Consider the following 53,692-nt stretch of genomic DNA (forward strand, 5'->3'; position numbering starts at 1 on the left):
CGGGCAGTGGATTGCTACAGTTGCACATGACAGTGACGGCCCAGGCCACGAGGAGTGCAGCATGAGCGACACGACGCCCAACGACGGCAACACGACACCGCACGGGGACGCCACACCCGAGTTCCGCGAGCCCGGCGCCATCGACTACGAGGCAGCACCGGTCGAGAGTGCGCAGGATGGCACCAGCGACGACGACGGCGGATTCGCCAACGACGACACCGGATTCGCCAACGGTGACGGCGCGAACAGCGCGGTCACCGCCGACGAGGTGCACGAACACCGGCCCGTGACGGCTGAACCGCCTGCGGTCGACGGTGTGACGGTCGACAAGTTCGGCGCTGAGGAAACCGCCGCCACCGCCTACGAGTCGCCGAGCACGGCACCCGAGGCGCCGACCGCCAACGCTGAGCCGCTTCCGGCGCCCGTGGCTGCCGGTACGGTCAAGCGCGAAACGTACGTACCGGCCGCCACGGTCGGCGGAACCGGCGCGGCGACCCTCGCCGCCGATAACGCCGTCACGACGCAGTACCCGGAATACACCCCGGCCGCCGCACCCGTGCAGCAGACCCCGATCTACGTGCAGGCCCCGACCCCGCCGAAGAACCGCGGCAACCGCGGCGGCGGCATCCTGATCGCCGTGCTCGCCACTCTCGTCTACGCGGTTCTTTACGCGGCAGTCGCCTTCGTCATCGCCGCAGTGAACAGCAGCACGGTGAACGACGCCACCACCACATTCACCGAATTCCTCGTGCGCCCGGTGTTCTACATCCCGGTGATCTTCTTCTTCCTCGCCTTCGCACTGCTGATCGCCCTGGTGAACCGGGGCGGCTGGTGGGCGTACGTGCTGTTCGCCTTCCTGGTCGCAGTGGTGGTGTACTTCTCCTACATCGGTGGAGCGCTGCTCACCCAGGCCGCCTGGAACTTCACCCCCGAGGAGGCCGGCCGCTTCGTTGCGTCGCTGTGGCTGAACCCCGCCGCCATCGCCGCCGCCGTTCTCGCCCGCGAGGTTCCGATCTGGTTCGGCGCCTGGATCGCCCGCCGCGGCCGCAAGGTCACCGTGCGCAACACGGAAGCCCGCGCCGAGTATGAGCGCCAGATCGCCGAGGGCCCGCAACTGGCCCGGCCCGCGTAAGTCTCGACAGGCTCGACCACCGGGGCGGGAACCCCATGCGTGACTACCAGAAATACGCGACCATCGTCGCGATCTTCGCGACGGTGCTCTACCTCGCCGCGATCGTCGCAGCTTTCGGCTTGATCAGCCTCGCCACCGACCAAGAGGTGATCAGCGAGCCGAACGCGGGCCCGCTGGTCGGGCCGACGATGACCGGGGCATCCGTCGCGATCACCTGCCTGCTGATGCTCATCGTCGGCCTCCGCACCCCACCGGAGCGGCAGCGCATCGCCCCCGGCTACGCGCTGGCCACCGGCATCGCCGCCCTCGGCGTCTTCATCGTGGTCGGCGGCCTGCTGGCGGTTGTCGGCGACGGGCAGCCGTTCCACCTCATCACCTTCAGCGCGGGCATGCTGATCAGCCCCTTCGCTTGGGCGGTGGGCGGGCTCGGCTTCGTGGTCACCCTGCTCTACAGCTGGATCCTGGCCCTCCGCTTCGGCGAACGCGGCCGCCCGCTCTGGCCGTGGGAGCGTCGCGGCGATTAGCGGGCAGCCGGCCGCGTCACGTGGACTGGTTAGAGTGTGTGAATGCGCCTGAAGCTGACCCTGGTACGACCGTCCGGCTCTTCCAGCGACATCGTCGTGACAGCGGATGCCGCAGCCACCATCTCCGAAGTAGCCGCGACGATCAGCCGGGTCGACGCCGGAGCCACCCACAAACCCGAGCGCAGCCTCACCCTGCGCGCCACCCTGCCCGGGCAGAGTGACCCGCTCACCCTGCCGCCGGACGCCCCGGTCGGCGAGGCCTGGATCGGCTCGGGCGCATCCGTCAGCCTGCACGATGCCGGGGTGATGTACCGGGCACCGTCCGAGCTGAAGGCCCCCATCGTCGGCACCCTGCGGGTGCTGGCCGGGCCGGATGCCGGCCGGGAGTTCCCGCTGAAGGCCGGAAGCCTGATCGTCGGCAGGGACTCGGCGTGTGACATCGTGCTCAGCGACAACCTGGTCTCCAAGAAGCATGTGCGCCTCGAGGTCTCAGACCTGGTCGAGGTGATCGACCTCGGCTCCGCCAACGGCGTCGTCGTCGACGGCGGCATCGTCGGGCGCCTGCATATCGAAAGGTCCGGCCGGCTGCTGCTCGGCGACGACGACATTGAAATCACGATGACCGCGGGGGCGGCGCCGGAGGCTGCGCCGAAGCCCGGACCCATCTTCTTCAACCGTTCGCCGAAGGTGGAGACGCGCTACAACGGGACGGAGTTCACCGCCCCCGACGTGCCAGAGGAGCCGGACGAAGCGCCGTTCCCGCTGCTTGCGATGATGACCCCGATCTTCCTCGGGCTGGCGATGGCGTTCATCATGCAGCGCCCCTCCGCCCTGCTGTTCTGCATCATGTCGCCGGTGATGATGATCGGCAACTTCATCACCCAGAAGACCGGGGGCAAACGCAAGCTCAAGAAAGCCGTCGCCAAGTTCGAGCATAAGCTCGACGCGCTGAGTGCTCTCCTCGCAGCCGAGCGGGTCCGTGAGCGCAGCCAGCGGCTGCTGGAGTCGCCCTCCACGGAAGAGGCCTACGGGCAGGCCATCCGCCGGGGGCCGCTGCTATGGACCCGCCGCCCCGAACACTGGTCATTCCTCAATGTCCGGCTCGGCATCGGCACCATGTCCTCCCGCAACGAGATCATCGAGGGCAGTCGTGGCGACATGCTTCCTGAATTCCAGGATCGCCTCGACGCGGTGGTGGAAGCCAACCGGCAGGTCGACGGCGTGCCCCTCATCGACAACCTCTTCGACTCCGGCGCACTCGGGATCGCCGGGAGCCCCGACTCCGCCGCAGGGTCGATCAACTCGGTGCTGGTGCAGCTGACGGCGCTGCACTCGCCCGCCGAGCTCGTCGTCGGGGCGCTCCTCACCCCGCGCTGGTCGAACGAGTTCGAGTGGCTGAAGTGGATGCCGCACACCTCGAGTGCGCACAGTCCGCTCGCGGGCAGCCACCTGGCCGACAGCCCCTCGAGCGGCGTCGTGCTGCTGTCGGCGATCGAAGGCCTGATCGCTGCGCGGCTCGGCAGCCAGGCGCAGGTGCGCCGGCGCGGGGCGATGGAGCAGGAGAAGGCCGCCCTCGAGCGCGGCGCAGATGTGCTCGCCTCCCAGGAGGCTGACGGCACCCAGTCCGAGATCCCCGCCGTCATCCTGCTGATCTCCGACGATGTGGCGCTCGACCGGGCCCGACTGGTGCAGATCGCAGAGCTCGGCGCCGACGCCGGCGTCTACCCGATCTGGATCGCCGGCGACGTCGCCGAGTTGCCGGCCGTGTGCCGCACCTACCTGTCGGTTCCCTCCAATGAGGGCCAGGCCGTCGCCGGATTCGTGCGACTGGGTGAGACGATCACCGATGTCGAGACCGAGCTGGTCTCGAAAGACCGTGCGCTCGCGTACGCGAAGCGGATGGCGCCGGTGACCGACGCCGGCGCGCTCGTCGCCGACGCCAGCGACCTGCCGCGCACCGTCTCGCTGGTCACGCTGCTCGGCCACGACATGGTCGAGACCAGCGACGCCGTGATCGACCGCTGGCAGCAGAACGCCTCCATCCACGACCGCGGCGGCGGCAAGCCCAAGCCGCGACGGGCCGGGAAACTCCGCGCGATCATCGGCTCCGCCGGCGTTGACGCGATGCACCTGGACCTTCGAACCCAGGGCCCGCACGCCCTGGTCGGTGGCACCACCGGGGCCGGCAAGAGCGAGTTCCTGCAGGCCTGGGTGCTGGGCATGGCCGCCGAGTACAGCCCGGACCGGGTGACCTTCCTGTTCGTCGACTACAAGGGCGGTTCAGCGTTCGCGGACTGCGTCAGCCTGCCGCACTGCGTCGGCCTGGTCACCGACCTCAGCCCGCACCTGGTGCGCCGTGCCCTCACCAGCCTCCGCGCCGAACTGCACCACCGTGAGCACCTGCTCAACCGCAAGAAGGCGAAGGACCTGCTCGAGCTCGAGAAGCGCGGCGACCCCGACAGCCCGCCCGCCCTGGTGCTGGTCATCGACGAGTTCGCCGCACTCGCCACCGAGGTGCCCGAATTCGTCGACGGTGTCGTCGACATCGCCCAGCGCGGCCGCTCCCTTGGCATCCACCTGATCATGGCGACCCAGCGCCCGGCCGGCGTGATCAAGGACAACCTGCGCGCCAACACCCCGTTGCGCATCGCGCTGCGGATGGCCGACGAGTTCGACAGCAGCGACGTGATCGGCACCAAGGACGCCGCCCACTTCGACCCCGCCATCCCCGGCCGCGGTGTGGCCAAGACCGGCCCAGGCCGGCTCGCGCAGTTCCAATCCGCCTACGCGGGCGGCTGGACCAGCCGCGAGCCCGAGCGGGCCGGCATCGACGTCGCCGAATTGCGCTTCGGCGCCGAAAGTAAATGGGAGGAACCCGGAAGCGGCGCTCCCGTTGACGAGGAGAGAGACCTCGGCCCCACCGACCAACAACAGCTGGTCACCACCATCGTCGCAGCGGCCGGCCGCGCCGCCATCCCCGCGCCGCGGCGGCCGTGGCAAGACGAGCTGGCCCCGCTCTACGACCTCGGCAAGCTCCGGCAGCGCACTGACTCTGCCCTGCTGCTCGGTGTCTCAGACCTGCCGCACCGGCAGGAGCAGAACGCGGTGTACTTCCAACCGGATGTCGACGGTCACGTTTCCATCTTCGGCACCGGTGGGTCCGGAAAGAGCGCGCTCCTGCGCACCCTCGCTGCCGCGGCGGGGATCACCCCGCGCGGCGGCCCGGTGCAGGTCTACGGGCTGGACTTCGGCACCGGCAGCCTCCGGATGCTCGAGGCGTTGCCGCACGTCGGTTCGATCATCTCCGGAGACGACTCAGAGCGCGTGGTGCGGCTGTTCCGTTCGCTCAAGGCGACGCTGGAGGAACGCGGCCCTCGCTACGCGGAGGCGAACGCCTCGAACATCGCGGACTACCGTGAACTCACCGGCAAGCGGGACGAACCCCGCATCCTGCTGCTGATCGACGGGTACCCGGCCTTCCGCGACGACTGGGAATCCACCAGCGGCCGGATGCCGTGGTACAACGTGTTCAAGGACATTCTCACCGATGGCCGGCAGCTGGGCATGCACGTTGCGCTCACCGCTGACCGGTCGGGGGCGGTCCCCACCGGTGTGAGTTCCAGCATCCAGCGCCGGATCGTGCTGCGCCTGGCCGATGAGGGCGGCTATGGCATGCTCGACGTTCCGGGTGACATCCTGAGCGCCAAATCCCCGGCCGGCCGCGCGATCGTCGACGGCATGGAAACACAGATCGCCATCCTCGGCGGCTCCAGCGCGGTGGCCGAACAGTCTGCGGCCACCCGGCTGCTGGCGGAGTCGATGCGCCGCGCCGGGATCACCGACGCTCCGCCGATCGGGTCGATGCCCACCGAGTATCCTGCCTCCGAGCTGCCGGACACGCTCGCCGGCTTCCCGGTGCTCGGTGTCAGCGACCTGGACCTCGGACCGTACGCGTTCGACCCGACCGGCGTGATGATCGTCGCCGGGCCCCCCGCCAGCGGCCGCACCACAGCCCTGCACGCGCTGGCGCAGTCGGTCCGGCGCGCCCAGCCCGACGCCCGCTTGTACTACCTCGGCAACCCGCGGTCGCCGCTGGCGCGGGGTGACTGGTGGGCCGGCTCCGCCGTCGCGATCGAGGAGGTGGCGGCGCTGGCCAAGGACCTCGCCGCAGCGGTGGCCGACCCGGACACCGAGGGCCGCATCGTGGTAATGGTGGAAACGATCTCGGACTTCCTGCAGACGCCCGCGGAGGCGGCGCTGACCGAACTGGTCAAGGCCGTCAAGCGCAGCGACCACACCTTCATCGCGGAGAGCGAGACCTCGACCTGGGCTTCCTCGTGGGGACTGTTCAGCGAGATCAAGAACGTGCGCCGCGGCCTGCTGCTGCAGCCCGACTATACCGAGGGCGAGTTCCTGCTGAAGACGCCGCTGCCCCGGTCCAACCGGGCGGAGTTCCCGCCCGGCCGCGGCGTGTTCATCTCGCGGGGTAAGTTCGTCCGGGTGCAACTTCCCCTTCCGGTCGCCGAACCGGTCGTCGAAGCCGAGCGGACCCCGGAATGGGAGCTGTCGGCATCCGTCGTGTGACGGGCCTGGGCCGGTGCATGGGTAGTCGTACCCATCGACCGGTTCCTGGGCTGCCGTTAGGTTGGATGTAGTCGGTCGGCTCATGGGGGTTGGCCTCGGACTTCAAGGGAGTTTTTTTCATGGCAAACATGAACGTTACATACGACGAGATGACCACCGCGGCGAACAACCTCCGCGACGGCCAGGGCCAGATCGAAGAGACCCTGGGCCGCCTCCGCGGGCTCGTCGACAGCCTGATCAGCCAAGGCTTCCAGACCGACAAGGCGTCCGGCCAGTTCGGCACCTCCTACCAGGCCATGGACAAGGGCCTCACCGACGCCCTCACCGGCATCTCCGGCATGGCCGACTTCCTGGTGCAGGCGCGCGACGCCATCCAGGGCGTCGACGAGCAGCTCGGCGCCGGCCTCCAGGGCTAACACTTCGCTCAACCACACGGCTCGGCCGGCCATTGCGGCCGGCCGAGCCGTCACCCGCCGTCGCCGCGAATCGCGTGGCCCGGTAACACCAGTTGCCAGTAGTTGTCAGTAAGAGGGGAATCCAATGTCCGACCTAGTCATCCAGATGCATCTGCTGGACCAGTTGGAGAAGGACCTTGCCGACATCGCCGCCGAATACGCCAAGGCTGACGAGTTCAGCGGCGAGATGGCGGATGCCGTCGGGAACGACGAGCTCGGCGACCGGGTGCGGGACTTCTCCCACAAGTGGAACGACCGGCGGAAGAACATGACCGAACAGGTCACGGCGTTGCATGACCAGGTCAAAGCGATCCGGGACGCGTTCACGGAGGTGGACGCCGAACTCGGCAAGGCCCTGGTCGAAGCCGCAGCAGACAGCACCGGGGGTGCGGGAAAACCATGAGCAATAAAGACACCGAATACAACAAGCTGACCGGTGATGCCGCGGTGGTGCTGAGCAAGGCTCGGCGCTACGAAGAACTCGGCCATGCGATCGCCCGCTCCGTGCTGACGCTCAAGAACATCGCCGAGGCGGACGAGAACAAGAGCAAGGCGGTCTCAGCGCTCAAGGACTCCGCCAAGAACGTCGCCCGTGACATCGAGAAGGCCCAGGAGCGGTACAGCCTCACCGCCGAGGCGCTCCTCACCTACGCCGGCAAGCTCCAGACCGCGCAGGACGACGCGGTCACCGCGATCTCCGCGATCACCACCGCCGAGGGCGAACTGTCCACCGCCCGCTCGAAGAAGAGCGCTGCGGAGACGAAGGCCGAGACTCCGGGCGAGGACCAGGCGGCCGACAAGAAGGCTGCGGATGCCGCCGGCGACGATTTCGACGGCGCGGTCTCCGCGCTCAGCGCCGCCCACGGTCTCTGGCACGCCGCCAGGAAGATCAAGGACGATGCGGCCAGCCACGCCGCGGGCCAGATCGAGGACGTGGTCAACGGCAAGGTCGGCGACAAGCTGAACGATTCCTGGTGGGACAACCTCGGGAGCATCAAAGACGTCATCAAGGTCGTGTGCGAGGTCGCCGGCGTCCTGGCGATCTTCCTCTCCTGGGTGCCGATCCTCGGCGCGGTCCTCGTGGGGCTTGCCCTGCTCGGCGCCCTGATCACCCTCGTCGACGCGAGCGTCAAGCTGTCTCGCGGCGAGGGCAGCCTCAGTGACGTCATCTTCGCCGCAGTGGGCGTAGTGCTGGCCGCCTTCGGCGGCAAGATCGTCTCCTACCTCGCCAAGCTCGCCAAGTTCAAGTCGGCGGGCGCGCTCGCCGGCCGGGCATCCGGCGGCAAGGGGATGGGATACAAGGAGTTCAAGAAGGTCTTCGGTGTGTCAAAGACCGGGGCGAAGGCCGAGCTGAAGACGCTCACCAGCTTCAAGGGCGGCATGAAGGAAGCATTCAAGAACCCGTTCCAGCTGAAAATGGGCGAGGGCGCGACGAGGCGTGCGCGCTTCGCCGACGGCTTTCAGACCTCGGGGAAGGACTTCCTCAGCAACCCGCTCAAGCTGAAATCGCTGGATGACATGCCGTGGAGCAACCTCACCACCGGGTCCAAGGTCACCCTCGTCGTGCTGGACGCCCGGCAGGTCGGCGGTACGGTCCAGACCCTGGTCAACAACACCACCGACGCCCAGATCTCGCTGAAGCCCGAGAACCTGCTGAAAGACGCGGCGAACGGCATCGAGGGACTGGTCAGGCGATGACCGCCGGCATCCGCTCGGTGGAGATCATCGACTACGACTTCGATGTGCCGGCCGACTTCTACCCGGTGCAGCTTGACGCCGCCGAAGACATCGACTCGACGCGCTGGGCGCTGGGCGTCGTGGACGACGTCGCACTGAACGCTCCCGCCAGCGGCGACGTCGGCGACATCGCCCTGCAGCTGGCCGAACTGCGCACGCGTCTCCTCGGCCAGCAGAACCCGTGGCTGAGCGCAGTCGTGTCGGTGCGCCCGGAGAAATACCTCACCATCGGCGCACTGCTGATGGTGCAACAGCTCGCAATGGACGAGGACGACGGGCCTGACGGCTTCGAGCAGCTCGCTCGCCAGGAATCCGAGCGGATGCGCCCCGGCGCGCGCTCCCGTGACCTCGTGATCTGGCGCGACGAGATCCCCGCCGGAGAGGTGGTCGGGCTCTATCAGCGCGTCGAGTTCACCGCGCCAGGGCAGCCGGAGGGGCGCTTGTCCGAACGCACCATGTTCGGCGTCTTCCCGCCCGGTTCGACGGACATGCTCCAGTTCACCTTCACCTGCGACGACTTCGGAGCCTTCGGCGACATGCGCGCCGAAAGCCAGGCCATCGTCGCGACGCTCAGCGTGAAGACGGCAGCGCTCGACGGCGGCACTGTGACGGGCGCACTGTGACCCGGCAGGTCTCCATGCGGCCGGGCCGCGCCACCGACATCTCCATGGTGCTTCCCGGTTCGTGGGCGAACGTCCCGGTCGGCGATGAGGCGAACGCAGACCGGATCATCGCCGCGCTGGTGAGCCGGCAGGTCGGGCGGAGCGACCGGCTGGCCCGGGTGCGGCGTGAATCGAAGGAACAGCTCAAAGATGTCGTGGCGCGGGCCCGCGCCGCCGGGGTGTTCCAGGTGGCCCTGTCGCTCGAGATCCTGCCCGGGATCCCGTTCCCGGCGGCGATGTTCCTCGACTTCCGGCCCTGGGCCGGCGACATGCCGGAGCCTGCCGACCGTGCCGGCCGCCTGCTGGAGATGCTGCCGACCGCCGAGATCCTCGACCTGGACGCCGGCGTCACCGCCCGCGTGTGGCGCCAGGTCACGATCACGCCGGGGGAGGAGTCCATCCCGGACACCAAGCTGGAATACCTCCTGCCCACCGCGGACGGCGACCAGCTCCTGCACATCGTCGCCGACGCCCCGGTTGAATGCGACCCGGAGATGATCGTCGCGCTATTCGACGCCATGGTGGACTCCATCCGCTGGCGAGAACCGATCGGACCCGCAGATGGCATCCGCTAAGCCCGCCGCCGGAGCGAAGAAGAAGGGCGCCGCGGCGCCGGACCCCCGGCCGTTCTTCCTCGGCGGCGGTGTGCTCGCCGTGCTCGGGGTCGCCTCGCTGATCTGGCTGTACGGGCTCGGGCTCGCCGGGTCGCCGATGACGGAGTTGCTGCCGGTCCTGAAGAAGGGCTTCAGCTACGTCGCCCTGCCGGGCGTGCTCTTCCTCCTGGCCGGGGTGCCGCTCTTCCTCGCCGTGATGTTCCGAGGCGCCCGCTGGTCGGCCAGGGACCGCAGCTTCTGGCAGGGCGGGTCGGTCGCCATCGACATCGGTTTGACCCCGCTCCCGGCTGTCCTGCTCTGGCTGCTGGTTCCGCTCGTCGCCTACGTGCCGCTGATACCGGTTCCCGTGCTGGCAGAGACCAGCGCCGGTGATTTCGGCGACACCGTGCGCGGTGCGTCACCCGAGTTCTGGACCCTCGTCTCCATCTACGGGTTTCTCGCCGCCGGCACCGTTGGCGTGTTCCTGGCCTCCCTGCTGAAACGCGCCACCTACCGCCGGCTGGCCGCGGCCCACGCCGGCGCCAGCCGCACCGACACCGCGAACGGCGGCAGTACCTTTTGGCGACTCGTCGCCACCCAATGGCGGGCCGAGACGTTCCTCGCCTTCATCGGGTTCGGCCTGTTCGGGGTGCTGCCGCTGCTCTGGCACGACTCGCTCGCCGGGCAGAAGCCGTTCGACGACACCGCCCTGATCGTCCTCAGCAGCGTGGCCGCCGGCTGCAGCGTGCTGGCTGCGGTGACGGTGCTGAATGCCTGGCGGTCCGGTGACCCGTACGGCCTCGCCGAATCCGTCGCCTGACCGCCGTCCCGCCTGACCAATTCCCGCCCCCGCCCCCGCCGCAGCCGCCGAGTTGCCCACTTCTGCTGGTCTGGGCGCCGGGCCACCGCAGATTTGGGCGACTCGGCGCAGTGACGGGTCAGGGCTCGCCGAAGCCGTCGCCTGCTGCAACGAAGTCGCAGCGTGGTGGTGGCGTGAAGCGACTACTCTTGGCCTCATGGACGGGTCCATCGAGTCGCGCGTCAGCCATGAGGTCGACAACTGGTTGCGCTGGCTTCCCCGCTGGCGGCCGGGGACGCACCGCGGCCGTACTCGCCTCTGTCGGCAGTGCTTCGGCTCACCGGTGGTCGGCGCCGCCGGCCTCGACACCGACGTGCCGCACGCGGTGCAGCACGCGATGGCAATGCGGATGAAACTCGTGATCGACGCATCCGTTGACGAGTACACCGAGCTGAACCTGCCGCTGCTGAGCCGCGAACTGCGGCTCACCGAGGAGCGCAAGGCGGCACACGCCTACCGGCCGGCCGAGGGCCTCGAACCTGAATTCAAGGGGCTCGACCTCGACCCGCCGCCGGCCCCCGACGAACCGTACCTCTTCACCTTCGGCGAACTGGCCCAGGCCGACGACGCTGACGGGCACCCGGCCCCACCGCAGCCGCCCCTCACCGTCGAGGAGAAGGCGATGATCCGGGCAGAGCTGAAACTCGCCGACGATTTCGCCACGCTCGTCGGCCGCCGGGTCTGCGCCGAACTGGAACTGCACCGGGAACGCATCCGCCGGGCCGTCGCCGACTTCGTCGAACCGCAGGTGCAGGCGCTCCTGGCCGATCTGGACAGTTCGCTGGACTTCAGATAGTATTTACCGGTGTGCGTTTTGTCGTGCGCTTCAACCGTGCCGCGACACACCACACATGCAGGGTTTGCTCTCCGAGCAGCCCCCACGGCATACCCACCCAATCCACGGAATTCGTTCCGTTCTGCGGGCGGGTCCAGATGAACTCGACACAGCGTCAGCAAAGGTCGAATGCTAACCATCAATGAGCTGTCACCGTGCAGCAATAACAAGGAGTAATTAGTGCCAACCATTCAGCAGTTGGTCAGGAAGGGCCGCAGCCCCAAGGTCGTCAAGACCAAGGCTCCCGCCCTGAAGGCCAACCCGCAGCAGCGCGGCGTGTGCACCCGCGTGTACACCACCACCCCGAAGAAGCCGAACTCGGCTCTTCGCAAGGTCGCCCGCGTCAAGCTGTCGAACGGTACCGAAATCACCGCCTACATCCCCGGTGAGGGACACAACCTGCAGGAGCACTCGATGGTGCTCGTCCGCGGTGGCCGTGTGAAGGACCTTCCCGGTGTTCGTTACAAGATCGTTCGCGGCGCGCTGGACACCCAGGCTGTCAAGAACCGCAAGCAGGCTCGCAGCCGCTACGGCGCGAAGATGGAGAAGAAGTAATGCCTCGCAAAGGTCCCGCTCCTAAGCGCCCCGTTATCGCTGACCCGGTATACGGCGCCCCCATCGTCAGCCAGCTCGTCAACAAGATCCTCCTCGATGGCAAGAAGGGCCTTGCCGAGCGCATCGTCTACGGTGCCCTCGAAGGCGTCTCCGCCAAGAACGGTGCGGATGCTGTCGTCACGCTGAAGAAGGCGCTCGACAACGTGCGCCCGACCCTCGAGGTGCGTTCGCGCCGCGTCGGTGGTTCCACCTACCAGGTGCCCGTCGAAGTCAAGCCGCACCGCGCCAACACGCTGGCCCTCCGCTGGTTGACCAGCTACGCCAAGGCGCGTCGCGAGAAGACCATGACCGAGCGCCTCACCAACGAGATTCTCGACGCGTCCAACGGCCTCGGTGCCGCGGTGAAGCGTCGTGAAGACACCCACAAGATGGCCGAGTCGAACAAGGCCTTCGCGCACTACCGCTGGTAGCGCGCTGGAGCTGGGGCAATCGCGTCAGCGATTGCGCGACGCCAGCGCCGAGGGAGCCTGCGACCGAGGAAACACATCAGTCGCAGGCACCCCGTTCGACCTCACCACACACAAACTTTCCGGAGGACACCCGTGGCACTTGACGTGCTCACCGACCTGAACAAGGTCCGCAATATCGGCATCATGGCGCACATCGATGCCGGCAAGACCACCACCACTGAGCGCATCCTGTTCTACACCGGTGTCAACCACAAGATCGGTGAGACCCACGACGGTGCCTCAACGATGGACTGGATGGCACAGGAGCAGGAACGTGGCATCACGATCACGTCCGCTGCCACCACCTGTTTCTGGAACGGCAACCAGATCAACATCATCGACACCCCCGGCCACGTTGACTTCACCGTCGAGGTGGAGCGTTCGCTCCGCGTCCTCGACGGTGCTGTCGCCGTGTTCGACGGCAAGGAGGGCGTTGAGCCCCAGTCCGAGACCGTCTGGCGCCAGGCCGACAAGTACGACGTTCCCCGCATCTGCTTCGTCAACAAGATGGACAAGCTCGGCGCTGACTTCTACTACACCGTCGACACCATCATCAACCGCCTCGGCGCCAAGCCGCTGGTCATCCAGCTGCCGATCGGCTTCGAGTCGGGCTTCGAGGGTGTCGTCGACCTCGTCGAGATGCGCGCGCTGACCTGGCGTGGAGACTCAAAGGGTGACGTCGAAATGGGCGCCAAGTACGCCGTCGAGGAGATCCCGGCCGACCTCGTGGAGAAGGCTGCTGAGTACCGCAAGCTGCTCCTCGAGACCGTCGCCGAGACCGATGACGCCCTGATGGAGAAGTACTTCTCCGGCGAAGAGCTGACGGTCTCCGAGATCAAGCACGCCATCCGCAAGCTCACCGTCAACAGCGAGATCTACCCGGTGCTGTGTGGTTCTGCGTTCAAGAACCGCGGCGTCCAGCCGATGCTCGATGCCGTTGTCGACTACCTCCCCACCCCGCTTGACGTTCCCGCCATCGAGGCGCTCGACGCTCGCGACGAGGAGAAGACGATCATGCTGCACCCGAACGCCGACGAGCCGTTCGCGGCCCTCGCGTTCAAGGTTGCCGTGCACCCGTTCTTCGGTCGCCTCACCTACGTTCGTGTTTACTCCGGTCGCCTCGACAGCGGTGCCCAGGTCATCAACTCGACCAAGGGCAAGAAGGAGCGCATCGGGAAGATCTTCCAGATGCACGCCAACAAGGAGAACCCGATCGACTTCGTGACCGCCGGTCACATCTACGCGGTCATCGGCCTCAAGGACACCACGACGGGAGACACCCTGTGCGACCCGAACCAGCAGGTTGTGCTCGAGTCCATGACGTTCCCTGAGCCCGTCATCGAGGTCGCCATCGAGCCGAAGACGAAGCAGGACCAGGAAAAGCTGGGCCTCGCCATTCAGAAGCTGGCCGAAGAGGACCCGACCTTCCGCACCGAGCAGAACACGGAAACCGGCCAGACGGTCATCAAGGGCATGGGTGAACTTCACCTTGACATCCTCGTCGACCGGATGAAGCGCGAGTTCAACGTGGAAGCGAACGTGGGCAAGCCCCAGGTCGCCTACCGTGAGACCATTAAGCGCGCCGTGGAGAAGCACGACTTCACCCACAAGAAGCAGACCGGTGGCTCCGGCCAGTTCGCGAAGATCCAGATCGCGATCGAGCCGATGGAGATCACCGCTGAGAAGAGCTACGAGTTCTTGAACAAGGTCACTGGTGGCCGCATCCCGCGGGAGTACATCCCCTCGGTCGACGCGGGTATCCAGGATGCCCTGCAGGTCGGCGTACTTGCGGGTTACCCCATGGTCGGCGTTCGGGCGAGCCTGCTCGACGGCGCTGCCCACGACGTCGACTCCTCGGAGATGGCGTTCAAGATTGCCGGCTCGATGGGCTTCAAGGAAGCCGCTCGGAAGGCACAGCCTGTTCTGCTCGAGCCGCTGATGGCTGTCGAGGTGCGTACCCCCATGGAATACATGGGAGACGTCATCGGCGACCTCAACTCGCGTCGTGGCCAGATCCAGGACATGGAGGACGCAAGCGGTGTGAAGGTAATTCGCGCCCACGTTCCGCTGTCGGAGATGTTCGGATACATCGGTGACCTGAGGTCGAAGACCTCCGGCCGCGCGGTGTACTCGATGACATTCGAGAGCTATGCCGAGGTCCCGAAGGCTGTTGCCGACGAGATCATCCAGAAGAACAAGGGCGAGTAGCCCTCCGGGCCTTGCGGCCCGAATCGCTTAGGCCTTCCGGCCCGAGTAACATAAGTACACAAATCCAGCGCAGTTCAGGGCCGCCTACCAGCGGCGGGTGAATCTGCACAAGAGTCCTGAGGAGGACCCACAGTGGCCAAGGCCAAGTTCGAGCGGACTAAGCCGCACGTAAACATCGGAACGATCGGTCACGTTGACCACGGAAAGACGACGCTGACTGCAGCGATCTCCAAGGTCCTGGCCGATAAGTACCCGTCCGCAACCAACGTTCAGCGCGACTTCGCGTCGATCGACTCCGCTCCAGAAGAGCGCCAGCGCGGTATCACGATCAACATCTCGCACGTCGAGTACGAGACGCCCAAGCGTCACTACGCTCACGTCGACGCCCCGGGTCACGCTGACTACATCAAGAACATGATCACCGGTGCTGCCCAGATGGATGGCGCGATCCTCGTGGTTGCCGCTACCGACGGCCCGATGGCTCAGACCCGTGAGCACGTTCTGCTCGCCCGCCAGATCGGCGTTCCGTCGATCCTGGTCGCGCTGAACAAGTCCGACATGGTCGACGACGAAGAGATCCTTGAGCTCGTCGAGCTCGAGGTTCGCGAGTTGCTCTCCAGCCAGAACTTCGATGGCGACAACGCCCCCGTCGTTCAGGTCTCGGGCCTCAAGGCGCTTGAAGGCGACGAGAAGTGGGTCCAGAGCATCCTCGACCTCATGCAGGCCGTCGATGACTTCATCCCCGACCCGGTTCGCGACAAGGACAAAGCGTTCCTGATGCCGATCGAGGACGTCTTCACGATCACCGGTCGTGGAACCGTCGTCACCGGCCGCGCCGAGCGCGGAACCCTCAAGATCAACTCCGAGGTCGAGATCGTCGGCATCCGCCCGACGCAGAAGACCACGGTCACTGGCATCGAGATGTTCCACAAGCAGCTCGACGAGGCATGGGCCGGCGAGAACTGTGGTCTGCTCCTTCGTGGCACCAAGCGCGAAGACGTCGAGCGCGGCCAGGTTGTCGTCAAGCCGGGCTCGGTTACGCCGCACACCGACTTCGAGGGCACCGCCTACATCCTGTCCAAGGATGAGGGTGGCCGTCACAACCCGTTCTACGCGAACTACCGCCCGCAGTTCTACTTCCGCACCACGGACGTCACCGGCGTCATCACGCTGCCCGAGGGCACCGAGATGGTCATGCCCGGCGACACCACCGACATGACCGTCGCGCTGATCCAGCCGATCGCCATGGAAGAGGGCCTCGGCTTCGCAATCCGTGAGGGTGGCCGCACCGTCGGCGCCGGAACGGTGACCAAGGTCATCAAGTAGTACCGCTTCACTGATCAGGGGTCGGCCTTCGGGCCGGCCCCTTTTTGGTGCGCTCCGGAGGTCGCGCCTACTGCGCCCGCTAGGGATGCAGCGGTTCGCCGTTCACCGTCTTGCTCAGCTCGATGCTCCCCTTCACGCTGCGGGCGATCGTGCAGCTCCGGTCGATCGACGAGCGGATGAGGGTGAGCAGTTTCGCCCGTTCGGCCGGCTCCAGCGCGTCCAGGTTGAGCAGGATTTCCTCGTCGATCGCGAAGTAGCGGTCCTCATCGAGGTCTGAGGTGCCGTGCGCCCAGATCGTCTCCTGGAATTCGTCGCCGAGCCGCCGGGCGATCACCCGGTCAGAGCTCATGCCCGCGCAACCGGCCAGGGCGAGCTTGAGCAGTTCACCGGGAGTGAAGTGACCGGGGGCATCCGCTGGGCCGATCTTCAGCGTGCTGCCGCGTTCATTGCTGCCATCGAACGTGCGGTTCCCGGTGCGGGTCACCGAGACGCTGCCGTGGCCGACGCGCACGGCAGGGGGGAGTGTGTCTGTCATGACTTCATACTGCACCCGAGCGCGGCGGGTGTCGCCGGTGACTTACGCCCGGCTATTGTTCGCCGGCGGGGCGGGTCGTATCGTGGGCACTGCTGCGGCTGTGCCGTGGCCTCAGACAGGGAGAGATCATGGGACTCGACGACATCACGAAGAAGGCGCAGGAGTTCCTGGCCGACGACAAGGTGAAGAAGGCGTTGAACAGCGAGCAGGCCGAGGAGGCCAGCGACAAGATCCTCGGTGCGGTGGCGGATGCGGCCAGCAAGGTCACCGGAGGCAAGTTCGACGAGCAGATCGACGGCGCCCGCAAGGCCGCGGACGACAAGATCGGCAACCAGTAGACCCGTTGCCCTAAGCACCAGTTCCTCGTTGTGCGGCACCTGCGCCGCAATGCGGGTGGCACGCCTGCCGCATAGCGGCGCAACTGCCGCATAACGCCAGAATCGCGGCCAGAGCGCATCGTCACGGATCCTCCTCCACAACGGACGGAGGAGGGCCGCTGTCCACAGATTGCACGCGCCTGGCTCATTCGCCGCGTCCCGCGGAGCACAGTCGAGGGCATGCCTGCTCTCCAGACCCCACCCGCCACCCCCGGCGGCCTCATCCTCTCCAGCGACATCAGGTCCGCGCTGGGCGCAGACTTCCGGCTGCGACGGCAGGCAGAAAGCGGGCGATTTCACCGGGTTTCACGGGGCGTGTATTTCGACGCCCGCAACTGGGCAGAGCTGAACGTCGACCAGCGATACGCGCTTCGGGTGCGGGGAGCCGCGCTTGAACGCCGCGGCACTGTAGCGCTGTCGCATCATTCCGCGGCTGTGCTCTGGGGGCTGCCGATTCTCGTGCCGTGGCCCGCTGAAGTCCACTTCATCACCGACCGGGCGGCGGGTGGCCGATCGAACCCGGGCATCAGGCGGCACACCCTCGGACTGACCGGGGAGGATGTCACCGAAATCGACGGCCTCCTGCTCACCACCGTCAACCGAACCGTCGTCGACCTTGCCGCGACCATCGACCTCAAGTCCGGCGTTGCGGTCGTCGACCGCGCACTGCTCGTCGATCGACGCGGACGGTATGCGCCGTTGACGACCAAAGCGGAACTGCGCGCGACCTGGGAGCGCATGCTCCCGTTCCGCGGTTCCACCCGCGCCCGCGCGATCATCGAGTTCGGTACCCACCTGTCGGGCTCGCCGCTGGAGTCCGGCAGCCGCGTCAACATCGCCCTCAGCGGTTTCCCGGAACCGGAACTGCAGCATCCGTTCTCCATCGAGGGCAGTTCTTACGAGACCGACTTCTACTGGCGTGACTTCGACGCGGTGGGTGAGGCCGATGGGCGCGGCAAGTACTTCGACCCCCGGATGCTCGCCGGAAAGTCGACCGGTGAAGCGATCTTCCTGGAGAAGGAGCGCGAAGACGCGATTCGCCGCGAAGTGAAGCTGTTCACGCGCTGGAACGCGTCGATCGGCCTCAACCAGGCGCACCTGAGGTCCAGGCTGGTGAACATGGGATTGCCGACGGGCCGTCGCCGGCTGCGGGCCAGCTGAAAGACGCGCCAACGGATGCCCCGGTCGACGTTTTCGGCGTTGTGCGGCAGCTGCGCCGCTACGCGGGTGGCACGCCTGCCGCATAGCGGCGTAACTGCCGCAGAGCATCGGCGGCGGGGGAGCCGCTGCCCGGGCCAGAGCCATGAGCGCGGGCCCGGGGCCGGAGGGGTGACTCCCGCGGAACGACGGGGGAGCGCGACACGCCGAGCGCGACACGCCCGGGTTGCACAAAGGGGTAAACCTGTGGCAGACTCGTCTAGTTCAACATTCCCGCTTGTGCGCTGCGCGCCGCTGTGGGATCACTGCCAGGCAGTGCATAGCTCGTTCCAGCAGGAACCGGGGGCTAGGCCGCGGGTAGCAGAACAAAGCTTAAATCACTCGCAGGATGGCCGGGGGAAACCCATGCCATCCCGCAGGTGACATTGACAGAAGAACAGTGGTGCGACAGCAGTAGTGCTACTACGGCGTCCAATGCCGCCCCGTCACAACCTAAGACGGGGGAGGTAAGACGCCTTGACAGAGAGAGAGTTCGACATGGCGGGACAGAAAATCCGCATTCGGCTTAAGTCGTATGACCACGAGGTCATCGACACCTCGGCGCGCAAGATCGTCGACACCGTCACCCGTGCGGGTGCCACCGTCGTCGGCCCCGTGCCGCTTCCGACCGAGAAGAACGTGGTGTGTGTCATCCGTTCGCCTCACAAGTACAAGGACAGCCGGGAGCACTTTGAAATGCGCACCCACAAGCGTCTGATCGACATCATTGACCCGACGCCGAAGGCCGTCGACTCGCTTATGCGCCTCGACCTGCCGGCCGACGTCAACATCGAGATCAAGCTCTAAGGGAACCCATGTCTTACTCCGATACCAAGACCACCAAGGGTCTGCTCGGCAAGAAGCTCGGCATGACCCAGGTATGGGACGAGTTCAACAAGCTCGTTCCCGTGACCGTCATCGAGATCAGCCCGAACGTTGTCACCCAGATCCGCACGAGCGAGGTGGACGGCTACAACGGCGTCCAGATCGCCGCCGGCGCCATCGACCCACGCAAGGTGAACAAGCCTGCTGCGGGCCACTTCGAGAAGGCCGGCGTCACGCCGCGCCGTCACCTCACCGAGCTCCGCACGGCGGATGCCGCCGACTACGCCCTGGGCCAGGAACTCACCGTTGACGGTGTGTTCGAAGCCGGCACCAAGGTCGACGTCATGGGCACCTCAAAGGGCAAGGGCTTCGCCGGTGTCATGAAGCGCCACAACTTCAAGGGCGTCTCCGCGTCGCACGGTTCGCACCGCAACCACCGCAAGCCTGGTTCCATCGGCGCCTCGTCGACCCCCAGCCGTGTCTTCAAGGGCATGCGCATGGCCGGTCGTATGGGTGGCGAGCGTGTCACCGTGCTGAACCTCAAGGTTCACTCGGTTGACGCTGAGAAGGGCCTCCTGCTGGTCAAGGGTGCCGTTCCCGGTGCCAAGGGCCGCCTCGTATTCGTCCGCAACGCAGTGAAGGGGGCGTAGCACTATGGCTACCAACCTCGACATCGTCGACGCCACAGGCAAGAAGGCCGGCTCCGTAGAGCTGCCCGCCGAGCTCTTCGACGTTCAGACCAACATCCCGCTGATCCACCAGGTCGTTGTCGCGCAGCTCGCTGCCGCACGCCAGGGCACCTCCAAGGTCAAGCGCCGTGGAGAAGTCTCCGGTGCCGGCCGCAAGCCGTTCAAGCAGAAGGGAACCGGTCGCGCTCGTCAGGGCTCGATCCGCGCCCCCCAGATGACCGGTGGTGGCATCGTGCACGGCCCGACGCCGCGCAGCTACGACCAGCGCACCCCCAAGAAGATGATCGCCGCAGCCCTCCGTGGCTCGCTGTCCGACCGCGCCCGCGGTGGACGCGTGCACGTGGTCGAGGCTCTCTTCTCGGGTGAGACCCCCAGCACCAAGGCCGCCCTCGAGCTGCTCACGCAGGTCGCTACCAGCAAGCACGTGCTGGTCGTACTCGAGCGCACCGACGAGCTCACGCTCCGCAGCATCCGTAACGTTCCGACGGTCCACGTTCTTGCGTGGGACCAGCTGAACGCCTACGACGTGCTCGTCAGCGACGACATCGTCTTCACCAAGGGCGCGTTCGACGCGTTTGTGGCCGCGAAGACCCAGAAGGAAGAGGTGTCCGCATAATGGCTACCGCGATCAACAAGGACCCCCGCGACGTCATCATCGCTCCGGTCGTCTCTGAGAAGAGCTACGGCCTGATCGACGAGGGCAAGTACACCTTCATCGTGGACCCGCGTTCGAACAAGACCGAGATCAAGCTCGCTATCGAGTCGATCTTCAAGGTACAGGTCGCGTCGATCAACACCCTGAACCGCGTCGGCAAGACCCGCCGCACCAAGTTCGGGATGGGCAAGCGCAAGGACACCAAGCGTGCCATCGTCACGCTCAAGTCCGGTTCCATCGACATCTTCACGGCCGTCGGCTAAGCGGCACGGGTTAGAGGAATAAGAAATGGCTATTCGTAAGTTCAAGCCCACGACCCCCGGGCGTCGCGGTTCATCTGTTGCGGACTTCGCAGAGATCACCCGCTCGACCCCGGAGAAGTCGCTGCTTCGTCCGCTGTCCAAGACCGGTGGCCGCAACAACCAGGGCCGCATCACCACCCGCCACATCGGCGGTGGCCACAAGCGCCAGTACCGCGTAATCGACTTCCGTCGTAACGACAAGGACGGCGTCAACGCGAAGGTCGCTCACATCGAGTACGACCCGAACCGTACGGCACGCATCGCGCTGCTGCACTACGTTGACGGCACCAAGCGTTACATCATCGCCCCGAACAAGCTGAACCAGGGCGACATCGTGGAGTCGGGCGCCGGCGCCGACATCAAGCCGGGTAACAACCTCCCGCTGAAGAACATCCCGACGGGTACCGTCATCCACGCCATCGAACTGAAGCCGGGCGGCGGGGCCAAAATGGCCCGCTCAGCCGGAGCATCCGTTCGCCTGGTCGCCAAGGATGGCCCGTACGCCCAGCTGCGCCTGCCGTCCGGTGAAATCCGGAACGTCGACGCTCGCTGCCGCGCCACCATCGGCGAGGTCGGCAACGCCGAGCAGTCCAACATCAACTGGGGCAAGGCCGGCCGCATGCGCTGGAAGGGCGTTCGCCCGACAGTGCGTGGTGTCGCCATGAACCCGGTCGACCACCCGCACGGTGGTGGTGAGGGCAAGACCTCCGGTGGACGTCATCCTGTGAGCCCCTGGGGCCAGAAGGAAGGCCGCACCCGCCACATCAACAAGGAAAGCGACAAGCTCATTGTTCGTCGCCGTACCGTCGGCAAGAAGCGTAAGTAGGAGTAGACGATGCCACGCAGTCTCAAGAAGGGCCCGTTCGTTGACGACCACCTGCTTCGCAAGGTTGTCACGGCGAATGAAGCCAAGAGCAAGAACGTAATCAAGACCTGGTCGCGCCGCTCGATGATCATCCCCGACATGCTCGGGCACACCATCGCGGTTCACGACGGTCGCAAGCACATCCCGGTGTTCGTCACCGAGTCCATGGTTGGGCACAAGCTCGGAGAGTTTGCCCCCACCCGCACCTTCCGTGGTCACGTGAAGGACGACAAGAAGGGCCGTCGCCGCTAACGCGGTGACGTGAAGGAGGAGAAGAAATGGTGGAGTCGACCGCACGTGTGCGTCACATCCGCGTTACCCCCCAGAAGGCTCGTCGCGTTGTCAACCTGATCCGCGGCAAGCAGGCTCAGGAGGCCCTGGCCATCCTGAAGTTCGCGCCGCAGGGTGCGAGCGAGCCGGTGTACAAGCTGGTCGCTTCGGCCATCGCCAACGCGCGGGTCAAAGCGGATGCCTCGAACACCTACCTGGACGAGCAGGACCTGTACATCTCACAGGCTTTCGTTGACGAGGGAACAACCCTCAAGCGATTCCAGCCACGCGCCCAGGGCCGGGCATTCCAGATTCTGAAGCGCACCAGCCACATCACTGTTGTGCTCGCCACTCCTGAGGAGGGTACGAAGTAATGGGTCAGAAAGTAAACCCGTACGGCTTCCGTCTGGGAATCACGACCGACCACGTGTCGCGTTGGTTCTCTGACAGCACGAAGCCGGGCCAGCGTTACAGCGACTTTGTCGCAGAGGACATCCGGATCCGCCGCCTGCTCTCGACGAGCCTCGATCGTGCGGGCGTGTCCCGCATCGAGATCGAGCGCACCCGTGACCGCGTCCGTGTCGACATCCACACCGCCCGTCCGGGCATTGTGATCGGTCGCCGTGGCGCCGAGGCCGAGCGCATCCGCGCCGACCTCGAGAAGCTCACGAAGAAGCAGATCCAGCTGAACATCCTCGAGGTCAAGAACCCCGAGGCCGACGCCCAGCTCGTCGCACAGGGCATCGCCGAGCAGCTCTCCGCACGTGTGGCTTTCCGCCGCGCAATGCGCAAGGGCCTGCAGGGCGCGCAGCGTGCCGGCGCCAAGGGTGTCCGCATCCAGGTCTCCGGTCGCCTCGGCGGCGCCGAGATGAGCCGTTCCGAGTTCTACCGCGAAGGCCGCGTGCCGCTGCACACGCTTCGCGCGAACATCGACTACGGCTTCTACGAGGCCAAGACCACCTTCGGCCGCATCGGCGTGAAGGTCTGGATCTACAAGGGCGACATCACCAACAAGGAACTCGCTCGCGAGCAGGCGAACGCAAAGTCGTCGCGCCCCGAGCGTCGTGACGACCGTCCGCGCCGTGCACCCCGTGCAGAGGCACCGGCGGCCGCACCGGTTGCAGCAGGAGTTGAGGCATAACCATGTTGATCCCACGCAGAGTCAAGCACCGCAAGCAGCACCACCCGGGCCGTAGCGGCCACGCAACCGGTGGTACCACTGTTTCGTTCGGTGAGTACGGCATCCAGGCCATGACCCCCGCCTACGTGACGAACCGTCAGATCGAGTCCGCTCGTATCGCGATGACACGTCACATCAAGCGTGGTGGAAAGGTGTGGATCAACATCTACCCCGACCGCCCGCTCACCAAGAAGCCCGCCGAAACCCGCATGGGTTCCGGTAAGGGCTCACCCGAGTGGTGGGTCGCCAACGTCAAGCCGGGTCGCGTGCTCTTCGAGCTCAGCGGCGTCAGCGAAGAAGTTGCGCGCGAAGCACTCACCCGGGCAATCCACAAGCTGCCCCTCAAGGCACGCATCATCAAGCGCGAGGAGGGCGACGCATAATGGCGATCGGATCCAAGGAGCTTGCCTCGAGCGAGCTCGACACGTTCGACGGCGACCAGCTCGTCGAGAAGTTGAAAACTGCCAAGGAAGAGCTGTTCAACCTGCGCTTCCAGTCGGCAACCGGGCAGCTTGAGAGCCACGGCCGCCTCCGGGCAGTCAAGCGCGACATCGCCCGCATCTACACGGTCATCCGTGAACGCGAGCTGGGCATCCGTGCCACGCCCGTCACGGTAGAGGCTCCGGCCAAGGCCGAAAAGAAGACCAAGAAGGCCAAGACCGAAGAGTCCGCAACGGATGCTCCGGCTGAAGCCGACGAGACGAAGGAGGCCTAGTCATGGCGAAGACTGACGAAAAGGTCGTCGCAGCCGAGACTGAGCTCGTGCGCGGCTACCGCAAGACGCTGCGCGGCTACGTGACCAGCGACAAGATGAACAAAACCATCGTTGTCGAGGTTGAAGACCGCGTGAAGCACCCGTTGTACGGCAAGGTCATCCGCCGCACCTCGAAGCTGAAGGCTCACGATGAGGCGAACACCGCCGGCATCGGCGACCTGGTCCTGATCAGTGAGACCCGCCCGCTGAGCGCCTCAAAGCGCTGGCGCCTGGTCGAGATTCTCGAGAAGGCCAAGTAAGCCTCGCGGCTTGCTTGATAGAAGGAGTTAGAAAGTGCTTCAGCAAGAATCACGACTCAAGGTTGCCGACAACACGGGTGCCAAGGAACTGTTGACCATTCGCGTGCTCGGCGGCTCCGGCCGTCGTTACGCCGGTCTCGGTGACGTCATCGTCGCCACGGTCAAGGACGCCATCCCCGGCGGCAACGTCAAGAAGGGCGACGTCGTCAAGGCGGTCATCGTCCGCACCAAGAAGCAGACCCGTCGCCCAGACGGTTCGTACATCAAGTTCGATGAGAACGCCGCAGTGATCTTGAAGAACGACGGGGACCCCCGCGGTACCCGCATCTTCGGACCGGTCGGTCGCGAACTCCGCGACAAGAAGTTCATGAAGATCATTTCGCTGGCGCCGGAGGTTATCTAGTCATGGCCAGAGTAAAGAAGGGTGACCTGGTTCAGGTCATCAGCGGCCGCAGCCAGGCCCGCGGCGGCGACCGTGGCAAGCAGGGGAAGGTCATCGAGGTGCAGGTTGAAAAGAACCGTGTCATCGTCGAGGGCATCAACTTCGTCACCAAGCACGTTCGCGTCGGCCAGACCCAGCGCGGCACCAAGACCGGCGGCATCGAGACCTTCGAAGCACCGATCCACGTGTCGAACGTCGCGCTCGTCGACCCCGAGACCAAGAAGCCGACGCGCGTCGGCTTCCGCAATGAAGAGGTAACGAAGGACGGCGTCACCAAGACGATCCGCGTTCGTTACGCAAAGAAGAGCGGTAAGGACCTGTAATGACGGATGTAGTAGCTGGCAAAATCCAGCCACGTCTCAAGGAGAAGTACAAGAGCGAGATCTCTGCCGCACTCGGCAAGGACCTCGGCTTGTCCAACGTCCACGAGATCCCGACGCTGACGAAGATTGTCGTCAACATGGGTGTGGGCGAGGCAGCACGCGACGGAAAGATCATCGATGGCGCCGTCGCCGACCTCGTCAAGATCACCGGCCAGAAGCCGCAGGTCACCAAGGCACGCAAGTCCATCGCGCAGTTCAAGCTGCGCGAGGGCCAGCCCATCGGCGCGCACGTCACCCTCCGTGGCGACCGCATGTGGGAGTTCCTCGACCGCCTGCTGAGCCTCGCGCTTCCGCGTATCCGTGACTTCCGGGGCCTCTCCGACAAGCAGTTTGACGGCAGTGGCAACTACACCTTCGGTCTGACCGAGCAGGTCATGTTCCACGAGATCGACCAGGACCGGATCGACCGCATCCGCGGTATGGACATCACCGTCGTCACGACCGCGAAGAACGACGACCAGGGCCGTGCGCTCCTGAAGTCGCTCGGCTTCCCGTTCAAGACGGCAGAGAACCAGTAGGGTCTCGACAGGCTCGACCAGCGCAACAAGCTCCACCGGGGCTGAACAACCGTTCAGCCCCATCACCACCACAGGTCGTCATCCGTGTACCGGGTGAACGAAACCAGGCGAGAAAGGCACCACAACATGACAATGACAGATCCGGTCGCAGATATGCTGACCAGACTGCGCAACGCTAACTCGGCGTACCACGAAACCGTGTCTATGCCGCACAGCAAGCTCAAGGCCCACATTGCAGACATCCTGAAGGCTCAGGGTTACATCTCCGGCTGGAGCGTCTCCGACGCCAAGGTCGGCCAGACGCTGACGCTGAACCTCAAGTTCGGCCCGAATCGCGAGCGTTCAATCGTCGGGATCAAGCGCGTGTCGAAGCCCGGCCTCCGCGTGTACGCAAAGTCGACGGAGATCCCCACGGTTCTCGGTGGCCTCGGCGTTGCCATCCTGTCCACCTCCAGCGGTCTGCTCACCGACCGCCAGGCTGAGAAGAAGGGCGTAGGCGGAGAAGTTCTCGCCTACGTGTGGTAGCCGACAATGTCGCGTATTGGAAGACTTCCCATTGAGATCCCCGCGGGGGTCACTGTCACGGCAGACGGCCAGCTCGTCACCGTGAAGGGCCCGAAGGGCGAGCTCACCCTCACCGTCGCCAGCCCGATCGAAGCCAAGATCGAAGACGGCCAGGTTCTGGTCACCCGTCCGGACGACGAGCGCGCTTCGCGTTCGCTGCACGGCCTGACCCGCACCCTGATCGCCAACCAGATCATCGGGGTGACCCAGGGTTACACCAAGGGCCTCGAGATCGTCGGTACCGGTTACCGCGTCGCCCAGAAGGGCAACTCGGTCGAGTTCGCCCTCGGCTTCTCGCACCCGGTCCTCATCGACCCGCCCGCTGGTATCAGCCTGACCGTCGAGGGCAACACCAAGCTCACGGTCAGCGGTATCGACAAGCAGGCCGTCGGCGAGGTCGCCGCCAACATCCGTAAGATTCGCAAGCCGGAGCCCTACAAGGGCAAGGGTGTGCGTTACGCCGGCGAGATTGTTCGCCGCAAGGCCGGAAAGAGTGGTAAGTAACCATGGGTCTCGGAACTAGAGGTAAGAGCAAGGCCGCTGCCCGCGGACGCAGGCACACCCGGCTGCGCAAGAAGATCGAGGGCACCGCCGTGCGCCCCCGCCTGGTGGTCAACCGTTCGGCCCGTCACGTCTTCGTGCAGGTCGTCGATGACAGCAAGGGCTTCACCGTCGCATCCGCGTCGACCATGGAGGCTGACCTCCGCACGTTCGACGGCGACAAGACCGCCAAGGCACGTAAGGTCGGCGAGCTCGTCGCCGAGCGCGCCAAGGCTGCCGGCGTCGAAGCAGTCGTATTTGACCGTGGTGGAAGCAAGTACGCAGGTCGCGTCGCTGCCATCGCCGAGGGAGCTCGAGAGGGTGGATTGAACCTGTGAGCACTGAAACTACTAACAGCGCTACGAACAAGGAGCCTGAAGTGGCAGCAGTCACTGAAACGCCCGTGGAAACTGCCGCTTCAACGGCCCCCCCGCAGAACGAGCCTCGTGAGGCTCGCCGCGGTGGCCGTGAGCGCAGCCCCAACCGCGATCGCGGCAGCCGTGACGCAGACAAGAGCCAGTTCCTGGAGCGCGTCGTCACCATCAACCGCGTCTCGAAGGTCGTCAAGGGTGGTCGTCGCTTCAGCTTCACCGCACTCGTCGTCGTCGGCGACGGCAACGGACTGGTCGGCGTCGGCTACGGCAAGGCCCGCGAGGTCCCGACCGCCATCTCCAAGGGTGTCGAGGAAGCGAAGAAGAACTTCTTCCGCGTTCCCCGCGTCGGCCTGACCATCCCGCACCCCGTGCAGGGTGAGGCAGCCGCCGGCGTCGTGCTCCTCCGTCCGGCCGCAGCAGGTACCGGTGTTATCGCCGGTGGCCCGGTGCGCGCCGTACTCGAGTGCGCCGGCATCCACGACGTGCTGAGCAAGTCGCTCGGTTCGTCGAACACCATCAACATCGTGCACGCCACGGTTGAGGCCCTGCACCAGCTCGAAGAGCCGCGTGCGGTTGCGGCTCGTCGCGGCCTCTCCTACGAAGACGTGGCCCCGGCCCGTTTCCTGCGTGCCGATGCCGATGCAGCAGCAGCTGCAGCGACAGCAAAGGCAGGTGCCTGATGGCCGCGCGCCTCAAGGTCACACAGATCAAGTCCAAAATTAGTGAGAAGCAGAACCAGCGCGACACGCTTCGAAGCCTCGGCCTCAAGCGCATTGGCGACGTCACGATCCGTGAGGACAACTCGCAGAACCGTGGCTACGTCAACACCGTCGCCCACCTGGTGAAGGTCGAGGAGATTGACTAATGGCTGACGAGAAGGAAGCTGTGAAGAACACAGCTGACAAGCCCGCCACTTCCAAGGCGACCGCGTCGAAGTCTGACGCGGTCAAGGCCGCCCCGAAGAAGGCTGCCGCGAAGTCGGACGCCACGAAGCCGGCCACCAAGGCTGCGGCTGCGAAGGCTCCGGCCGCCAAGGCCCCGGCCAAGGCTTCCGCCAAGAAGGACGACACCGTCGCCGCGGCTGACAAGCCCGCGAAGACCGCCGCCCCGAAGAAGGCAAAGGCCGAGCCGGCCGAGACCCGCGAGCACGTTCTGAAGGTGCACCACCTTCGTCCCGCTCCCGGTTCGAAGACGGCGAAGACCCGCGTCGGCCGCGGTGAAGGATCCAAGGGTAAGACCGCGGGTCGTGGCACCAAGGGTACGAAGGCGCGCTACACCGTGCGCATCGGTTTCGAAGGTGGCCAGATGCCGCTGCACATGCGCACCCCGAAGCTTCGCGGCTTCAAGAACCCGTTCCGCGTCGAGTACCAGGTTGTCAACCTGGAGAAGCTCGCCGAGCTGTACCCGGCCGGGGGCGACGTCACCGTCGCCGACCTGGTCGCCAAGGGTGCCGTGCGGAACAATGAAAAGGTCAAGGTTCTCGGCAACGGGGACATTGCGGTTAAGCTGAACGTTGCAGTCGACAAGGTCTCCGGCTCAGCTGAGCAGAAGATCGTTGCCGCAGGTGGCTCTGTCAAGTAAGTCCGTAGACGCTGGTCGAGCTTGTTGAGTCCACCAATCGAGTAATCGGTGGTGTGATCTCGACAAGCTCGATCAACGTTAATAACTGGAGGCCTTTTGTTTAGCGCCATTGCGCGGATTTTCCGCACGCCGGACCTTCGCAGGAAGATCGGGTTCACACTTGGGATCATTGCCCTGTACCGCCTGGGATCGTTCATTCCGACCCCGTTCGTGGACTTCGGCAATGTTCAAGCCTGCCTCGCAGCCAACCAGGACGCCAGCGGCCTGTACCAGCTGGTCAACCTGTTCAGCGGTGGCGCGCTCCTCCAGCTCTCCATCTTCGCGTTGGGGATCATGCCGTACATCACGGCGTCGATCATCGTGCAGTTGCTGCGCGTGGTCATCCCCCACTTTGAAACCCTCTACAAGGAGGGCCAGACCGGCCAGGGCAAGCTGACGCAGTACACGCGTTACCTCACCATCGCGCTCGGCATCCTCCAGTCGACCACCCTCATCACCGTCGCCCGCAGCGGCGCGCTGTTCGGGACATCCGGTGCTGCTGAGTGTTCGCAGCTGCTCACCAACGACGCCTGGTACGCCATCATGCTCATGGTCATCACCATGACCGCCGGCACCGGCGTCATCATGTGGATGGGTGAAATGGTCACGGAGAAGGGCATCGGCAACGGAATGTCGATCCTCATCTTCACGTCGATCGCTGCCCGATTCCCGGCCTCACTGTTCGCGATCGCCCAGGAGCGCAGCATCGAGACGCTGATCGTGGTGCTCATCATCGGGCTCCTGATCGTGGCCGCCGTGGTCTTCGTCGAACAATCGCAGCGGCGAGTCCCGGTGCAATACGCCAAGCGGATGGTCGGCAAGCGCACATACGGCGGCAACAACACGTACATCCCGATCAAGGTGAACATGGCGGGCGTGATCCCGATCATCTTCGCGTCGTCACTGCTGTACCTGCCGGCGCTGATCGCACAGTTCAACCAGCCGGCCGCCGGACAGGAACCCGCAGCATGGGTGGTGTGGATCACCAACTACCTGACCAAGGGCGACCACCCGCTGTACATGCTGCTGTACTTCCTGCTCATCGTCGGATTCACCTACTTCTACGTCGCGATCACCTTCAACCCTGAAGAGGTCGCCGACAACATGAAGAAGTACGGCGGGTTCATCCCCGGCATCCGCGCCGGACGACCCACCGCCGAGTACCTCGACTTCGTGCTCACCCGGGTGACCCTGCCCGGCTCGATCTACCTCGGCTTGATCGCGCTCATCCCGCTGATCGCGTTCGTGGCGATCGGCGCGAACCAGAACTTCCCCTTCGGTGGGGCAAGCATCCTGATCATCGTCGGCGTCGGGCTGGAGACTGTGAAGCAAATCGACTCCCAGCTGCAGCAGCGGCACTACGAAGGGTTGCTGCGTTGAGCGGGGCTGACACCGGCATCGTCGACCGCAACCGCGCCCGGGGTGCGCGTCTGCTCATCGTCGGGCCCCCCGGGGCCGGCAAGGGCACCCAGGCGCAATTCATCGGCGAGCGGTTCGGCATTCCCGACATCTCCACCGGTGACATCTTCCGCCACCACATCAAGAACCTCACGCCGCTCGGCCTGCAGGTCAAGGCCATCGTCGACGCCGGTGACTATGTGCCGGATTCGCTCACCAATTCGCTGGTCACCGAGCGACTCACAGAAGCGGATGCCCAGAACGGCTTCCTTCTGGACGGTTACCCCCGCACGCTCGAGCAGGTGCACTACCTGAACGGGCTGCTGGAGGACAGCGGCAAGCCGCTCGAAGCGGTCATCCGCCTGGTCGCCGACCAGGAGGAGATCGTGGCACGGTTGAGCAAGCGTGCTCAGGAGCAGGGACGTATGGACGACTCCGAGGAGGCGATCCGCCACCGCCAGGAGGTGTATCTGCGCGAGACGGAACCCCTGATCGAGGTCTACCGCGAGCAGGGACTGCTGATCGAGGTCGATGGCCTCGGCGCCGTCGACGAGGTCGCCGTCCGCGTCCGTGACGCGCTGGCCGCACGTGGCATCGGCGAGGTCGACGAGCTGGCCTTCTCCTGATGCAGTCCGCTTGGTTGCGGCGATGAACATCCGTCGCTCGATCTACAAGTCACCGGCGCAGATGCGCCTGATGCTGGCCCCCGGGCTCGCCACGGCAGCCTCGCTGGACGCCGCGCGGGCCGCCCTCCGGGTCGGTGCGACGACCCTCGACCTGGACGCCGCGGCGGAGGCGGCCATCGTCTCCCGCGGTGGAGCCTCCAACTTCAAGCTGGAACCCGGATATCGGCACACGGTGTGCGCATCCGTCAACGATGACGTGGTTCACGGCATCCCCTCTGGGCGGGCGCTCGAACCCGGTGACATCGTGTCCATCGACAGCGGCGCCATCATCGACGGCTGGAACGGGGACGCCGCGTTCAGCATGGTGCTGCCCGACCCGTCGCGCCCCGAGCTCACCGCCGAGCGCCAGAAGCTCTCCGACGTCACCGAGCAGTCGCTCTGGCGGGGGATCGCCCGCCTGGCGAGTGCCCGCCACCTGAACGAGGTCGGTGAGGCGATCGAGGACTACATCGAGACGCAGGGCAGCTACGGGATCCTCACCGACTACGTCGGCCACGGCATCGGCCGCTCGATGCACGAGGCGCCGCCGGTGTTCAACTACCGCGTGCGGCAGAAGGGCCCGGAGGTCAAGCCCGGGCTCGTCGTCTGCATCGAGCCGATGGTCGTGCTCGGGGACATCGAGACGTACACCCGTGATGACGACTGGACCGTCGCGACCTCCGACGGCAAGGCCGCCGCGCACTGGGAGCACAGCATCGCCGTGCACAAGGACGGCATCTGGGTGCTGACCGCCGCAGACGGCGGGGCCGCAGCCCTCGCGCCGCTGGGGATCACCCCTGTCCCGCTCGCCTGACCCTTCCCGCTAGCTCGGCGCTTTCCGCTCGCCTGCCCCCTTCCCCGCGTGCGGTCAAAGTGCCGCCCCTGCGCGCCCCGAGGCGGCACTTTGCGCGCACGGGTGTGGGTACGCCTTCTCGTTTGACCGCCCGATTCGTCGCGTGCGGTCAAAGTGCCGTCCCGCCCGCCGCGGCGGCGGCACTTTGCGCGCACGCGTGTGATCAGGCGATCACCCGTCCCGTCCCGTTCGGCTGGCCGGTTCGTCGCGTGCGGGCAAAGTGCCGTCCGGTCCGGCTCGGAGGCGGCGCTTTGCGCGCACGCGCGTAGGCCGTGTCGGGTGCGCCCATGGGCGGTACGCCCGGAATGCGAGCGGGCGCCGGCACGCGGGATGAACGCCCCTGCGCATGATGAATTCGATGCGCGCAGTGGCGTTCACCGCGCGCGTCGTCAATTTGACAGCGGATGCTGTGGCCGGGCGATGTGCGCAGCGGCGTTCAGCCGGCTTATCTCGCCCGACCCCGGACGCCCCGAGCCCCGGACGCCCCGGACGCCCCGGACGCCCGGAGCCCAGCCTCGCGGACCCCGGACCCACGGACGCCCAGCCCCGCGGACCCCTGACGCCCCGGACGGGGCTGGCCCCCGGACCCCCGGACGCCCCGGACGGGGCTGGCCCCCGGACCCCCGGACGCCCCGGACGGGGCTGGCCACGGCTCGCCGACTCGCCGGGCGCGGCTTACTGGTCCATCAGGTGCACGAGCTCGTCGATGAACGACGCAAAATCGGTGGACCGCTTGACCAGGCGCTGCACATCGGCGCGTTCGGCGAAGACCTCGACGAACTGGTCAAACACCGACTGGAAGCTGGCCCGACCGGCCGCGCTGAACGCGATCATCGCGACCACGTTCACCCGGTCGTCGCCCCAGTCCATCGGGGCGTCGTTGACGACAATCGCGATCGACGTGCGCCGGGCGCTCATCGCCATGGCGTGCGGAACCGCCAGGTAGTCGGTGAAAGCGGTCGACGACATCAGCTCCCGCTCGATCGCCCCGTCGACGTAGGCCTGGTCGATGATGCCCTGGGCCTGCATCCGCTCACCGAGCGCGCGGATCATCTCCACCTCGTCGCGGGGGTAGAAGTTCCGCAGGTACAGCGACTCGTCGAAGAACTTCAGCAGCTCGTCCTTAATCTGCGCCCGTCGCCGTAGCCGCCGCACCCGGCTCGCGGCCTGCCGGATGCGATCGATGTCGCCCTCGGTGAGGAACGGCTGGATGACGATGACCCCGTCCGCGTGCAGTCGGGGTTCGATCGTGGTCAGCACCAGGTCGGCGCCCTGCGCGCCCCAGTCCAGGTCGCTGCGCGTGACGACGGCCACCACTTCCAGTTCGTCGCCGAGCACCCGCTCGATCCGTTCACGCAGCAGCACATGCATGTCGTAGTAGTTGGGGCAGACGATGGCGCAGCTGACCAGCTCCCGCCGTCGGGTCTGCTGCTCCAGGTGCGCGCCCACATGCATGGCGATGTAGGCGATCTCGTCGTCGTTGACGACGATGTGCTCCTGGCGCTGCAACTCACTGGCGATGTACACGGCGAGTTCGTAGGTCATCGGGTACGACGTCTTGATCGACCGCGTCAGCGGGTTGCGCGAGTATGAGCGGTCGGCGGCCCGGTTGATCAGGTTGCGCACGTGAAGGCTCAACCGCACCACGAAGTTCTCGTCCGAGAGGTCGACCAGGTACTCCTCGCCTGCCCGGCGGGTGATCCGCCGCACGATCTCGAGGTCGTCCTCCCGCACGAAGCTTTCGACCAGAGCGGATGCCGGCTGGTCGTGCCCCGGCGTGATCACCCGGGTGCTCAGCAGCAGCGCGAGGTATTCGAGGTCGTCGCCGCCGAGCTCGACCCCGAAGTGGCGGGTCACCAGGTGGGCGAGGGAGCCGGCCAGTTGGCTCGCAGGCGTGGCGGGCGGCAGGGTGGCAGCGGATGCCGGCGGCCGCTTGCCGACCCGGTCGACCGCGATCGCCAGGTGCAGCAGCACGTTGTCGGTGCCGTACTCGTTCACGAAGTAGCCCTGGCCGTCGAGCATCGCCAGGAGGTCGGTCTTGAACGCACCGAGGCTCTCGGACGCGAACTCCCGCTGGATCTCCTCCAGCTGCAGCAGCCCGCGGGCGCTCTCATCGCGGAACATCCGGCTGAGCAGCCGGCGCCGGTCGGTCTCAGAGCCGGTGAGGACGACGGTGGGCCCATGCCGGGTGAGCGCGAGGTCGGTGCCGGCGAGCATCGACCGCACCTTGCCGAGGTCCGCCTCGATCGTCGAATCGCTGACGAAGAGGGTGGCGGCCAGTTCGTAGACGTCGAGCCCCGACGCCGAATCTGTGAGCCGGCGCACCAGGCGGTACAGCCGGTCGGCCGGGGTGTCGGCCTCCGTCATCCGGCCGTGACCGGCCTGGCCGGCCTGCCCGGTGCGGTAGGCGGCATACGCGTCACGGTTCAGCCGGTACCCGGAAGGCCCTGACTCGATCACATCGAGTGGATGCGCCGCCGTCTTGACCGCGGTCACGTAGCTGCGGACGCTCCGCGGGGTCACCGACAGGTGGTCGGCGAGTTCGCCGGCGGTGACCCAGGCCGGCGTCTGGGACAGGTAGTCCAGCATCCGTGTCCGCTTGTCGCTCATCACATGCCATTCCGTCGTCCAGACGAGTCAATCACGAGTTGATCCCCGTCGCGCCGCTTCGGGCAATAACGCGCCGGGCTTCCGGGGGTGCGGAAACGGCTCTACTGGCGCAGCAGGGGCAAGCGCGGGAGGCTCTAGTGAAGAACGGCACCAGCGGCACCCCAGCACGGAAGGCGAATCGATGAAGATTCTGATCGTCTGCGGTGCCGGCGCGTCCAGTACCTTCGTGGCCCACCGGATGCGCCGCACGGCCACCGAACGCGGCCTTGACCTGCAGATCTCCGCCGGAAGCGAATCCGAGCTGCCCGCCGGCCTGGCCGGCCTCGATGTGCTCCTGATCGGTCCGCACCTCGCCGGGTTGTACGACGACCTGCGCGACGAGGCGGCCTCGATCGGGGTCGCCGTCGTGCTGCTGCCCTCCACCATCTTCGCCGCCCGCGACGGCGTGGAAGCCCTCGGCCTCGCCCTCGACGCGGCGGGAGCCCGGCCATGACCGCGGTAGACGGGGCTGTATACCTCGCTCCCGGTTGCGGTTATGGTGAAAGTCAGAATGGACGCCCGCAACGGAAGGCCACGCAATGGTTGAACGCACTGTCCGCATCGGTTCGACGCACGGGCTGCATGCCAGGCCCGCGAAGCTCTTCACCCAGGCAGCTGCTGCCTCAGGCGCCACGGTCACGATCGCGAAGACTGGGGGGAAGGCCGTCAATGCGGCCAGCATCCTCGGGGTCATCTCGCTCGGCATCGACCACGGCGACGAGGTCACGCTGGCGGTTGAGGGCGACGCCGCCGACACGGTCCTGGACCAGCTCACCGAGCTGCTCCTCACCGACCACGACGAATAGCCGGGCCGCCGCAGCGAGTGGCCGGGCGGCATCCGCTGCGAACGCGCCCGGAGCCAACGTGCCCGCAACAAACCTCGAGGAGCTGTGATGGAACTGCGTGGAATTGGTATCGGCCAGGGTGTGGCCGTCGGCACCGTGATGCGGATGCCCGACCCGCTACCCGAACCGGCGGTCAGCCCCAGCCTGCTCACCCCCGACGCGGAGGGGGACCGGGCGTCGAAGGCGCTGGCCGCCGTCGCCGCCGACCTGATGCACCGCGGTGAGCGCGCCGGCGGAGCCGCCCAGGACGTGCTCGAAGCCCAGGCCATGATGGCCGAAGACCCCACCCTCAGCGACGACGTCACCACCCGGCTGGCCGAGGGCAAGACCGCGGAACGGGCGACCTTCGAGGCCTTCGCCGCCTTCCGCGACATGCTCGTCGCCATGGGCGGGTACATGGCCGAACGGGCCACCGACCTCGACGACGTGTCCCAGCGGGTCGTCGCGCAGCTCGCCGGGCTGCCGGCGCCCGGCGTGCCGGACCCCGAGCATCCGTTCATCCTCGTCGCCCGTGACCTCGCACCCGCCGACACCGCCCTGCTCGACCTGGAGAAGGTGCTCGGCCTGGTCACCAGCGACGGCGGACCCACCTCACACACCGCCATCCTGGCCCGCGAGAAGTCCATCGTCGCGATGGTCGGCACAGCGGATGCCCGCCGACTTGTCGACGGGGACGAGATCATCGTCGATGCCGCCAACGGCGTCGTCATCACGTCACCCACCCCCGCGCAGAAAACCGACGCCGCCGCACGCATCGCCGAACGGGCCGCCCGGGCGAATGCGCCGGTGCGCCCCGGGGCGCTCGCAGACGGCACGCCCGTGCCGCTGCTGGCGAACCTCGGAAATGCCGACGGTGCCGCGAAGGCGGTCGAACTCGGGGCGGAGGGCGTCGGGTTGTTCCGCACCGAGTTCCTCTTCCTGGCTGCAGCCAACGCGCCGACCGTCACCCAGCAGCAGGACCAGTACCGGCGCATGCTGAAGGAATTCCCAGGCAAGAAGGTCGTGGTGCGCGCGCTCGACGCGGGCGCCGACAAGCCGCTCGCGTTCCTCAACGACGCCGACGAGGAGAACCCGGCGCTCGGCCTCCGCGGCCTCCGCGCCCTCCGCGCCTCCGAGGACATCCTGCGCGAGCAGCTCACCGCGCTGGCCAGGGCTGACGCCGAGACCGAAGCCGAGGTCTGGGTGATGGCCCCGATGGTCTCCACCGTCGAGGAGACCCGGTATTTCGTCACCCTCGCCCACGAGCTCGGCCTGAAGACGGCGGGTGTCATGGTGGAGGTGCCGTCGCTGGCCCTGTTGGCCGACCGAGTGCTGCAGCAGGCCGACTTCGCCTCCATCGGCACCAACGACCTCACCCAGTACACCCTCGCCGCGGACCGGATGCTCGGCTCCGTCGCACATTTCCAGGACCCGTGGCACCCGGCGGTGCTCCGCCTGGTCGCCGACGTCGGGGCGGCCGGAGCGGACCTCGGCAAGCCGGTGGGGATCTGCGGCGAGGCCGCGGCCGACCCGCTGCTCGCCGTCGTGCTGGTCGGCCTCGGCGCAACCAGCCTGTCGATGTCACCGTCCGCGCTCGCCGACGTGCGCGAGAGCCTCGCCCACTACACCCTGGAGCAGGCCAAAGACCTGGCCGCGGCGGCGCTCGCCGCCGACGGTGCGGCATCCGCTCGCGAGGCGGCCACCGTGGCGGCCGAACAAGCCCGGCGCGAAAGCGCGATCGAAACCGAACCCAGCCCAGCGGATGCCCCGGCATCCGCTTAACCAGAGAGGTACTGAAATGACAACGACGTCAGTCGAGAGGAAGCGCCCCGGCGCTCGGGTGCATGTGCAGCGCTTCGGCACGTTCCTCAGCGGGATGGTGATGCCCAACATCCCCGCGTTCATCGCATGGGGCTTGATCACCGCCTTCTTCATCGCCACCGGTTGGCTCCCCAACGGGATCCTCGGCGGCTTCGGCAACGCCGACGCGATCGGCTGGAGCGGCGCCGCGACCACCCTCGCCGCCAACGCCGACGGCTCCACGTTCCCGCAGTACGTCGGCCTGGTCGGCCCGATGATCACCTACCTGCTGCCGCTGTTGATCGCCAACACCGGCGGCCGGATGGTCTACGACACCCGCGGCGGTGTGATCGCGACCATTGCGACAATGGGCGTGATCGTCGGGAGCAGCATCCCGATGTTCATCGGCGCCATGATCGTCGGGCCGCTGTCGGCGTGGCTGCTGAAGAAGGTCGACAGCATCTGGGACGGAAAGATCCGCCCCGGCTTCGAAATGCTGGTCGACAACTTCTCCGCCGGCATCCTCGGGGCGCTCCTTGCCCTCGGTGCGTTCTTCGGAATCGCGCCCATCGTCACCGCCCTCAGCAACTTCCTCGAGACGGTCGTCGACTGGCTGATTTCCAACCACCTGCTGCCGCTGGCCTCGATCTTCATCGAACCGGGCAAGATCCTGTTCCTGAACAACGCCATCAACCACGGTGTGCTGACGCCCCTGGGTGTGCAGCAGGTGCAGGAGAACGGCAAGTCGCTGTTGTTCCTGCTGGAGGCCAACCCCGGCCCCGGCCTCGGGATCCTGCTCGCGTTCTCGTTCTTCGGAATCGGGATCGCCAAGGCCAGCGCACCGGGTGCCATCATCATCCAGTTCCTCGGCGGCATCCACGAGATCTACTTCCCGTACGTGCTGATGAAGCCGCTGCTGGTGCTCGCCGCCATCGGCGGCGGCATGACCGGCGTCGCCGTCAACGTCGCCTTCCAGACCGGGCTGCGCGCACCGGCGTCCCCTGGCAGCATCTTCGCGGTGCTGATCCAGACCGCACCGGACAGTTACGTCGGCGTCATCCTCTCGGTGGTGCTTGCCGCAACGGTCTCCTTCCTGATTGCAGCGGTCATCCTCCGGGCCAGCCGCAAGCGCGACCTGGCCGCAGAGAACGCCGGCGACCTCTCGGCCGCGATCGCCCAGACCGAGGCCAACAAGGGCAAGTCGAGTTCCGTGCTCGGCAACCTCGCCGCCACGAACGCGGCTATCGAGGTTGACGAGGTCAGCCACGCTGACCCCGCACTCGGCCGGAAGCTCCAGAACATCGTCTTCGCGTGCGACGCGGGAATGGGCTCGAGCGCGATGGGCGCATCCGTCCTGCGGAACAAGATCAAGAAGGCGGGCATCGACGGGGTGACGGTGACGAACCAGTCCATCGCGAACTTGAAGGGTGACGCGGACCTCGTGATCACCCACCAGGACCTCACCGCACGAGCCAGGGAGAAGTCCCCGGATTCGGTGCACGTCTCGGTGGAGAACTTCATGAACAGCCCGAAGTATGACGAGGTCGTCGCGCTGATCGCCAAGAACGCGAACGAAGGAGTGAACCGGTGACCATCCTGGAACCCGCGAACGTGGTGGCCGCGGGCGTGGCCACCACCCGCGACGACGCCATCCGTGAGGCCGGCGAGTTGCTGGTCAAAGCCGGCGCGGTCAAGCCCGACTACATCGATTCGATGCTGGAACGGGAGGCCTCGGTCTCCACCTACATGGGCAACTTCCTCGCCATCCCGCACGGCACCAACGAGTCGAAGGACTCGATCATCAAGTCGGCGCTGTCACTGGTGCGCTACGCGGACCCGGTCGACTGGGACGGTGAGCCGGTCAAGTTCGCCGTCGGCATCGCCGGCCTGAACAATGAGCACCTGGAGATCCTGTCCAAGATCGCCATCGTGTTCTCCGATGAGGACGAGGTGCAGAAGCTCATCGACGCGTCCAGCGGCGAGGAGATCTACACCCTGCTCGAGGAGGTCAACGCAGAATGAAAGCCGTTCACTTCGGCGCGGGCAACATCGGCCGTGGCTTCGTCGGGCTCCTCCTGCACGAGGCTGGCTACGAGGTTGTCTTCGCCGACGTGAACGCCGCGCTGATCGACGCGTTGAACGCAGCACCGAACTACCGGGTGCACGAGGCGGGGGAGGAGCCGGTCACCCGGGTGGTCGACAACTTCCGCGCCCTCAACAGCGCCACCCAGGAAGACCAGCTGATCGAGGAGATCGCGACGGCCGACGTGGTGACCACAGCCGTGGGGCCGAATGTGCTGAAGTTCGTCGCCCCGGTGATCGCGGCGGCGATCGAACGACGCGATGCCGGGCTCGCCCCGCTCGCGGTCCTCGCCTGCGAGAACGCCATCAACGCCACCGACCAGCTCGCCGAGCACGTCAGGTCAGCCATCGCCGCCGACCGGTGGGAGGACGTCGCCGGCCGCGCGGTCTTCGCCAACACCGCCGTCGACCGGATCGTGCCCGGGCAGGCCGACGACGCCGGCATCGACGTGACCGTGGAGTCGTTCTACGAGTGGGTCATCGAGGCGCCCGCGTTCGGCGGCAACCCGCCGATGATCCCCGGGGCGACCTTCGTCGACAACCTCGAACCGTATATCGAACGGAAGCTGTTCACGGTCAACACCGGTCACGCCACCGTCGCCTACTTCGGCTTCAGCGCCGGCGTCACCACGATCTCCGACGCCCTCGCCGTTCCAGCGGTAGCGGATGCCGTCCGTCGCGTCCTCGAGGAGACCAGCGCGCTGCTGATGGCCAAGCACGGCCTCGACGCCGATACCCAGCGCGCGTACCGCGAGAAGATCCTGCGGCGCTTCGCCAACCCCGCCCTCCCCGACACCGTCGAACGGGTGGGCCGGCAGCCGCTGCGGAAACTCAGCCGCCACGAGCGGTTCATCGGCCCGGCCGCCGAGATCGCCGAGGGCGGCACCACGCCGACCGCGCTGCTCGAAGCGGTCGGGGCCGTGCTGCGGTTCCGGGTGCCGGAGGACGAGCAGAGCGTCGAGCTGCACGAGCAGCTGGCCGTCACATCGCCGGCCGAGTTCGTGACGGCAGTATGCGGGCTTGACCCGGCGCATCCGCTGTTCGACGATGTTGTCGCGGTCGTGAGTGAAGCCAAGCGTTGATCACCCTGGCCGCCCCGCGGAAATTCAGGAAGATCCGTCGAGCCCGCTCACGTGTGCCCGGCGCTGCCGATCAGCGCACTGCTGGACAACGGCGATTATCGGCCGCCTTCCTGAATTTCGGTGATCGCGACGGGCGAGGCAGCCGCGGTTCAGAGTTCTTCAGCCCCGGTGTGACGAGGCTACGTAAGATGAGGGCATGACTGCAAGCGGCGCCGACCGTCCCACCGTTGCCCACGACGCGAGCGGTAGCCGGTACACGATCAACGCGGGTGGGGAACCGGCCGGATTCACCGAATACGTGGACCAGGGCGACCAGCGGGTCTTCGTGCACACCGTCGTCGACGATGCCTTCGCCGGGCAGGGCTTGGGCTCCGTGCTGGCCAGGTTCGCCCTCGACGACACCCGCTCGACCGGGAAGCGGATCGTGCCGATCTGCCCGTTCATCGCCGCCTTCGTCGCGCGCCACCACGACTGGGACGCCGTGATCGACAAGCCGACGCTCCGCCAGGTCACCGAACTCACCCGCTGACGGCTCTGTGGTTGAGAAGGCCGACGATAGCATCGCGGCGCTACCACCGTGGGCGCAACTGCTGGGATTTCCCTGAAAAGGGGTCAAATTGGGCCCTTTTGGCCATTGTCGGTGAAAATAGCAGCGGTTAGGTACGGCACTGCCCGGATGCAGGTGACGGGCAGCTCGCTGTCGGCGGAACGGGGAGGGATTATAGGGGCGAAACGCCTCAGATTGCCAAACCGACACCAAATACCATAAGATAGACCCTTGGTGTCTGGCACTCCGCTTGCGGTGTGCCTTTTTCACCACAATCCGCATGACCAGCAACCAATACCTTGAGCGACAGTGAGTCTATGGCCAAAAAAGACGGTGTCATCGAAATCGAGGGCGCAGTAGTCGAAGCTCTTCCCAACGCGATGTTTCGCGTTGAGTTGACGAACGGCCACAAAGTTCTTGCCCACATTTCGGGCAAAATGCGTCAGCACTACATCCGGATCCTTCCAGAGGACCGCGTGATCGTTGAGCTGAGCCCCTACGATCTGACCCGCGGCCGGATCGTCTACCGCTACAAGTAACAGTTGCTGTAAGTAACGGCCCGTGGCATCCCACGGGTACGAAGACAGCGAATAAAAGGAATCACCATGAAGGTCAACCCCAGCGTCAAAAAGATCTGTGACAAGTGCAAGGTCATCCGCCGTAACGGCAACGTGATGGTCATTTGCGAGAACCCGCGTCACAAGCAGCGCCAGGGCTGATCTCGACACGCTCGATCACCGATTCGGTTGTCGAGCCTGTTGAGACACCACAATTAATAGCAATTCCGGGAACCCTCACGGGTGACACCATCGGTTGGAGGCCGATGCACAGGAGTTGCTACAGACCTCCACTCAGTAACAGGAGAAGCCACAATGGCACGTCTAGCCGGCGTTGACATTCCTCGCGAAAAGCGCGTGGAAGTTGCACTGACTTACATCTACGGTGTGGGACGCACGAGGGCACTGAAGACCCTCGCCGACACCGAAATCGATGGAAACATCCGCGTCAAGGACCTCAGCGACGACCAACTCATCGCGCTGCGTGACTACATCGAAGGATCCTTCAAGGTAGAGGGTGACCTCCGCCGCGAGGTCGCCGCTGACATCCGCCGCAAGGTCGAGATTGGCAGCTACGAAGGTATTCGCCACCGCAAGGGACTGCCCGTCCGCGGTCAGCGCACCAAAACCAACGCTCGCACCCGCAAGGGCCCGAAGCGCACCGTAGCCGGCAAGAAGAAGGCCCGCTAGGCCTCGCCCTAGCAGCCTCGCCTTTAGGATTCAGGAGAAATCATGGCAGCACCCAAGTCGGCCGTTCGGAAGCCGCGCAAGAAAGAAAAGAAGAACGTTGCTGTGGGCCAGGCCCACATCAAGAGCACCTTCAACAACACCATCGTCTCGATCACCGACACCACCGGTGCGGTCATCAGCTGGGCGTCCTCAGGTGGAGTCGGATTCAAGGGTTCGCGCAAGTCGACCCCGTTCGCCGCGCAGCTGGCCGCAGAGTCGGCCGCCCGCCAGGCGCAGGAACACGGCATGAAGAAGGTCGACGTCTTCGTCAAGGGACCCGGCTCAGGCCGCGAGACCGCCATCCGCTCGCTTCAGGCCGCTGGCCTCGAGGTCGGTTCGATCAACGATGTGACCCCGCAGGCGCACAACGGATGCCGCCCGCCCAAGCGTCGCCGCGTTTAATTCCTTTTCGATCCCGACAGGCTCGACCACCGGATTCGGTCGTCGAGCTTGTCGGGACTTGGCCACAGGCGATCTCGGTTGTCGAGCTTGTCGAGACTCATAACTCAAAACCTCATCTAAGTGTCATATAGCGGACACTTTGCCGAAAGGAATCAATAGTGCTTATTGCACAGCGTCCAACGCTCACCGAAGAGAACATCTCGGAGTTCCGTTCACGGTTCGTCATCGAACCCCTCGAGCCCGGCTTCGGATACACCCTCGGTAACTCGCTTCGTCGCACCCTGCTCTCCTCGATCCCGGGCGCCGCTGTCACCAGCATCCGCATCGACGGCGTGCTGCACGAGTTCAGCACCGTTCCCGGTGTCAAGGAAGACGTCACCGAGATCATCCTCAACATCAAGGGCCTCGTCGTCTCCAGCGAGCACGACGAGCCGATCACCGCGTACCTGCGCAAGCAGGGCTCCGGCCAGGTCACGGCCGCCGACATCTCGGCTCCGGCCGGCGTCGAGGTGCACAACCCCGAGCTGGTCATCGCAACCCTCAACGACAAGGCCAAGTTCGAACTCGAACTGACCATCGAGCGTGGCCGCGGTTACGTGTCGGCGACCCAGAACCGCAACGAGTACTCCGAGGCCGGCCAGATCCCAGTCGACTCGATCTACTCGCCCGTGCTCAAGGTCACCTACCGCGTCGAGGCCACCCGTGCCGGTGAGCGCACCGACTTCGACCGCCTCGTCGTCGACGTGGAGACCAAGTCGGCCATCACACCCCGCGACGCCATCGCATCCGCTGGTCGCACGCTGACCGAGCTGTTCGGCCTGGCCCGCGAGCTCAACACGGCTGCTGAAGGCATCGAGATCGGCCCCGCGCCGGTCGACGCCGTGCTGTCGAACGAGCTCTCGATTCCGATCGAGGACCTCGACCTGTCTGTGCGCTCGTACAACTGCCTCAAGCGCGAGGGCATCAACAACGTCAGTGAACTGGTGGCCCTCTCGGAGACCCAGCTCATGAACATCCGCAACTTCGGTCAGAAGTCCGTGGATGAGGTCAAGGACAAGCTCGTTGAGCTCGGCCTGTCGCTGAAGGATTCCGTGCCCGGTTTCGACGGTGCGCACTTCTACAGCGGTTACGACGAAGAGACCGTCTAAGGCGCGTCGCTTCCGACTGCCTTTCGATTTTTGATACTGGAGAATACCGAAAATGCCTACACCCACTAAGGGACCCCGCCTCGGCGGTGGACCGGCGCACGAGCGCCTCATGCTGGCCAACCTGGCCGCTGCCCTGTTCACCCACAAGTCGATCAAGACGACCGAGACCAAGGCCAAGCGCCTGCGTCCGGTCGCCGAGCGACTGATCACGTTCGCCAAGCGCGGCGACCTGCACGCCCGTCGTCGCGTGCTCGCCACCATCGGCGACAAGACCGTCGTGCACGAGCTCTTCACCGAGATCGCGCCGCTGGTTGCCCTGCGTGAGGGCGGCTACACCCGCATCACCAAGCTCGGTTTCCGCAAGGGCGACAACGCTTCGATGGTGCAGATCGAGCTCGTTCTCGAGCCCGTTAACGCCAAGGCCAAGCCGGCCAAGACCTCCGCCAAGGCCGCAACGCCTGTGGCTGATGAGACTGCCGCGCCGGTCGAGGAGACCACTGTCGAGGACACCGCCGCCGCCGAGGCCGAGGTCGCTGAGACCGAAGCCGGCGTCGAGGCCGCCGCTGCAGAGTCGGCTGACGCCGAGTCGGCCGAGGCCGAGAACGCCGAGGCCGAGTCCGGCCAGGACGCCGCGCAGAAGTAATCGCGACACCATCGTTCTGAGAGGGGCCCGACTTCGGTCGGGCCCCTCTCTGGTTTCGCGGGCGCCAGCTCTGCTTCGCCGGTCGGCGGCCGCATGCGGCGGCGCGGGTCGAACGCCGTATCGCGCGTTGAACTCGGCACGCGCTGCGGCCTTCAGCCCGCGCGGTGCGCCGCGGGCGACGGATGCCGGTGCGTTCGGTGTGCGCAGCGGCGTACGGCCCGCGCCGCCACGATGTCGTCCTCCGAATCTGTGCCGGCGATGATCAGGTCGGCCTGCCGGCGCGGGCGGGGAACCGGAGGGGACGTCCACCCGTCCGCCCCGTCCGCCCGGTCGGCCCGGTCGCCCGGTCGCCGGCGCATCCGACCGCCTTGAGGCGCCGGCCACCGGCACGGCGGTGGGACAGCCGCCGGGGCGCAATACACTGGCGGATGTGAGTGCTGCCGACCCCGATGACCAAGGAGCCACCCGGATCCGGCTGGACATCGCCTACGACGGCACCGGGTTCAACGGCTGGGCCCGGCAGCCTGGCTACCGCACGGTGCAGGGCGAGATCGAGGGCGCACTGGCCACAATCCTGCGACGCCACCCTCCGGCGCCGACGCTCGTCGTCGCCGGTCGAACGGATGCCGGCGTGCACGCGGTGGGCCAGGTCGCCCACTTCGACCTCACCGACGAGCAGGTCTTCGCGCTGGTGCACCGCCGGCGCGGCAAGGGCAAGCCCAAGGTGCCGTTCGAATTGCACGCGGCGGTGAAACGCCGGATCGCCGGCGTGCTCGTCACCCAGCCGGACATCGTCATCCGTGGCGCAAGCGTGGCGCCGGCCGGCTTCGACGCGCGATTCTCCGCCCTGTGGCGCCGGTACGAGTACCGGATCGCCGACACCGGGTCGTTCCACGACCCGCTGCAGCGGCTGCGCACCACGTGGCATCCGGCTGCCCTCGACCTGGACGCCATGGACGCGGCCGCCGGCACCCTGGTTGGCCTGCACGACTTCGCGTCGTACTGCAAACCCCGCCCGCACGCCACGACAATCCGCACCCTGCAGGACTTCCGCTGGCGCCGCGAGGCGGACGGCGTGCTGGTCGCCGCCCTCAAAGCGGATGCCTTCTGCCACAGCATGGTGCGCGCCCTGGTCGGCGCCACCGTCGCGGTGGGGGAGGGGAAGCTACCCGGCGACCGGCTGGTTGACCTTCGAATCGACCGGGCGCGCACCAGCGAGTTCAAGGTGATGCAGGCGCACGGGCTCACCCTCACCCAGGTCGGCTACCCGGAAGACGCGGAACTGGCGATGCGCGCCGTGCAGACCCGGGCCCGCCGCGAACTCCCCGAGGAGTAGCATCCGCTCACCCCCGTCTGCCCCCTCCCACCCCGCCGAAACCGCACTCGTTGGGGTTATGAGGGCGGGATAACCCCAACTAGTGCGTTCTCGCGGAGGGCGTAGTGCGGTTTCGCGGAGGGCGGCCGCGCACGAATTGCGTGAAAGGTGCCCAGCCGCGTAACATAGACCCTTGGTGTCTGCGTTTTGCAGCGCGACACACGAACGTGAGCCCTCCATCGTTTGTGTTCCTCTCACAGGAACACGCCCGGAGCGGGATTCACGAACACCTCCGTTCGAACACAAGAAAGCAGCACAACAGTGACGCGCACCTACACCCCCAAGGCAAGTGAAGTCCAGCACGATTGGGTCGTCATCGACGCCACCGACATCGTTCTCGGCCGTCTTGCCAGCCACGCCGCCGTTCTCCTCCGCGGCAAGCACAAGGCCACGTTCTCTCCCCACATGGACATGGGCGACTTCGTGATCATCGTCAACGCCGAGAAGGTTGCCCTCACCGGCTCCAAGCTCGACCAGAAGAAGGCCTACCGCCACTCGGGATACCCGGGCGGGCTGACGGCAACCACGTACGCCGAGATGCTCGAGAAGCACCCGACGCGCGCCGTTGAGAAAGCGATTCGCGGCATGCTGCCGAAGAACTCGCTCGGCCGCGCCCAGCTGACCAAGCTCAAGGTCTACGAAGGCCCGGAGCACCCGCACTCCGCTCAGCAGCCCAAGCCGTACACCCTCAGCCAGGTCGCTCAGTAGCGCCGGTCCCCAGACTTCTCAGACACTCAAGAAAAAAGGATTCACACCATCGTGGCGAAGATCGCAGACCAGATTGACGCGGCTCCGGAGAGCTACTCGACAGAGACTCCCGCTGAGACCGCAACCAAGGCGCCCCGCGCCATCCTCAACGTTCCCGGCGCTGCCGTGGGCCGTCGCAAGCAGGCCATCGCCCGCGTGCGCCTCGTCCCCGGCTCCGGCACGATCACGGTGAACGGCCGCGAGCTCGCGGACTACTTCCCGAACAAGCTGCACCAGCAGCTGATCAACGACCCGTTCAAGGTGCTCGACCTCATGGGCGGCTACGACGTGATCGCCCGCATCACCGGTGGTGGCCCCTCCGGCCAGGCCGGCGCGCTGCGCCTCGGCATCGCCCGTTCGCTCAATCAGATCGACGAAGAGAACAACCGCGCAACCCTGAAGAAGGCCGGCTTCCTCAGCCGTGACGCCCGCGTCAAGGAGCGCAAGAAGGCTGGTCTCAAGAAGGCCCGCAAGGCGCCTCAGTTCTCCAAGCGCTAACCGAAAGTCGGAACCGGCTGTAATGCCCCGACTTTTCGGCACGGACGGCGTCCGGGGCCTGGCTAACCGTGAACTCACGGCAAGCCTGGCCCTGGGCCTCGCCCAGGCGACCGCCGCGGTGCTGACCCGCGGCCGTCGCGCACAGGAGCGTCAAGCGCAGGGACGGCGACCCGTCGCAGTGGTCGCCCGCGACCCGCGCATATCCGGTGAGTTCATCTCCGCCGCCGTTGCGGCCGGCCTCGCCAGCTCCGGCGTCGACGTGCTCGACGCCGGCGTCATCCCCACCCCGGCTGCGGCCTTCCTGATCGCCGACATCGGCGCCGACTTCGGCGTGATGATTTCCGCATCGCACAACCCCGCACCCGACAACGGGATCAAGATTTTCGCGTTCGGCGGCACGAAGCTGCCCGATGAGGTCGAGGATCGCATCGAATCCCTGCTCGGCTCAGAGCAGGACAAGCTCACGCCGATCGGCGGTGACGTGGGGCGCATCCGTCGCTTCGCCGATGCCGAGGACCGGTACATCGTGCACCTCCTCGGCACCCTGCCCCACCGCCTCGACGGCATCCACGTCGTCCTCGACTGCGCCCATGGTGCGGCGGCCGGCCCGTCTCCCCGGGTGTTCACGGATGCCGGTGCGCGCGTCACGCTGATCGGCGCGGACCCGGACGGCATCAACATCAACGACGGGGTCGGCTCGACCCACCTCGACAACCTGGCCCGCGCAGTGCTCGAACACGGCGCCGACGTCGGCATCGCCCACGACGGCGACGCCGACCGCTGCCTGGCTGTCGACCGCGACGGAAACATCGTCGACGGCGACCAGATCATGGCGATCCTCGCCGTGTCGATGGCCGAGCGCGGCTTGTTGAAGGACCGCACCCTCGTGGCCACCGTGATGAGCAACCTGGGGCTGCGCAAATCCATGGCGGCAAACGACATCCGCATGGTCGAGACCAAAGTGGGTGACCGCTACGTGCTCGAAGAGCTCAACGCCGACGACCTCTCCCTCGGGGGCGAGCAGTCCGGGCACGTGATCATGACCAAGTACGCCACCACCGGCGACGGCATCCTCACCGGGCTGCACCTGGTCGCCGAGATGGCGCGCACTGGCAAGACGCTCGCGGAGCTGGCGGCCGTGATGACCGTATTCCCGCAGATCCTCATCAACGTGCGCGGTGTTGACCACCACGGACTGAAGTCCGACGTCGTGATCGCGGACGCCGTGCGCGAGGCCGAGGCTGAACTCGGTGACACCGGACGGGTGCTGCTGCGTCCGTCGGGCACCGAGCCGATGGTGCGCGTCATGGTGGAGGCGGCCGACCAGCCGACCGCCGATCGGCTCGCTCACCAGCTGGCCGACGTGGTGCGCGAGCGCCTCGCCAACTAGCGTCCCGCGCTCTCCCGCTCACGCTGAGGTTTTCGCCACACGCTGAGGGCCTGCCATGCGCGTGTGGCAAAAACCGCAGCGCGACGGTGTGGGCGGTTGTGAGAGGCGTCGGAATCCGGGGTCCCGCCGAAACTAGCGGCCGCGCCGTGGAAGCGGCCGGTGTTGGCATCGGCGTCGGCGCCAGCATCGGCCCATCCCGCTCACGCTGAGGTTTTCGCCACACGCTGGGGGCCTGCCATGCGCGTGTGGCAAAAACCGCAGCGCGAACGGACGGGGCGGCTGGACGAGGGGCGAACAGCCAAGGGCGGCTGAACGGGGGTGACCGGACGCGAACGTGACTCCGCGCGAACGACGGGGTGAAACGGATGCGTCGGGTCAGACCTTACGCAGGAGCACCTTCGACACGGCGTGGTTCGAGTCCTTCCGCAGCACCAGGGTGGCACGGGACCGGGTCGGCCTGATGTTCTGAAGCAGGTTCGGCTCGTTGATGCTGCGCCAGATCTCAGCGGCCTTCGCGCGCGCCTCGGGCTCGCTGAGCGTGGAGTACCGGTGGAAGTAGGACTTCGGGTTGCTGAACGCCCCGCGTTGCAGCTTGAGGAAGCGGTCCTCATACCAGCGGGCGATGTCGCTGGTACGCGCGTCGACATAAACAGTGAAGTCGAACAGGTCACTGACCGACAATCCACGCCCGGTCGACGGCGGCTGCAGCACATTCAGTCCCTCGACGATGAGCACGTCCGGCTGCCGCACCACGATTTGGGCGTCGGGAACAATGTCGTAGCTGAGGTGCGAGTAGAACGGGGCGCGCACCTCGGTGGCGCCGCTCTTCACCTTCGTCACGAACCGTAAGAGCGCGCGACGGTCGTACGACTCTGGGAAGCCCTTCCGTTCCATCAGGCCGCGTCGGGCGAGTTCGGCGTTGGGATGCAGGAACCCATCGGTGGTCACCAGCTCCACCCGCGGTGTGTCCTCCCAGCGGGCGAGGAGCTCGCGCAGCAGGCGGGCGATGGTCGACTTGCCGACCGCGACGGACCCGGCCACGCCGATGACGAACGGTGTGCGCCGCGCGCGCTCGCCGAGGAAGTCGCTGGTGGCCCGGTGCAGCTGGCTGGCGCCGGCGGCGTAGAGGTTCAACAGCCTCGACAACGGGAGGTAGACATCCGTCACCTCGTTGAGATTCAGCGGTTCGCCGAGGCCTCGCAATTGCACGAGTTCGGTCTCCTTGAGGGGGAGTCGCGTCGATGGCGCCAAGGCGGCCCAGTCCGCCCGGTCGAGTTCAACGAAGGGGGTGCTGTGGCCGTTGGTCGCGTCGCTGTGAGCCGCCTCGGACATTGCTCCAAGCTTAGTCCGACTAAAATCGTATTCCATGTGCGGAATTGTGGGATATGTCGGAGACAGCAAGAGCCTCGAAGTACTCATGGGCGGACTCGCCCGACTCGAATACCGGGGCTACGACTCGGCTGGAATCGCCGTCATCGACGCCGACGGCCAGCTGAACACGGCCAAGCGCGCCGGCAAGCTGGCGATGCTCACCAGCGAGCTGCGGGACCACCCGATCAGCAACGGCCGCACCGGTATCGGCCACACCCGCTGGGCCACCCACGGTGGACCCACCGACCAGAACGCGCACCCGCACCTCGGCGACAACGGCAAACTCGCCCTCATCCACAACGGCATCATCGAGAACTTCGCTCCGCTCAAGGACGAGCTCCTCGCCGAGGGCTTCAGCTTCGACAGTGAGACCGACACCGAAGTGGCCGCGGTGCTTCTCGGCCGCGAGTACCAGCGCACCGGCGACCTGGGGGAGGCTTTCCGCGCGGTCGTCACGCGCCTCGACGGCGCGTTCACCCTGCTCGCCGTGCACCAGGACCAGCCCGGCATGGTCGTCGGCGCCCGCCGCAACTCGCCGCTGGTGATCGGCCTCGGCGACGGCGAGAACTTCCTCGGTTCGGATGTCGCCGCTTTCGTCGAGTACACCCGCCGCGCGGTGGCCATCGGCCAGGACCAGATCGTCACCATCACGCCGGATTCCGTGGTCGTGACCGACTTCGACGGCAACACCGTCGAGACCGAGGAATTCGACATCGCCTGGGACGCCTCCGCGTCCGAGAAGGGCGGCTGGTCCAGCTTCATGGCCAAGGAGGTCTCCGAACAGCCGGATGCCGTGGCCAACACCCTGCGCGGCAGGATCTCCGAGGGCATCGTCGCGGTGCCCGAGCTCACCGAGTTCGGCGACGACGAGCTGGCGAGCATCCGCCGCATCGTCATCATCGCCTGCGGGACCGCCGCCTACGCCGGCCAGACCGCGAAGTACGCCATCGAGAAATGGGCCCGCGTGCCGGTGGACGTGGAACTCAGCCACGAGTTCCGCTATCGCGACCCGGTGCTCGACCCCGACACCCTGGTGATCTCGATCAGCCAGTCCGGCGAGACCATGGACACCCTGATGGCGGTCAAATACGCCCGCGAGTCCGGCGCGAAGGCCATCTCCATCTGCAACACCCAGGGGGCCACCATCCCTCGCGAGTCGGACGCCGTGATCTACACTCACGCCGGCCCCGAGGTCGCCGTGGCCTCGACCAAGGCGTTCGTCGCGCAGATCACCGCGCTCTACCTCTTCGCGCTGCACCTGGCCCGGGTGCGCGGCAGCCTCACCGCTGCCGAACTCGCCGAGCAGACCGCCGAGCTGCAGTCCATCCCGGCCAAGCTGGCCACCACCCTGGAGCAGGCGGACGTCGTCGCGCAGCTGGCCAAGTGGATGACCGACACCCGCGCGGTGCTGTTCCTCGGCCGCCACGTCGGGTTCCCGATCGCGCTCGAGGGCGCGCTCAAGCTGAAGGAACTCGCCTACATCCACGCCGAGGGCTTCGCCGCCGGCGAACTCAAGCACGGCCCCATCGCGCTGATCGAGCCAGGCCAGCCGGTGTTCGTGGTCGTGCCGAGCCCGCGCGGCTCCGCCCACCTGCACCCCAAGGTGGTCTCCAACATCCAGGAGATCCGCGCCCGCGGCGCGCGCATCATCGTGATCGCCGAGCAGGGCGACGCCGCGGTTCTGCCGTTCGCCGACACCGTGATCCACATTCCGCTTGCCGCGCCGCTGTTCGAACCGCTCCTCGCGGTCGTTCCGCTGCAGATCTTCGCCATGGAGCTGGCAACCGCCAAGGGCCTCGACGTCGACCAGCCGCGCAACCTGGCGAAGTCCGTCACGGTCGAATAGCCCAGTGAGCCGCTGACGTGACGGAGCCGCCTACATGACTGTGCTGCTGAAATGATCAAGGGCATCGGCGTGGACATCGTCGACCTGGCGCGCTTCGAGCGCCAGGTCGAACGCACCCCCGGCCTGGTGTCGCGGTTGTTCGCCGAGAGTGAACGCGGCCTGCCCGTGCACTCGCTGGCCGCCCGATTCGCGGCGAAGGAAGCCCTGATCAAGGCGCTCGGCGACAGCGCGGGGGTGACGTGGCACGAGATGGAGGTCGTCAACGACCCCGCAGGCAACCCCGAGTTCCTGCTGCACGGCGCGGCCCGGGCCGCACTCACGGCCCGCGGTATCACCAGCGTGCACCTGACGATGACCCACGACGCCGGCGTCGCCTGCGCCTTCGTGGTCGCCGAGGGCCTGGCATGACCGGCTTCCGAGAGGCCGCGATCGACCTCGGTGCCGTCACCGCGAACGTCGCGCACCTCCGCGCGCTGGTCGGCACCCCGTCCCTGATGGCGGTGGTCAAGGCCAACGCCTACGGCCACGGCGCCGTCCCGGTCGCCAGGGCAGCGCTCACCGGAGGCGCTGACTGGCTCGGGGTCGCCGACATCGAGGAGGCCCTCGAGCTCCGCGCGGCCGGAATCGCGTCTCCCGTCCTCGCCTGGCTGCACGACCCCGCCGCGAAGTGGGCGGCAGCCATCGACGCCGGCATCGACCTCGGGATCTCCAGCGCCGCGCAATTGACGCAGGTAGCGGATGCCGCCCGGTCCCTCGGCCGGGTCGCATCCGTTCAGATCAAACTCGAGACAGGGCTCAGCCGGAATGGCGTGCACGAGTCGGAGTGGGAGCCGGTGCTGGCGCTTGCCGCCCGGCTGGAACGCGCCGGAGAGGTTCGGGTGCGCGGCATCTTCAGCCACCTCTCCAACACGTCGCCCGCCGATGACGCGGCGGCGATCGCCTGCTTCGAACGCGGGCTGGAGGTAGCCGCCGCGGCCGGCCTGGCCCCGGAACTGGTGCACCTGGCCTCCTCTGCCGCGGCGATCCGGCTGCCGCAGGCGCGGTACTCGATGGTGCGCCTCGGCATCAGCCTGTACGGGCTGTCTCCGTTCGACGATGCCACCGGCGCCGACCTCGGACTGAGGCCGGCGATGACGCTCCGCGGCCAGGTCGCGGCGGTGCGGCGGGTCGTGGCCGGCGCCGGTGTCTCCTACGACTACACCTGGCGGGCGCCCAGCGACTCGACCCTCGCCCTGGTGCCGCTCGGCTACGCCGACGGCATCCCCCGGCAGGCATCCGGACTGGCCCGGGTGAGCATCAACGGACGCCAGTATCCGGTCGTCGGGCGGATCGCCATGGACCAGTTCGTGGTGAACGCCGGCGATGACGCCGTCGAGATCGGCGACCCCGTTGTGCTGTTCGGCGACCCGGCCACCGGTGTGCCGAGCGCCACCGACTGGGCCAACGCGGCAGGCACGATCAACTACGACATCGTCACCCGGATCGGCGCTCGGGTTCCGCGCAGTTACCGGCAGCCGGGCGAGGAGTAGCGGCTCGTGGATGGGACTTCGACCGAGCGGATCATCGCGGACTCCGACGCGATGCACGAGTTCGGCATCGAACTGGCCACCGTGCTGCGCGCCGGAGACCTGGTGGTCCTGACCGGGCCGCTTGGTGCCGGCAAGACCACGCTCACCCGCGGCCTCGGCGCCGGCCTCCAGGTACGCGGGGCGGTCACCAGCCCGACCTTCGTGCTCGCCCGCACCCATCCCAGCACCATCGGCGGGCCGCCGCTCGTACACGTGGACGCCTACCGGCTCTCCAGCGCGGCCGAACTGGACGACCTCGACATCGACTTCGCCCGCTCGATCGTCGTGGTGGAGTGGGGCCGTGGCATGTTGGACGGCATCACCGAGTCCTGGCTCGACATCGAGATCGAGCGGCCGCTCGGGGCGTCGTCCCTCGGCAGGGCGGATGCTGCGTCGCAAGCCGCACCGGACGCATCCGTTGTCGACGACGTCGACGAGCCGCGAACCATCACCATCACCGGCTACGGCCCCCGCTGGTCGACGTCGCCGGCGGGCGGGAGCCGCGGGGTGACCGGGCGCGGGCGGATAGGCTGAAGCAGTGCTGCTCGCCATCGATACCTCCGCCGGAACCAGTGTCGCGGTCGTCGACCGCGACCGCGGAGTCATCGCCGAGCGCAGTGTCGCAGACACCATGCGCCACGCGGAGGTGATCGGCGAGTTGCTCACCGGATGCCTCAGCGAATCGGGAGTCGCCGTGGGCGAACTCTCCGGGATCGTCGCCGGCATGGGCCCCGGCCCGTTCACCGGGCTCAGGGTCGGAATCGCGGCGGCCCGGGTGTTCGCCCTCGGCGCCGGCACACCGCTGGTACCGGTGATCAGCCACGACGCCATCGGCTACGACTACTACCGCGGCGGCGGCACCGGCCCGCTGCTCGTGGTGACCGACGCCCGACGCCGCGAGGTCTACTGGTCCGCATACAGCGGAGCGGACGCCTCCGGCCTCCCGGTTCGGATCGACGGCCCGGGGCTCGCCAAGCCGGCCGAGCTGCTGGAACCCGGCTTCGCCCACCACACGCTGCCGCGCCTGGGAACCGGGATCGCGGCCGGCGTCTCCGCCGGCGCCCTCGGCATGGTCGCCGAGCTCACCTGGGCCTCCGGTGGCAGCTTCCCCGCCGACGAACCGCTCTACCTGCGCTCGCCCGACGTCACCCTCTCCGCCGGCCCGAAGCGGGTGAGCTGATGACCTGGG

Annotated in this window: 66 protein-coding genes (1 of these 66 running past the window's edge); 62 read left to right on the top strand and 4 right to left on the bottom strand. The window is 66.6% G+C overall.

Translation table 11 applies throughout. The annotated features are described in order from the left end of the window. Positions 1–61: 61 nt before the first annotated feature. From AB4Y94_RS11150 to tuf, 14 genes are all read left to right on the top strand, one after another. Positions 62–1,132 carry a hypothetical protein gene (locus AB4Y94_RS11150; protein WP_441727893.1) on the top strand — a complete coding sequence of 357 codons (1,071 nt, stop codon included), beginning with the start codon at positions 62–64 and terminating at the stop codon, positions 1,130–1,132. 35 nt (positions 1,133–1,167) lie between these two features. After that, positions 1,168–1,656: a DUF6121 family protein gene (locus tag AB4Y94_RS11155; RefSeq protein ID WP_441727894.1), complete on the top strand. Its 489-nt coding sequence runs from the start codon at positions 1,168–1,170 to the stop codon at positions 1,654–1,656. 42 nt (positions 1,657–1,698) lie between these two features. Further along, positions 1,699–6,240 (top strand): FtsK/SpoIIIE domain-containing protein, encoded by a 4,542-nt coding sequence (locus AB4Y94_RS11160; protein WP_441727895.1) that lies wholly within the window; start codon positions 1,699–1,701, stop codon positions 6,238–6,240. Positions 6,241–6,359: 119 nt separating this feature from the next. Beyond that, entirely contained in the window at positions 6,360–6,656 is a 297-nt protein-coding gene (locus tag AB4Y94_RS11165) for a WXG100 family type VII secretion target (RefSeq protein ID WP_441727896.1), read from the top strand. 124 nt (positions 6,657–6,780) lie between these two features. Then, complete coding sequence (locus AB4Y94_RS11170) at positions 6,781–7,098, top strand: hypothetical protein (RefSeq protein WP_441727897.1); 318 nt, start codon at positions 6,781–6,783, stop codon at positions 7,096–7,098. Next, positions 7,095–8,393, top strand: a complete 1,299-nt coding sequence (locus tag AB4Y94_RS11175) for a hypothetical protein (protein ID WP_441727898.1) — start codon at positions 7,095–7,097, stop codon at positions 8,391–8,393. The genes AB4Y94_RS11170 and AB4Y94_RS11175 overlap by 4 nt, the downstream gene beginning before the upstream one ends. After that, the gene (locus tag AB4Y94_RS11180; RefSeq protein WP_441727899.1) at positions 8,390–9,055 is read left to right on the top strand and encodes a hypothetical protein; all 666 of its coding nucleotides are present in this window, start codon (positions 8,390–8,392) and stop codon (positions 9,053–9,055) included. The genes AB4Y94_RS11175 and AB4Y94_RS11180 overlap by 4 nt, the downstream gene beginning before the upstream one ends. Further along, positions 9,052–9,669 (top strand): hypothetical protein, encoded by a 618-nt coding sequence (locus AB4Y94_RS11185; protein WP_441727900.1) that lies wholly within the window; start codon positions 9,052–9,054, stop codon positions 9,667–9,669. Before AB4Y94_RS11180 ends, AB4Y94_RS11185 begins: the two co-directional genes overlap by 4 nt. Beyond that, positions 9,656–10,507, top strand: a complete 852-nt coding sequence (locus AB4Y94_RS11190) for a hypothetical protein (RefSeq protein WP_441727901.1) — start codon at positions 9,656–9,658, stop codon at positions 10,505–10,507. Before AB4Y94_RS11185 ends, AB4Y94_RS11190 begins: the two co-directional genes overlap by 14 nt. A gap of 196 nt (positions 10,508–10,703) precedes the next feature. Then, a complete protein-coding gene (locus tag AB4Y94_RS11195) occupies positions 10,704–11,342 on the top strand; it encodes a spermidine/putrescine ABC transporter substrate-binding protein (RefSeq protein WP_441727902.1) in 639 nt (212 codons plus the stop codon). A 219-nt stretch (positions 11,343–11,561) separates the two neighbouring features. After that, complete coding sequence (rpsL, locus tag AB4Y94_RS11200) at positions 11,562–11,936, top strand: 30S ribosomal protein S12 (RefSeq protein WP_441727903.1); 375 nt, start codon at positions 11,562–11,564, stop codon at positions 11,934–11,936. Continuing rightward, positions 11,936–12,406, top strand: a complete 471-nt coding sequence (gene rpsG, locus AB4Y94_RS11205; RefSeq protein WP_441727904.1) for a 30S ribosomal protein S7 — start codon at positions 11,936–11,938, stop codon at positions 12,404–12,406. The genes rpsL and rpsG overlap by 1 nt, the downstream gene beginning before the upstream one ends. Before the next feature lie 132 nt (positions 12,407–12,538). Continuing rightward, positions 12,539–14,653 carry an elongation factor G gene (gene fusA, locus AB4Y94_RS11210; RefSeq protein ID WP_441727905.1) on the top strand — a complete coding sequence of 705 codons (2,115 nt, stop codon included), beginning with the start codon at positions 12,539–12,541 and terminating at the stop codon, positions 14,651–14,653. Positions 14,654–14,785: 132 nt separating this feature from the next. Further along, positions 14,786–15,979 (top strand): elongation factor Tu, encoded by a 1,194-nt coding sequence (tuf, locus tag AB4Y94_RS11215; protein WP_441727906.1) that lies wholly within the window; start codon positions 14,786–14,788, stop codon positions 15,977–15,979. A gap of 79 nt (positions 15,980–16,058) precedes the next feature. Here the strand turns inward: tuf and AB4Y94_RS11220 are convergent, their stop codons facing one another. Then, the gene (locus tag AB4Y94_RS11220; protein ID WP_441727907.1) at positions 16,059–16,514 is read right to left on the bottom strand and encodes an OsmC family protein; all 456 of its coding nucleotides are present in this window, start codon (positions 16,512–16,514) and stop codon (positions 16,059–16,061) included. 128 nt (positions 16,515–16,642) lie between these two features. On the opposite strand from AB4Y94_RS11220, the gene AB4Y94_RS11225 reads away from it, so the two are divergent. The 25 genes from AB4Y94_RS11225 (at position 16,643) to map (ending at position 31,206) form a co-directional block, all read left to right on the top strand. Continuing rightward, entirely contained in the window at positions 16,643–16,852 is a 210-nt protein-coding gene (locus AB4Y94_RS11225; RefSeq protein ID WP_441727908.1) for an Rv0909 family putative TA system antitoxin, read from the top strand. A 219-nt stretch (positions 16,853–17,071) separates the two neighbouring features. Further along, on the top strand, positions 17,072–18,052 hold the full coding sequence (locus tag AB4Y94_RS11230) for a hypothetical protein (protein ID WP_441727909.1): 981 nt from the start codon (positions 17,072–17,074) through the stop codon (positions 18,050–18,052). A 534-nt stretch (positions 18,053–18,586) separates the two neighbouring features. Beyond that, complete coding sequence (gene rpsJ, locus AB4Y94_RS11235; RefSeq protein WP_005050520.1) at positions 18,587–18,895, top strand: 30S ribosomal protein S10; 309 nt, start codon at positions 18,587–18,589, stop codon at positions 18,893–18,895. A gap of 8 nt (positions 18,896–18,903) precedes the next feature. Then, positions 18,904–19,563, top strand: coding sequence for a 50S ribosomal protein L3 (gene rplC / locus AB4Y94_RS11240; RefSeq protein ID WP_441727910.1), 660 nt, complete (start codon positions 18,904–18,906; stop codon positions 19,561–19,563). Positions 19,564–19,567: 4 nt separating this feature from the next. Beyond that, complete coding sequence (rplD, locus tag AB4Y94_RS11245) at positions 19,568–20,218, top strand: 50S ribosomal protein L4 (protein ID WP_441727911.1); 651 nt, start codon at positions 19,568–19,570, stop codon at positions 20,216–20,218. Next, positions 20,218–20,520: a 50S ribosomal protein L23 gene (gene rplW, locus AB4Y94_RS11250; RefSeq protein ID WP_441727912.1), complete on the top strand. Its 303-nt coding sequence runs from the start codon at positions 20,218–20,220 to the stop codon at positions 20,518–20,520. The genes rplD and rplW overlap by 1 nt, the downstream gene beginning before the upstream one ends. Before the next feature lie 25 nt (positions 20,521–20,545). Beyond that, on the top strand, positions 20,546–21,385 hold the full coding sequence (gene rplB / locus AB4Y94_RS11255) for a 50S ribosomal protein L2 (RefSeq protein ID WP_441727913.1): 840 nt from the start codon (positions 20,546–20,548) through the stop codon (positions 21,383–21,385). A gap of 9 nt (positions 21,386–21,394) precedes the next feature. Next, positions 21,395–21,676, top strand: a complete 282-nt coding sequence (gene rpsS / locus AB4Y94_RS11260) for a 30S ribosomal protein S19 (RefSeq protein WP_035834613.1) — start codon at positions 21,395–21,397, stop codon at positions 21,674–21,676. Between the two features lie 26 nt (positions 21,677–21,702). Beyond that, positions 21,703–22,068, top strand: coding sequence for a 50S ribosomal protein L22 (gene rplV / locus AB4Y94_RS11265; protein WP_441727914.1), 366 nt, complete (start codon positions 21,703–21,705; stop codon positions 22,066–22,068). Beyond that, entirely contained in the window at positions 22,068–22,835 is a 768-nt protein-coding gene (gene rpsC / locus AB4Y94_RS11270) for a 30S ribosomal protein S3 (RefSeq protein ID WP_441727915.1), read from the top strand. The genes rplV and rpsC overlap by 1 nt, the downstream gene beginning before the upstream one ends. A gap of 2 nt (positions 22,836–22,837) precedes the next feature. Continuing rightward, the gene (rplP, locus tag AB4Y94_RS11275) at positions 22,838–23,257 is read left to right on the top strand and encodes a 50S ribosomal protein L16 (protein ID WP_441727916.1); all 420 of its coding nucleotides are present in this window, start codon (positions 22,838–22,840) and stop codon (positions 23,255–23,257) included. Next, positions 23,257–23,589 carry a 50S ribosomal protein L29 gene (gene rpmC, locus AB4Y94_RS11280; RefSeq protein ID WP_441727917.1) on the top strand — a complete coding sequence of 111 codons (333 nt, stop codon included), beginning with the start codon at positions 23,257–23,259 and terminating at the stop codon, positions 23,587–23,589. The genes rplP and rpmC overlap by 1 nt, the downstream gene beginning before the upstream one ends. A gap of 2 nt (positions 23,590–23,591) precedes the next feature. Beyond that, entirely contained in the window at positions 23,592–23,888 is a 297-nt protein-coding gene (gene rpsQ, locus AB4Y94_RS11285) for a 30S ribosomal protein S17 (RefSeq protein ID WP_441727918.1), read from the top strand. 34 nt (positions 23,889–23,922) lie between these two features. Further along, on the top strand, positions 23,923–24,291 hold the full coding sequence (gene rplN / locus AB4Y94_RS11290; RefSeq protein ID WP_130488199.1) for a 50S ribosomal protein L14: 369 nt from the start codon (positions 23,923–23,925) through the stop codon (positions 24,289–24,291). A 2-nt stretch (positions 24,292–24,293) separates the two neighbouring features. Then, complete coding sequence (gene rplX / locus AB4Y94_RS11295) at positions 24,294–24,653, top strand: 50S ribosomal protein L24 (RefSeq protein ID WP_441727919.1); 360 nt, start codon at positions 24,294–24,296, stop codon at positions 24,651–24,653. Next, complete coding sequence (gene rplE, locus AB4Y94_RS11300) at positions 24,653–25,231, top strand: 50S ribosomal protein L5 (RefSeq protein WP_441727920.1); 579 nt, start codon at positions 24,653–24,655, stop codon at positions 25,229–25,231. Before rplX ends, rplE begins: the two co-directional genes overlap by 1 nt. 126 nt (positions 25,232–25,357) lie before the next feature. Next, positions 25,358–25,756 (top strand): 30S ribosomal protein S8, encoded by a 399-nt coding sequence (gene rpsH / locus AB4Y94_RS11305; RefSeq protein ID WP_441727921.1) that lies wholly within the window; start codon positions 25,358–25,360, stop codon positions 25,754–25,756. 6 nt (positions 25,757–25,762) lie between these two features. Further along, positions 25,763–26,299 (top strand): 50S ribosomal protein L6, encoded by a 537-nt coding sequence (gene rplF / locus AB4Y94_RS11310; RefSeq protein ID WP_441727922.1) that lies wholly within the window; start codon positions 25,763–25,765, stop codon positions 26,297–26,299. Positions 26,300–26,301: 2 nt separating this feature from the next. Continuing rightward, complete coding sequence (gene rplR / locus AB4Y94_RS11315) at positions 26,302–26,673, top strand: 50S ribosomal protein L18 (protein WP_441727923.1); 372 nt, start codon at positions 26,302–26,304, stop codon at positions 26,671–26,673. A 41-nt stretch (positions 26,674–26,714) separates the two neighbouring features. After that, the gene (gene rpsE / locus AB4Y94_RS11320) at positions 26,715–27,389 is read left to right on the top strand and encodes a 30S ribosomal protein S5 (RefSeq protein ID WP_441727924.1); all 675 of its coding nucleotides are present in this window, start codon (positions 26,715–26,717) and stop codon (positions 27,387–27,389) included. Continuing rightward, positions 27,389–27,574, top strand: coding sequence for a 50S ribosomal protein L30 (rpmD, locus tag AB4Y94_RS11325; protein WP_441727925.1), 186 nt, complete (start codon positions 27,389–27,391; stop codon positions 27,572–27,574). Before rpsE ends, rpmD begins: the two co-directional genes overlap by 1 nt. After that, the gene (gene rplO / locus AB4Y94_RS11330; RefSeq protein WP_441727926.1) at positions 27,574–28,290 is read left to right on the top strand and encodes a 50S ribosomal protein L15; all 717 of its coding nucleotides are present in this window, start codon (positions 27,574–27,576) and stop codon (positions 28,288–28,290) included. Before rpmD ends, rplO begins: the two co-directional genes overlap by 1 nt. A 96-nt stretch (positions 28,291–28,386) precedes the next feature. After that, positions 28,387–29,709, top strand: coding sequence for a preprotein translocase subunit SecY (gene secY, locus AB4Y94_RS11335; protein WP_441727927.1), 1,323 nt, complete (start codon positions 28,387–28,389; stop codon positions 29,707–29,709). A 17-nt stretch (positions 29,710–29,726) separates the two neighbouring features. Next, a complete protein-coding gene (locus AB4Y94_RS11340) occupies positions 29,727–30,353 on the top strand; it encodes an adenylate kinase (RefSeq protein ID WP_441727988.1) in 627 nt (208 codons plus the stop codon). A 22-nt stretch (positions 30,354–30,375) separates the two neighbouring features. Then, positions 30,376–31,206 carry a type I methionyl aminopeptidase gene (gene map, locus AB4Y94_RS11345; protein ID WP_441727928.1) on the top strand — a complete coding sequence of 277 codons (831 nt, stop codon included), beginning with the start codon at positions 30,376–30,378 and terminating at the stop codon, positions 31,204–31,206. Between the two features lie 714 nt (positions 31,207–31,920). Here the strand turns inward: map and AB4Y94_RS11350 are convergent. Next, positions 31,921–33,855 (bottom strand): BglG family transcription antiterminator, encoded by a 1,935-nt coding sequence (locus AB4Y94_RS11350; protein ID WP_441727929.1) that lies wholly within the window; start codon positions 33,853–33,855, stop codon positions 31,921–31,923. Between the two features lie 181 nt (positions 33,856–34,036). Between AB4Y94_RS11350 and AB4Y94_RS11355 the strand changes: the two genes are divergently transcribed. The 13 genes from AB4Y94_RS11355 (at position 34,037) to rplQ (ending at position 43,708) form a co-directional block, all read left to right on the top strand. Continuing rightward, the gene (locus tag AB4Y94_RS11355) at positions 34,037–34,348 is read left to right on the top strand and encodes a PTS sugar transporter subunit IIB (protein WP_441727930.1); all 312 of its coding nucleotides are present in this window, start codon (positions 34,037–34,039) and stop codon (positions 34,346–34,348) included. An 85-nt stretch (positions 34,349–34,433) separates the two neighbouring features. Continuing rightward, positions 34,434–34,700, top strand: a complete 267-nt coding sequence (locus tag AB4Y94_RS11360) for an HPr family phosphocarrier protein (RefSeq protein WP_441727931.1) — start codon at positions 34,434–34,436, stop codon at positions 34,698–34,700. A gap of 87 nt (positions 34,701–34,787) precedes the next feature. Continuing rightward, positions 34,788–36,500: a phosphoenolpyruvate--protein phosphotransferase gene (ptsP, locus tag AB4Y94_RS11365; RefSeq protein WP_441727932.1), complete on the top strand. Its 1,713-nt coding sequence runs from the start codon at positions 34,788–34,790 to the stop codon at positions 36,498–36,500. A gap of 16 nt (positions 36,501–36,516) precedes the next feature. Next, a complete protein-coding gene (locus AB4Y94_RS11370; protein ID WP_441727933.1) occupies positions 36,517–38,109 on the top strand; it encodes a PTS mannitol transporter subunit IICB in 1,593 nt (530 codons plus the stop codon). Beyond that, complete coding sequence (locus AB4Y94_RS11375; RefSeq protein WP_441727934.1) at positions 38,106–38,540, top strand: PTS sugar transporter subunit IIA; 435 nt, start codon at positions 38,106–38,108, stop codon at positions 38,538–38,540. Before AB4Y94_RS11370 ends, AB4Y94_RS11375 begins: the two co-directional genes overlap by 4 nt. Beyond that, complete coding sequence (locus AB4Y94_RS11380) at positions 38,537–39,682, top strand: mannitol-1-phosphate 5-dehydrogenase (protein ID WP_441727935.1); 1,146 nt, start codon at positions 38,537–38,539, stop codon at positions 39,680–39,682. The genes AB4Y94_RS11375 and AB4Y94_RS11380 overlap by 4 nt, the downstream gene beginning before the upstream one ends. A 196-nt stretch (positions 39,683–39,878) precedes the next feature. Further along, positions 39,879–40,211 carry a GNAT family N-acetyltransferase gene (locus AB4Y94_RS11385; RefSeq protein ID WP_441727936.1) on the top strand — a complete coding sequence of 111 codons (333 nt, stop codon included), beginning with the start codon at positions 39,879–39,881 and terminating at the stop codon, positions 40,209–40,211. Between the two features lie 335 nt (positions 40,212–40,546). Continuing rightward, positions 40,547–40,768, top strand: a complete 222-nt coding sequence (gene infA, locus AB4Y94_RS11390; RefSeq protein ID WP_022883252.1) for a translation initiation factor IF-1 — start codon at positions 40,547–40,549, stop codon at positions 40,766–40,768. 66 nt (positions 40,769–40,834) lie between these two features. Next, entirely contained in the window at positions 40,835–40,948 is a 114-nt protein-coding gene (gene rpmJ / locus AB4Y94_RS11395; protein WP_022883251.1) for a 50S ribosomal protein L36, read from the top strand. A gap of 153 nt (positions 40,949–41,101) precedes the next feature. Next, positions 41,102–41,476: a 30S ribosomal protein S13 gene (gene rpsM, locus AB4Y94_RS11400; protein WP_441727937.1), complete on the top strand. Its 375-nt coding sequence runs from the start codon at positions 41,102–41,104 to the stop codon at positions 41,474–41,476. A 42-nt stretch (positions 41,477–41,518) separates the two neighbouring features. After that, positions 41,519–41,917, top strand: coding sequence for a 30S ribosomal protein S11 (rpsK, locus tag AB4Y94_RS11405; protein WP_022883249.1), 399 nt, complete (start codon positions 41,519–41,521; stop codon positions 41,915–41,917). A 158-nt stretch (positions 41,918–42,075) separates the two neighbouring features. Further along, positions 42,076–43,065 (top strand): DNA-directed RNA polymerase subunit alpha, encoded by a 990-nt coding sequence (locus AB4Y94_RS11410; RefSeq protein WP_441727938.1) that lies wholly within the window; start codon positions 42,076–42,078, stop codon positions 43,063–43,065. Between the two features lie 52 nt (positions 43,066–43,117). Further along, positions 43,118–43,708: a 50S ribosomal protein L17 gene (rplQ, locus tag AB4Y94_RS11415; RefSeq protein WP_441727939.1), complete on the top strand. Its 591-nt coding sequence runs from the start codon at positions 43,118–43,120 to the stop codon at positions 43,706–43,708. A gap of 152 nt (positions 43,709–43,860) precedes the next feature. Here rplQ and AB4Y94_RS11420 read toward each other — a convergent pair whose 3' ends face one another. Further along, entirely contained in the window at positions 43,861–44,067 is a 207-nt protein-coding gene (locus tag AB4Y94_RS11420; protein ID WP_441727940.1) for a hypothetical protein, read from the bottom strand. A 71-nt stretch (positions 44,068–44,138) separates the two neighbouring features. On the opposite strand from AB4Y94_RS11420, the gene truA reads away from it, so the two are divergent. From truA to glmM, 4 genes are all read left to right on the top strand, one after another. Continuing rightward, positions 44,139–45,044, top strand: coding sequence for a tRNA pseudouridine(38-40) synthase TruA (gene truA / locus AB4Y94_RS11425; protein WP_441727941.1), 906 nt, complete (start codon positions 44,139–44,141; stop codon positions 45,042–45,044). Positions 45,045–45,344: 300 nt separating this feature from the next. After that, complete coding sequence (gene rplM, locus AB4Y94_RS11430; protein WP_441727942.1) at positions 45,345–45,791, top strand: 50S ribosomal protein L13; 447 nt, start codon at positions 45,345–45,347, stop codon at positions 45,789–45,791. A gap of 51 nt (positions 45,792–45,842) precedes the next feature. Next, positions 45,843–46,328, top strand: coding sequence for a 30S ribosomal protein S9 (gene rpsI / locus AB4Y94_RS11435; RefSeq protein ID WP_441727943.1), 486 nt, complete (start codon positions 45,843–45,845; stop codon positions 46,326–46,328). Positions 46,329–46,350: 22 nt separating this feature from the next. After that, the gene (glmM, locus tag AB4Y94_RS11440) at positions 46,351–47,718 is read left to right on the top strand and encodes a phosphoglucosamine mutase (protein WP_441727944.1); all 1,368 of its coding nucleotides are present in this window, start codon (positions 46,351–46,353) and stop codon (positions 47,716–47,718) included. Between the two features lie 375 nt (positions 47,719–48,093). Here glmM and coaA read toward each other — a convergent pair whose 3' ends face one another. Next, complete coding sequence (coaA, locus tag AB4Y94_RS11445; protein ID WP_441727945.1) at positions 48,094–49,050, bottom strand: type I pantothenate kinase; 957 nt, start codon at positions 49,048–49,050, stop codon at positions 48,094–48,096. Between the two features lie 34 nt (positions 49,051–49,084). Here coaA and glmS point away from each other — a divergent pair, with 34 nt between their 5' ends. The 6 genes in view from glmS to rimI are tightly spaced (at most 51 nt apart) and all read left to right on the top strand, a layout consistent with a single transcriptional unit that may run on beyond the window. Beyond that, complete coding sequence (glmS, locus tag AB4Y94_RS11450; RefSeq protein ID WP_441727946.1) at positions 49,085–50,935, top strand: glutamine--fructose-6-phosphate transaminase (isomerizing); 1,851 nt, start codon at positions 49,085–49,087, stop codon at positions 50,933–50,935. Positions 50,936–50,986: 51 nt separating this feature from the next. Beyond that, positions 50,987–51,343, top strand: a complete 357-nt coding sequence (locus AB4Y94_RS11455; RefSeq protein WP_441727947.1) for a holo-ACP synthase — start codon at positions 50,987–50,989, stop codon at positions 51,341–51,343. Further along, complete coding sequence (gene alr, locus AB4Y94_RS11460; protein ID WP_441727948.1) at positions 51,340–52,464, top strand: alanine racemase; 1,125 nt, start codon at positions 51,340–51,342, stop codon at positions 52,462–52,464. The genes AB4Y94_RS11455 and alr overlap by 4 nt, the downstream gene beginning before the upstream one ends. Positions 52,465–52,515: 51 nt before the next feature. Continuing rightward, positions 52,516–53,037, top strand: coding sequence for a tRNA (adenosine(37)-N6)-threonylcarbamoyltransferase complex ATPase subunit type 1 TsaE (tsaE, locus tag AB4Y94_RS11465; RefSeq protein WP_441727989.1), 522 nt, complete (start codon positions 52,516–52,518; stop codon positions 53,035–53,037). Positions 53,038–53,041: 4 nt separating this feature from the next. Continuing rightward, on the top strand, positions 53,042–53,683 hold the full coding sequence (gene tsaB, locus AB4Y94_RS11470) for a tRNA (adenosine(37)-N6)-threonylcarbamoyltransferase complex dimerization subunit type 1 TsaB (protein ID WP_441727949.1): 642 nt from the start codon (positions 53,042–53,044) through the stop codon (positions 53,681–53,683). After that, positions 53,683–53,692: the 5' end (the start) of a ribosomal protein S18-alanine N-acetyltransferase gene (gene rimI, locus AB4Y94_RS11475; RefSeq protein WP_441727950.1), read on the top strand. 485 nt of this gene lie beyond the right edge of the window; 10 of the gene's 495 nt are visible here — the first part of the coding sequence; its start codon is at positions 53,683–53,685; the stop codon falls past the right edge of the window. The genes tsaB and rimI overlap by 1 nt, the downstream gene beginning before the upstream one ends.

Source organism: Glaciibacter sp. 2TAF33 (genome assembly GCF_052114945.1).
Classification (GTDB): domain Bacteria; phylum Actinomycetota; class Actinomycetes; order Actinomycetales; family Microbacteriaceae; genus Cryobacterium.

What these genes read in the sequence shown, in the direction of transcription:
- AB4Y94_RS11150 (WP_441727893.1), top strand. Translation starts at nt 62, where the DNA reads ATGAGCGACACGACGCCCAACGACGGCAACACGACACCGCACGGGGAC.
- AB4Y94_RS11155 (WP_441727894.1), top strand. Translation starts at nt 1,168, where the DNA reads ATGCGTGACTACCAGAAATACGCGACCATCGTCGCGATCTTCGCGACG.
- AB4Y94_RS11160 (WP_441727895.1), top strand. Translation starts at nt 1,699, where the DNA reads ATGCGCCTGAAGCTGACCCTGGTACGACCGTCCGGCTCTTCCAGCGAC.
- AB4Y94_RS11165 (WP_441727896.1), top strand. Translation starts at nt 6,360, where the DNA reads ATGGCAAACATGAACGTTACATACGACGAGATGACCACCGCGGCGAAC.
- AB4Y94_RS11170 (WP_441727897.1), top strand. Translation starts at nt 6,781, where the DNA reads ATGTCCGACCTAGTCATCCAGATGCATCTGCTGGACCAGTTGGAGAAG.
- AB4Y94_RS11175 (WP_441727898.1), top strand. Translation starts at nt 7,095, where the DNA reads ATGAGCAATAAAGACACCGAATACAACAAGCTGACCGGTGATGCCGCG.
- AB4Y94_RS11180 (WP_441727899.1), top strand. Translation starts at nt 8,390, where the DNA reads ATGACCGCCGGCATCCGCTCGGTGGAGATCATCGACTACGACTTCGAT.
- AB4Y94_RS11190 (WP_441727901.1), top strand. Translation starts at nt 9,656, where the DNA reads ATGGCATCCGCTAAGCCCGCCGCCGGAGCGAAGAAGAAGGGCGCCGCG.
- AB4Y94_RS11195 (WP_441727902.1), top strand. Translation starts at nt 10,704, where the DNA reads ATGGACGGGTCCATCGAGTCGCGCGTCAGCCATGAGGTCGACAACTGG.
- rpsG (WP_441727904.1), top strand. Translation starts at nt 11,936, where the DNA reads ATGCCTCGCAAAGGTCCCGCTCCTAAGCGCCCCGTTATCGCTGACCCG.
- AB4Y94_RS11220 (WP_441727907.1), bottom strand. Translation starts at nt 16,514, where the DNA reads ATGACAGACACACTCCCCCCTGCCGTGCGCGTCGGCCACGGCAGCGTC.
- AB4Y94_RS11225 (WP_441727908.1), top strand. Translation starts at nt 16,643, where the DNA reads ATGGGACTCGACGACATCACGAAGAAGGCGCAGGAGTTCCTGGCCGAC.
- AB4Y94_RS11230 (WP_441727909.1), top strand. Translation starts at nt 17,072, where the DNA reads ATGCCTGCTCTCCAGACCCCACCCGCCACCCCCGGCGGCCTCATCCTC.
- rpsJ (WP_005050520.1), top strand. Translation starts at nt 18,587, where the DNA reads ATGGCGGGACAGAAAATCCGCATTCGGCTTAAGTCGTATGACCACGAG.
- rplC (WP_441727910.1), top strand. Translation starts at nt 18,904, where the DNA reads ATGTCTTACTCCGATACCAAGACCACCAAGGGTCTGCTCGGCAAGAAG.
- rplD (WP_441727911.1), top strand. Translation starts at nt 19,568, where the DNA reads ATGGCTACCAACCTCGACATCGTCGACGCCACAGGCAAGAAGGCCGGC.
- rplW (WP_441727912.1), top strand. Translation starts at nt 20,218, where the DNA reads ATGGCTACCGCGATCAACAAGGACCCCCGCGACGTCATCATCGCTCCG.
- rplB (WP_441727913.1), top strand. Translation starts at nt 20,546, where the DNA reads ATGGCTATTCGTAAGTTCAAGCCCACGACCCCCGGGCGTCGCGGTTCA.
- rpsS (WP_035834613.1), top strand. Translation starts at nt 21,395, where the DNA reads ATGCCACGCAGTCTCAAGAAGGGCCCGTTCGTTGACGACCACCTGCTT.
- rplV (WP_441727914.1), top strand. Translation starts at nt 21,703, where the DNA reads ATGGTGGAGTCGACCGCACGTGTGCGTCACATCCGCGTTACCCCCCAG.
- rpsC (WP_441727915.1), top strand. Translation starts at nt 22,068, where the DNA reads ATGGGTCAGAAAGTAAACCCGTACGGCTTCCGTCTGGGAATCACGACC.
- rplP (WP_441727916.1), top strand. Translation starts at nt 22,838, where the DNA reads ATGTTGATCCCACGCAGAGTCAAGCACCGCAAGCAGCACCACCCGGGC.
- rpmC (WP_441727917.1), top strand. Translation starts at nt 23,257, where the DNA reads ATGGCGATCGGATCCAAGGAGCTTGCCTCGAGCGAGCTCGACACGTTC.
- rpsQ (WP_441727918.1), top strand. Translation starts at nt 23,592, where the DNA reads ATGGCGAAGACTGACGAAAAGGTCGTCGCAGCCGAGACTGAGCTCGTG.
- rplX (WP_441727919.1), top strand. Translation starts at nt 24,294, where the DNA reads ATGGCCAGAGTAAAGAAGGGTGACCTGGTTCAGGTCATCAGCGGCCGC.
- rplE (WP_441727920.1), top strand. Translation starts at nt 24,653, where the DNA reads ATGACGGATGTAGTAGCTGGCAAAATCCAGCCACGTCTCAAGGAGAAG.
- rpsH (WP_441727921.1), top strand. Translation starts at nt 25,358, where the DNA reads ATGACAATGACAGATCCGGTCGCAGATATGCTGACCAGACTGCGCAAC.
- rplF (WP_441727922.1), top strand. Translation starts at nt 25,763, where the DNA reads ATGTCGCGTATTGGAAGACTTCCCATTGAGATCCCCGCGGGGGTCACT.
- rplR (WP_441727923.1), top strand. Translation starts at nt 26,302, where the DNA reads ATGGGTCTCGGAACTAGAGGTAAGAGCAAGGCCGCTGCCCGCGGACGC.
- rpmD (WP_441727925.1), top strand. Translation starts at nt 27,389, where the DNA reads ATGGCCGCGCGCCTCAAGGTCACACAGATCAAGTCCAAAATTAGTGAG.
- rplO (WP_441727926.1), top strand. Translation starts at nt 27,574, where the DNA reads ATGGCTGACGAGAAGGAAGCTGTGAAGAACACAGCTGACAAGCCCGCC.
- map (WP_441727928.1), top strand. Translation starts at nt 30,376, where the DNA reads ATGAACATCCGTCGCTCGATCTACAAGTCACCGGCGCAGATGCGCCTG.
- AB4Y94_RS11350 (WP_441727929.1), bottom strand. Translation starts at nt 33,855, where the DNA reads ATGAGCGACAAGCGGACACGGATGCTGGACTACCTGTCCCAGACGCCG.
- AB4Y94_RS11355 (WP_441727930.1), top strand. Translation starts at nt 34,037, where the DNA reads ATGAAGATTCTGATCGTCTGCGGTGCCGGCGCGTCCAGTACCTTCGTG.
- AB4Y94_RS11360 (WP_441727931.1), top strand. Translation starts at nt 34,434, where the DNA reads ATGGTTGAACGCACTGTCCGCATCGGTTCGACGCACGGGCTGCATGCC.
- ptsP (WP_441727932.1), top strand. Translation starts at nt 34,788, where the DNA reads ATGGAACTGCGTGGAATTGGTATCGGCCAGGGTGTGGCCGTCGGCACC.
- AB4Y94_RS11370 (WP_441727933.1), top strand. Translation starts at nt 36,517, where the DNA reads ATGACAACGACGTCAGTCGAGAGGAAGCGCCCCGGCGCTCGGGTGCAT.
- AB4Y94_RS11380 (WP_441727935.1), top strand. Translation starts at nt 38,537, where the DNA reads ATGAAAGCCGTTCACTTCGGCGCGGGCAACATCGGCCGTGGCTTCGTC.
- AB4Y94_RS11385 (WP_441727936.1), top strand. Translation starts at nt 39,879, where the DNA reads ATGACTGCAAGCGGCGCCGACCGTCCCACCGTTGCCCACGACGCGAGC.
- infA (WP_022883252.1), top strand. Translation starts at nt 40,547, where the DNA reads ATGGCCAAAAAAGACGGTGTCATCGAAATCGAGGGCGCAGTAGTCGAA.
- rpmJ (WP_022883251.1), top strand. Translation starts at nt 40,835, where the DNA reads ATGAAGGTCAACCCCAGCGTCAAAAAGATCTGTGACAAGTGCAAGGTC.
- rpsM (WP_441727937.1), top strand. Translation starts at nt 41,102, where the DNA reads ATGGCACGTCTAGCCGGCGTTGACATTCCTCGCGAAAAGCGCGTGGAA.
- rpsK (WP_022883249.1), top strand. Translation starts at nt 41,519, where the DNA reads ATGGCAGCACCCAAGTCGGCCGTTCGGAAGCCGCGCAAGAAAGAAAAG.
- rplQ (WP_441727939.1), top strand. Translation starts at nt 43,118, where the DNA reads ATGCCTACACCCACTAAGGGACCCCGCCTCGGCGGTGGACCGGCGCAC.
- AB4Y94_RS11420 (WP_441727940.1), bottom strand. Translation starts at nt 44,067, where the DNA reads ATGCGCCGGCGACCGGGCGACCGGGCCGACCGGGCGGACGGGGCGGAC.
- glmM (WP_441727944.1), top strand. Translation starts at nt 46,351, where the DNA reads ATGCCCCGACTTTTCGGCACGGACGGCGTCCGGGGCCTGGCTAACCGT.
- coaA (WP_441727945.1), bottom strand. Translation starts at nt 49,050, where the DNA reads ATGTCCGAGGCGGCTCACAGCGACGCGACCAACGGCCACAGCACCCCC.
- glmS (WP_441727946.1), top strand. Translation starts at nt 49,085, where the DNA reads ATGTGCGGAATTGTGGGATATGTCGGAGACAGCAAGAGCCTCGAAGTA.
- AB4Y94_RS11455 (WP_441727947.1), top strand. Translation starts at nt 50,987, where the DNA reads ATGATCAAGGGCATCGGCGTGGACATCGTCGACCTGGCGCGCTTCGAG.
- alr (WP_441727948.1), top strand. Translation starts at nt 51,340, where the DNA reads ATGACCGGCTTCCGAGAGGCCGCGATCGACCTCGGTGCCGTCACCGCG.
- tsaE (WP_441727989.1), top strand. Translation starts at nt 52,516, where the DNA reads ATGCACGAGTTCGGCATCGAACTGGCCACCGTGCTGCGCGCCGGAGAC.